Source organism: Endozoicomonas sp. ONNA2, assembly GCF_024606365.1.
GTDB lineage: Bacteria > Pseudomonadota > Gammaproteobacteria > Pseudomonadales > Endozoicomonadaceae > Endozoicomonas.
The window spans coordinates 1-52,802 of sequence record NZ_JAHHPO010000066.1 but is presented as its reverse complement, the minus strand read 5'-3'; the positions used below and the strand labels follow the sequence as shown (position 1 = coordinate 52,802).

At 47.8% G+C, this 52,802-nt stretch carries 46 protein-coding genes, 1 tRNA gene, 1 pseudogene and 1 riboswitch; of the genes and pseudogenes, 19 read left to right on the top strand and 29 right to left on the bottom strand.

What is annotated here, in order from left to right; all coding sequences use genetic code 11:
• Nucleotides 1-120: 120 nt before the first annotated feature.
• Complete coding sequence (locus KDK14_RS01190; protein WP_257263187.1) at nt 121-1,338, bottom strand: dicarboxylate/amino acid:cation symporter; 1,218 nt, start codon at nt 1,336-1,338, stop codon at nt 121-123.
• Nucleotides 1,339-1,585: 247 nt separating this feature from the next.
• Here KDK14_RS01190 and ansA point away from each other — a divergent pair, with 247 nt between their 5' ends.
• Complete coding sequence (gene ansA, locus KDK14_RS01185) at nt 1,586-2,599, top strand: asparaginase (RefSeq protein ID WP_257263186.1); 1,014 nt, start codon at nt 1,586-1,588, stop codon at nt 2,597-2,599.
• Between the two features lie 157 nt (nt 2,600-2,756).
• Here ansA and KDK14_RS01180 read toward each other — a convergent pair whose 3' ends face one another.
• Both KDK14_RS01180 and KDK14_RS01175 read right to left on the bottom strand, forming a co-directional pair.
• The gene (locus KDK14_RS01180) at nt 2,757-3,959 is read right to left on the bottom strand and encodes an ankyrin repeat domain-containing protein (RefSeq protein ID WP_257263185.1); all 1,203 of its coding nucleotides are present in this window, start codon (nt 3,957-3,959) and stop codon (nt 2,757-2,759) included.
• A 58-nt stretch (nt 3,960-4,017) separates the two neighbouring features.
• Nucleotides 4,018-5,199, bottom strand: a complete 1,182-nt coding sequence (locus KDK14_RS01175) for an ankyrin repeat domain-containing protein (protein ID WP_257263184.1) — start codon at nt 5,197-5,199, stop codon at nt 4,018-4,020.
• 163 nt (nt 5,200-5,362) lie between these two features.
• Between KDK14_RS01175 and KDK14_RS01170 the strand changes: the two genes are divergently transcribed.
• The 6 genes from KDK14_RS01170 (at nt 5,363) to KDK14_RS01145 (ending at nt 11,927) form a co-directional block, all read left to right on the top strand.
• Nucleotides 5,363-5,983 carry a hypothetical protein gene (locus KDK14_RS01170; RefSeq protein WP_257263183.1) on the top strand — a complete coding sequence of 207 codons (621 nt, stop codon included), beginning with the start codon at nt 5,363-5,365 and terminating at the stop codon, nt 5,981-5,983.
• A gap of 92 nt (nt 5,984-6,075) precedes the next feature.
• Nucleotides 6,076-7,380 carry a homoserine dehydrogenase gene (locus KDK14_RS01165; protein WP_257263182.1) on the top strand — a complete coding sequence of 435 codons (1,305 nt, stop codon included), beginning with the start codon at nt 6,076-6,078 and terminating at the stop codon, nt 7,378-7,380.
• Nucleotides 7,381-7,621: 241 nt separating this feature from the next.
• The gene (thrC, locus tag KDK14_RS01160; RefSeq protein WP_257263181.1) at nt 7,622-9,010 is read left to right on the top strand and encodes a threonine synthase; all 1,389 of its coding nucleotides are present in this window, start codon (nt 7,622-7,624) and stop codon (nt 9,008-9,010) included.
• A gap of 101 nt (nt 9,011-9,111) precedes the next feature.
• Nucleotides 9,112-9,405, top strand: a complete 294-nt coding sequence (locus KDK14_RS01155) for a hypothetical protein (RefSeq protein WP_257263180.1) — start codon at nt 9,112-9,114, stop codon at nt 9,403-9,405.
• A 35-nt stretch (nt 9,406-9,440) separates the two neighbouring features.
• A complete protein-coding gene (gene recJ / locus KDK14_RS01150; protein WP_257263179.1) occupies nt 9,441-11,177 on the top strand; it encodes a single-stranded-DNA-specific exonuclease RecJ in 1,737 nt (578 codons plus the stop codon).
• 207 nt (nt 11,178-11,384) lie between these two features.
• Nucleotides 11,385-11,927 carry a paraquat-inducible protein A gene (locus tag KDK14_RS01145; protein WP_257263178.1) on the top strand — a complete coding sequence of 181 codons (543 nt, stop codon included), beginning with the start codon at nt 11,385-11,387 and terminating at the stop codon, nt 11,925-11,927.
• On the opposite strand, the gene dinB is transcribed toward KDK14_RS01145, so the two are convergent.
• Entirely contained in the window at nt 11,911-13,038 is a 1,128-nt protein-coding gene (gene dinB / locus KDK14_RS01140) for a DNA polymerase IV (RefSeq protein ID WP_257263177.1), read from the bottom strand. The two genes, KDK14_RS01145 and dinB, sit on opposite strands and share 17 nt — an antisense overlap.
• 474 nt (nt 13,039-13,512) lie before the next feature.
• A complete protein-coding gene (locus KDK14_RS01135) occupies nt 13,513-14,247 on the bottom strand; it encodes a hypothetical protein (RefSeq protein WP_257263176.1) in 735 nt (244 codons plus the stop codon).
• Nucleotides 14,248-14,416: 169 nt separating this feature from the next.
• Here KDK14_RS01135 and KDK14_RS01130 point away from each other — a divergent pair, with 169 nt between their 5' ends.
• From KDK14_RS01130 to KDK14_RS01110, 5 genes are all read left to right on the top strand, one after another.
• The gene (locus KDK14_RS01130; RefSeq protein ID WP_257263175.1) at nt 14,417-15,082 is read left to right on the top strand and encodes a response regulator transcription factor; all 666 of its coding nucleotides are present in this window, start codon (nt 14,417-14,419) and stop codon (nt 15,080-15,082) included.
• Between the two features lie 534 nt (nt 15,083-15,616).
• Entirely contained in the window at nt 15,617-17,566 is a 1,950-nt protein-coding gene (acs, locus tag KDK14_RS01125; protein ID WP_257263174.1) for an acetate--CoA ligase, read from the top strand.
• 144 nt (nt 17,567-17,710) lie between these two features.
• Nucleotides 17,711-17,787, top strand: a tRNA-Met gene (locus KDK14_RS01120).
• A gap of 551 nt (nt 17,788-18,338) precedes the next feature.
• Entirely contained in the window at nt 18,339-18,917 is a 579-nt protein-coding gene (locus KDK14_RS01115; RefSeq protein WP_257263173.1) for a DJ-1 family glyoxalase III, read from the top strand.
• A 143-nt stretch (nt 18,918-19,060) separates the two neighbouring features.
• Nucleotides 19,061-19,459: a hypothetical protein gene (locus KDK14_RS01110; RefSeq protein ID WP_257263172.1), complete on the top strand. Its 399-nt coding sequence runs from the start codon at nt 19,061-19,063 to the stop codon at nt 19,457-19,459.
• 130 nt (nt 19,460-19,589) lie between these two features.
• Here KDK14_RS01110 and KDK14_RS01105 read toward each other — a convergent pair whose 3' ends face one another.
• Nucleotides 19,590-21,290 (bottom strand): AMP-binding protein, encoded by a 1,701-nt coding sequence (locus tag KDK14_RS01105; RefSeq protein ID WP_257263171.1) that lies wholly within the window; start codon nt 21,288-21,290, stop codon nt 19,590-19,592.
• A 120-nt stretch (nt 21,291-21,410) separates the two neighbouring features.
• Between KDK14_RS01105 and KDK14_RS01100 the strand changes: the two genes are divergently transcribed.
• From KDK14_RS01100 to KDK14_RS01080, 5 genes are read left to right on the top strand one after another with little or no spacing between them, the layout of a single operon-like run.
• Nucleotides 21,411-21,599 carry a hypothetical protein gene (locus tag KDK14_RS01100; protein ID WP_257263170.1) on the top strand — a complete coding sequence of 63 codons (189 nt, stop codon included), beginning with the start codon at nt 21,411-21,413 and terminating at the stop codon, nt 21,597-21,599.
• A complete protein-coding gene (gene sctD / locus KDK14_RS01095; protein WP_257263169.1) occupies nt 21,596-23,050 on the top strand; it encodes a type III secretion system inner membrane ring subunit SctD in 1,455 nt (484 codons plus the stop codon). The genes KDK14_RS01100 and sctD overlap by 4 nt, the downstream gene beginning before the upstream one ends.
• A complete protein-coding gene (locus tag KDK14_RS01090; protein ID WP_257263168.1) occupies nt 23,028-23,288 on the top strand; it encodes a hypothetical protein in 261 nt (86 codons plus the stop codon). Before sctD ends, KDK14_RS01090 begins: the two co-directional genes overlap by 23 nt.
• 14 nt (nt 23,289-23,302) lie before the next feature.
• On the top strand, nt 23,303-23,572 hold the full coding sequence (locus KDK14_RS01085; protein WP_257263167.1) for an EscF/YscF/HrpA family type III secretion system needle major subunit: 270 nt from the start codon (nt 23,303-23,305) through the stop codon (nt 23,570-23,572).
• A 29-nt stretch (nt 23,573-23,601) separates the two neighbouring features.
• Nucleotides 23,602-23,976 (top strand): M48 family metallopeptidase, encoded by a 375-nt coding sequence (locus tag KDK14_RS01080; protein ID WP_257263166.1) that lies wholly within the window; start codon nt 23,602-23,604, stop codon nt 23,974-23,976.
• Between the two features lie 2 nt (nt 23,977-23,978).
• Here the strand turns inward: KDK14_RS01080 and KDK14_RS01075 are convergent, their stop codons facing one another.
• The 5 genes from KDK14_RS01075 to guaB form a co-directional block, all read right to left on the bottom strand.
• On the bottom strand, nt 23,979-27,374 hold the full coding sequence (locus KDK14_RS01075) for a glycosyltransferase (protein ID WP_257263165.1): 3,396 nt from the start codon (nt 27,372-27,374) through the stop codon (nt 23,979-23,981).
• Nucleotides 27,375-27,430: 56 nt separating this feature from the next.
• Nucleotides 27,431-27,856, bottom strand: coding sequence for a CesT family type III secretion system chaperone (locus KDK14_RS01070; protein WP_257263164.1), 426 nt, complete (start codon nt 27,854-27,856; stop codon nt 27,431-27,433).
• Nucleotides 27,857-27,928: 72 nt separating this feature from the next.
• Entirely contained in the window at nt 27,929-29,548 is a 1,620-nt protein-coding gene (locus KDK14_RS01065) for a Na+/H+ antiporter NhaC family protein (protein WP_257263163.1), read from the bottom strand.
• A 110-nt stretch (nt 29,549-29,658) separates the two neighbouring features.
• A riboswitch (Lysine riboswitch) is annotated at nt 29,659-29,830 on the bottom strand.
• A gap of 145 nt (nt 29,831-29,975) precedes the next feature.
• Nucleotides 29,976-31,553: a glutamine-hydrolyzing GMP synthase gene (guaA, locus tag KDK14_RS01060; protein WP_257263162.1), complete on the bottom strand. Its 1,578-nt coding sequence runs from the start codon at nt 31,551-31,553 to the stop codon at nt 29,976-29,978.
• Between the two features lie 50 nt (nt 31,554-31,603).
• Entirely contained in the window at nt 31,604-33,073 is a 1,470-nt protein-coding gene (gene guaB, locus KDK14_RS01055) for an IMP dehydrogenase (RefSeq protein WP_257263161.1), read from the bottom strand.
• A gap of 124 nt (nt 33,074-33,197) precedes the next feature.
• Between guaB and xseA the strand changes: the two genes are divergently transcribed.
• On the top strand, nt 33,198-34,559 hold the full coding sequence (xseA, locus tag KDK14_RS01050) for an exodeoxyribonuclease VII large subunit (protein ID WP_257263160.1): 1,362 nt from the start codon (nt 33,198-33,200) through the stop codon (nt 34,557-34,559).
• Here the strand turns inward: xseA and KDK14_RS01045 are convergent.
• From KDK14_RS01045 to iscR, 17 genes are all read right to left on the bottom strand, one after another.
• The gene (locus tag KDK14_RS01045; RefSeq protein ID WP_257263159.1) at nt 34,549-34,869 is read right to left on the bottom strand and encodes a cupin domain-containing protein; all 321 of its coding nucleotides are present in this window, start codon (nt 34,867-34,869) and stop codon (nt 34,549-34,551) included. The genes xseA and KDK14_RS01045 overlap by 11 nt on opposite strands.
• 29 nt (nt 34,870-34,898) lie before the next feature.
• Complete coding sequence (gene der, locus KDK14_RS01040) at nt 34,899-36,323, bottom strand: ribosome biogenesis GTPase Der (RefSeq protein WP_257263158.1); 1,425 nt, start codon at nt 36,321-36,323, stop codon at nt 34,899-34,901.
• Between the two features lie 85 nt (nt 36,324-36,408).
• Nucleotides 36,409-37,575 carry an outer membrane protein assembly factor BamB gene (gene bamB / locus KDK14_RS01035; protein ID WP_257263157.1) on the bottom strand — a complete coding sequence of 389 codons (1,167 nt, stop codon included), beginning with the start codon at nt 37,573-37,575 and terminating at the stop codon, nt 36,409-36,411.
• A 4-nt stretch (nt 37,576-37,579) separates the two neighbouring features.
• Entirely contained in the window at nt 37,580-38,281 is a 702-nt protein-coding gene (locus tag KDK14_RS01030) for a tetratricopeptide repeat protein (RefSeq protein WP_257263156.1), read from the bottom strand.
• 59 nt (nt 38,282-38,340) lie between these two features.
• Nucleotides 38,341-39,636: a histidine--tRNA ligase gene (hisS, locus tag KDK14_RS01025; protein WP_257263155.1), complete on the bottom strand. Its 1,296-nt coding sequence runs from the start codon at nt 39,634-39,636 to the stop codon at nt 38,341-38,343.
• A gap of 195 nt (nt 39,637-39,831) precedes the next feature.
• Nucleotides 39,832-40,800, bottom strand: a complete 969-nt coding sequence (locus KDK14_RS01020) for a RodZ domain-containing protein (RefSeq protein ID WP_257263154.1) — start codon at nt 40,798-40,800, stop codon at nt 39,832-39,834.
• On the bottom strand, nt 40,793-41,554 hold the full coding sequence (pilW, locus tag KDK14_RS01015) for a type IV pilus biogenesis/stability protein PilW (protein ID WP_257263153.1): 762 nt from the start codon (nt 41,552-41,554) through the stop codon (nt 40,793-40,795). Before pilW ends, KDK14_RS01020 begins: the two co-directional genes overlap by 8 nt.
• 86 nt (nt 41,555-41,640) lie before the next feature.
• Nucleotides 41,641-42,804 carry a 23S rRNA (adenine(2503)-C(2))-methyltransferase RlmN gene (gene rlmN, locus KDK14_RS01010; RefSeq protein WP_257263152.1) on the bottom strand — a complete coding sequence of 388 codons (1,164 nt, stop codon included), beginning with the start codon at nt 42,802-42,804 and terminating at the stop codon, nt 41,641-41,643.
• 101 nt (nt 42,805-42,905) lie between these two features.
• Nucleotides 42,906-43,337: a nucleoside-diphosphate kinase gene (gene ndk, locus KDK14_RS01005; RefSeq protein WP_257263151.1), complete on the bottom strand. Its 432-nt coding sequence runs from the start codon at nt 43,335-43,337 to the stop codon at nt 42,906-42,908.
• Nucleotides 43,338-43,564: 227 nt separating this feature from the next.
• Nucleotides 43,565-43,768, bottom strand: a complete 204-nt coding sequence (gene iscX / locus KDK14_RS01000) for a Fe-S cluster assembly protein IscX (protein WP_257263150.1) — start codon at nt 43,766-43,768, stop codon at nt 43,565-43,567.
• Between the two features lie 77 nt (nt 43,769-43,845).
• Nucleotides 43,846-44,184 carry an ISC system 2Fe-2S type ferredoxin gene (gene fdx / locus KDK14_RS00995; protein WP_257263149.1) on the bottom strand — a complete coding sequence of 113 codons (339 nt, stop codon included), beginning with the start codon at nt 44,182-44,184 and terminating at the stop codon, nt 43,846-43,848.
• Between the two features lie 2 nt (nt 44,185-44,186).
• The gene (hscA, locus tag KDK14_RS00990; protein WP_257263148.1) at nt 44,187-46,064 is read right to left on the bottom strand and encodes a Fe-S protein assembly chaperone HscA; all 1,878 of its coding nucleotides are present in this window, start codon (nt 46,062-46,064) and stop codon (nt 44,187-44,189) included.
• 21 nt (nt 46,065-46,085) lie between these two features.
• Complete coding sequence (hscB, locus tag KDK14_RS00985) at nt 46,086-46,628, bottom strand: Fe-S protein assembly co-chaperone HscB (RefSeq protein WP_257263147.1); 543 nt, start codon at nt 46,626-46,628, stop codon at nt 46,086-46,088.
• Between the two features lie 174 nt (nt 46,629-46,802).
• Nucleotides 46,803-47,138 carry an iron-sulfur cluster assembly protein IscA gene (gene iscA / locus KDK14_RS00980; RefSeq protein ID WP_257263146.1) on the bottom strand — a complete coding sequence of 112 codons (336 nt, stop codon included), beginning with the start codon at nt 47,136-47,138 and terminating at the stop codon, nt 46,803-46,805.
• Nucleotides 47,139-47,238: 100 nt separating this feature from the next.
• A complete protein-coding gene (gene iscU, locus KDK14_RS00975; RefSeq protein WP_257263145.1) occupies nt 47,239-47,640 on the bottom strand; it encodes a Fe-S cluster assembly scaffold IscU in 402 nt (133 codons plus the stop codon).
• A gap of 44 nt (nt 47,641-47,684) precedes the next feature.
• Nucleotides 47,685-48,899, bottom strand: coding sequence for an IscS subfamily cysteine desulfurase (locus KDK14_RS00970; protein WP_257263144.1), 1,215 nt, complete (start codon nt 48,897-48,899; stop codon nt 47,685-47,687).
• A 124-nt stretch (nt 48,900-49,023) separates the two neighbouring features.
• The gene (gene iscR / locus KDK14_RS00965; protein ID WP_257263143.1) at nt 49,024-49,494 is read right to left on the bottom strand and encodes a Fe-S cluster assembly transcriptional regulator IscR; all 471 of its coding nucleotides are present in this window, start codon (nt 49,492-49,494) and stop codon (nt 49,024-49,026) included.
• A 444-nt stretch (nt 49,495-49,938) separates the two neighbouring features.
• Between iscR and KDK14_RS00960 the strand changes: the two genes are divergently transcribed.
• Entirely contained in the window at nt 49,939-51,702 is a 1,764-nt protein-coding gene (locus KDK14_RS00960; protein ID WP_257263142.1) for a hypothetical protein, read from the top strand.
• 164 nt (nt 51,703-51,866) lie between these two features.
• Here KDK14_RS00960 and cysE read toward each other — a convergent pair.
• A pseudogene (gene cysE, locus KDK14_RS00955) lies at nt 51,867-52,687 on the bottom strand (serine O-acetyltransferase).
• Nucleotides 52,688-52,802 lie beyond the last annotated feature (115 nt).

The following is a 52,802-nucleotide window of genomic DNA, read 5'->3' as shown; positions in this document are numbered from 1 at the left end:
ACGATTTTTAATCGTTTAAAATCAAAATGTTACCAAGGGGTGGTGAAGGTCGGTTATGATCTCTGTAACTGCAAACCAGTCAAGTGCCCCTGTCTGAGCGACCCTGTCTAAGCGACCCTGTCAAGCCACACTACTTTCAGACTCCTGCTTATCATTGTCACTGTTAAGCCCAAGGCTCTGGCATAGCCTTGAAAATACAATGGCAAAGGCCCCGTTTCCGCTGACATTCATGGCGGTACCAAAGGGGTCAAATATCATATAGACGGCGGTAATCAGGCCGAGCATCTCATCTGAAAAGCCCATCAAACTCTGCAATATTGGCCCTACCACGAGAATGACGCCCCCCGGCACAGCCGCTACGGAAAATTTGGCCAACGCATAATAAAAGCCAAAGATGGCAAAACTTTGCAGGTCAGGCATTGGCATATTGAAAGTATTCAGTGTCACCAATGCCAGAATGGTCAAACCGATCGCACTGCCAATGGTATGAATATTGATAGTGGCAGGCACGATGGTTCTTGCCATGATCGGGTTGCCAATATTTTTTTCGGTACTGTCTATTAAAACCGGCATAGTGGCTGCGCTGGAGACCGTGCTTAATCCCGTTAACCATGCAGGAAATACGTTGCCTACGTAGGTCATAAAAACCGGGAATGAACACTTTGCAGCCATAAAAAAGTAGATAAACAAGTAGGCCAGCTGGGAAACAATAACCAACAGCAATATCCTGCCATAAGCAGAGATAGCCTGGCTCAGGATACCATCAGCGTGGAGTTTGTAAGCAAATCCGAGGATGAAGAAAGGCAGTATCGGAATAAAGAGATGTTTCAGGAACCAGCTGGAAACATCACCGGCTTTGCAGGAAAGCTCCCGTAGCCGTTGTATATCCAGCAGATTCACCACCATGCCTGCAATGAAGCCCACAATCAAGGCATTCATGTTTGTGAACAGAGGGGGCAATTCAAACACCCACATGGTGTGCAGACCACTGCCATCAAGAGCATCAAGCGTGATAGGCATTGATATCAGCGGCACCATAATACTGCCAATGGTATAGCCGGTAAAAATGGCCGTGATATTGGAAACAAAGACCATCATGATCAGCAATAGGGCAAACAGCAGGGCATTCTTACCCATTCTGGCGAGACATGAAATCACAAAGCTGAACACAATAAACGGCAAGACAAAAACCAACAGGGACTTGATGGTCAGGCTCAGGGAGAAAAAAAATGACTTGATGTCATAGTTTATCCATGAGTCCGTCAGAAAAGGAATTAACAGCACCACCAGCAGTAAAGCTGGCAGTTTGACGTTGGCAATAAGCTCAATAATTTTCACGGAATCCCTCTTCCATAGTTATCAGACTGGTTATGAAGAAAACATAGACTTTTTTTCTGTTTCGTCAAAATAGGACAGCCCTCTCACCCAGAAAATTCACAAATTTGAACAAAAGTTCCAAAAAATTATGTCACCGCATTGCCCTTCATTTTTTCGTAAAGGCTCCTGGTGCAGTGGTAGACTGGATCAAAGTCCATCAACCAATGACCATCGCCGATACCCTTTGCGGCCTTAATCAGGAAAATTCATGAGCAAAAAAATCTACGTTGCTTACACCGGTGGAACCATTGGCATGCGCCCTTCGGATTCCGGCTATGCGCCGGGTGGCAATCTGATGGGACTGCTGGAAGATAAACTTTCTCCTGAAGTGATGGCCAGCCTGCCAGAGTTCCAACTCTTTGAGTACCCTCAGCTGATTGACTCCAGTAATATCCGTCCGGATAACTGGCAGCATATCGCCAGTGATATCGCCAGCCGCTATGCACAGTTTGACGGATTTGTTGTCTTGCACGGTACCGATACCATGGCTTACTCCTGCAGCATGATCTCTTTTATGCTGCAAAACTTACACAAACCGGTTATTTTTACCGGCTCGCAGATTCCTCTGTGTGAAGCCCGTACTGATGGCCTGGAAAATCTGGTTGGCGCCCTGACCATGGCGGCTGATGAGCGAATCAAAGAGGTTTGCCTGTATTTCAACGGCCGCCTGTTACGTGGCAACCGCTCCAGTAAACTGAACGCCTATCTCTTTGATGCCTTTGACAGCCCCAACTACCCCTGGCTTGGCCGGGAAGACATCCATGTGGAACTCAATGAAACGCTCCTGTGGCAGCCAAAGGAAGCAGAAACGTTTCAGCTGGTATGCGACAGTGAGACCCATGTCGGCATTGTGCAGCTATTCCCGGGCATTAATGCCCAGTGGATGGCGTCTGCACTGAATCAACCCATGGATGCGTTTATCTTGCGTACGTATGGTACAGGCAATGGCCCTGATGCTGATCTCGCACTGCTGGACACTTTTGTCCGGGCAACGACCTCAGGCAAACTGATTGTTAACCTGACCCAATGCCACCGGGGTACGGTTCACCAAGGTAGCTATGCCGCAGGATCAGCACTTGCCAAAGCAGGTATTGTGGGTGGACTTGACACTACAACAGAAGCGATGTTCTGCAAGTTACACCACCTGTACTCTCTGGGCATGAATAGTGAAGAAGTGAAAGTACAGCTCAGTGTCAGTCTGGCTGGCGAGGTGTCAGTCTGACGTTTGCTAACACAGCTCAAACGCCAGCAGAATTGAACGACGATTTCTGATGATTTTAAAACGGGGAAAACTTCTGATTCCAAGGAGTGAAGCGGAGCTATTTACCGAACAAAAACCCGATTTTTAGACCAATTTGCTGCAATCCTTGTTATGGGCACTATTCTCGGACAGCCTCCTGGTGGACATATTCTTTGAGCTTTTTTTTAAGAATTTCAGGCAACGGGAGACTTTCAATGGCTTTACCAGGTTTTTTATTGTGGGATATATTTCGTGCAATTATACCTAATGACAAGTCTTTCAGGCTTCCACCTCTGCCCCCTGTGCCACTAATTACTTCCATGGTCCTCAATATTGCTTGCTTAAGTAGCTCATGTGTCAACACCACAATATCACCGGGAACATTTAAATGACGAGCGATGGAGTCGAGAACACCTCGATCATCAATGTTTCTTACATTCTGCACAACTTCATCAGAAACTCTACACCCCATCAACAGCAGCGCCCTAAGCCAACGGTAATTGTAGTTACCATTTTTATAAAAAATGTTTGCGCCACGTCTTATCTCTAAATAACAGGATAATAAAGAATATTTTCTCCCCATCCATACCACGTTTTCTAAATCTGCCCCATACTTGGCCATGACTCTCAATGAGTGTTCAAAAGAACATTCTTCCGATCTTAATGTATTAACGGAATAAAATAGTAAATTTACAATAGGAGAACAATTCAAAAACTCCCTGTTAACATCAATTCCATTTTTTAAACAAAACTCGATGCCCGTAAAGTAACGCCGTATGACCACATACTCAAAAAACATAAACAATAGTTCTTTATCAATGGGGCAGCCATTATCTATTAGTTTCTGAGCAATATCGTAGTGACGATTTAAGTAAGCTTTCTCTAAAAAACAGGGAATCGACTCATCATGCACTAATACATCAGGACTGGCTCCGTTATCCAGCAAGACATGAACAATATCAAACATATGATACTTTACAGCAAGAGCCAAAATCGAAATATTGTTCGCTTGACAATTCGGACTGACGCCTTCAGCCAAACATCGTACAACCTTTTCGTAATCACCTGAGGAAACAGCCTTGATCAGTTGTTCTTCACCACATTTCACCCGGGTCTTAAAACTATTATTTTTAACATCCCGCTCACCGACTGATCTGTATTCACACCCACCCGGAGAAGGAAGAAAATGTGAGACACAGCTTTCCAGGTTGTTTCTAACCGGTATGCCAGCGAGTCGGCACTCTTCTTCCGGGGGTGGGCCTGACAATTCAACCGAGCATAAATCATTAACCGACACTGAATGACTATTCGGTGAAATCTGATTATTTATATGACCATTCATACTTAAGCCTCATCAAACATTCCATAGTTCCTGAAAACCAAGATTTATTTTCAGCTATTCAGGGTCTGCCAAATTCTTTAAGCCTTGTTTTAACAATTGCAGGCAATGGGAGACTGTCAATGGCTTCATCAGGTTCTCTATGGTGGGATACATTCCATGTAATCACACCCGATGATAAATCTTTCAGGCTTCCACCTCTGGGTGAGCTACTCATTATTTTTATTGCCCTCAATATTTTACGCTGAAGCAGCTGAAGTGGTAGCACCTCAATATCACCGGGAACATTTAAACCACGAGCAAGCATGTCGAGAACACAATGATTACGTATTTTTCTTAGTTTTTGCACAACTTCATCAGAAATTCTACACCCTAACAACAGTAACTCCCTGAGCTGATAGAAGTTGTAGTTATTCACAAAATTGCGTGAATCACTTTTTAGCTCAAAATAACAGGATAATAAAGAAAATTTTTCCCGATTCCATACTACGTTTTCTATATCTGCCCCATAATTGACCATGACTCTCAATGAGCGTGCAAAAGAACATCCTTCGAATTCAACAACAGCAACGGATCTCCATAGTAAATTGACAATAGGAGAGCAATCCCAATATAACCTGTTAACATCAATTCCATTTTTTAAACAAAACTCAATGCCAGTACTTTCACGCCTGGTAACCATAGACTGAAAAAAATTCCACAATCGTTCTTTATCAATGGGCTGGCCATTGTCCAATAGTTTCTGAGCAACGTCGTAGTGTCGATTTTGGTAAGCCTTCTCTACAAAACCGGGTACCGACGGATCATATAATAAAAGAGCAGGATTCGCTCCCTTTTTCAGCAATATCCGTACAATGTCAAAATTCACGTTCTTAATGGCAAGAGCCAAAATCGACATATTGTTCACATGGCAATTCGGACTAATGCCTTCAGCCAAACCTCGTTTGACCTCTTCGAAATTACCTGAGGAAACCGCCTTGATCAGTTGTTCTTCACCATATTTCACCCAGGTCCTGATACTATTGTTTTCAACAATATCCCGCTCACCGATTGATCTGTATTGATATCCACCAAAAGAAGGAGAGATATGTGCGACACATGGTTCAGGATTATTTTTAACCAGTATTCCAGCGAGCCGACCCTCTTCTTCCGGAGGTGAGCCTGGCGATTCAACCGAGCACAAATCATTACCCGACAATGAAGGGCTACTCGATGCAATCTGAATGGTAAAGTTATTATTCATGTGATTCGAGACAGGTGAAACAGTTGAGAGTTCAAAAAAAAATTACATTTATTTTTAGCTACCTGCTCCCGCTGCTGTGCGCAAAAAAGTCATATGAACTTTTGCCAAAAAATTCTGTCAAAACATAAATCAGCGAGATAAATCAGCGAGAAGGTTTTGAATAATGCTGACTACACAAAATATCCCCAGACAAACGACCGACCCGAAAGTCTGTTGTGATGGAGGTTACCTGTGCGGGGAACTTGCGGGCTGTGGCTTTGGTATTTTCAAAGGGGTCAATGTCACTGCCTGTACTTGCACAACTTGTATCAAAGACTGTTGCTGCTGTCTGGTCAATCTTAATCAAACAGACTGCGTGGGCAAATTCTGTGCAATGACCTGCAAGTTATGCGCTTGCTCCGGCATCACCACAGGAATGGCAGTAGCTGGTGGGTTAACAGGGGCATTGAGTCTTGGCTCTTTAGGGTATGCTTGTGCAAACCAGGAACAGCGATCACGCTATTTTTCCAATGATGGCTACCTACTGGCCGAATCCCTGTGTTTTTTGAAAGCTACTTTCTCTGACAGCCACAATACTTATTGCCCGGCTGATCAGGAAGAATCAGCGTCAGGCAAGGATTCCGGAGTAATTGATAATGAGCCCTTGCCAAACAATACTCATTTGCCTGCATCTTTGGACTCAATGGCTCCCCCTCCCCATCCACCACTTTACGAACACCTGGACCACGCGCCGCCCGCTTATGAAGAGGCAATTAACCCATCACGCAACGGTGCCCGTGAATGACACAGCCCATATCGCATCAAAAACCAGTTTAAGGATATAATCCCCACCGGTAATACCGGGAATGATGATAACAATGAAGGTGGGGTAACAGTGTGAAACCGGTCAAAGTAGGTATCTGTGGACTTGGCACTGTCGGTGGCGGCACTTTCAATGTGCTCCAACGTAACGCCAGAATTATTACTGCCCGGGCCAGTCGTCCTGTGATTATTGAGCAGGTGGCCGCCCGCAGGGATAATCCTGACTGCGACATCCGGAATATTAGCGTGACCCGGGATATTTTTGCCCTCGCTCACAACCCTGACATTGATATTCTGGTCGAAACCATTGGTGGCTATGAGGTTGCCAAAGAGCTGATTCTGACAGCCATCGAACAGGGAAAGCATGTTGTCACCGCCAACAAGGCCCTGATCGCCGAACATGGTAACGAGATCTTCGAGGCTGCCCGCAACAAGAATGTCATTGTCGCTTATGAGGCGGCGGTTGCCGGTGGCATTCCCATTATCAAGTGTCTGAGAGAGGGCCTGTCGGCGAACAACATCAGCTGGCTGGCGGGTATTATTAATGGCACCGGCAACTATATTCTGACGGAAATGGGCGACCATAATCGTCCGTTTACCGATGTTGTCAGAGAAGCACAGGCGCTGGGTTATGCAGAAGCAGATCCAACGTTTGATGTTGAAGGTATTGACGCCTGCCACAAGCTGACCATCATGGCATCCATCGCTTTTGGTATTCCTCTGCAGTTCAACAAAGCCTATACCGAAGGCATCAGCAAAATAACGCCCAATGACATCCAGTATGCCGCTTCCCTTGGCTTCAGAATCAAACACCTTGGTATTGCCCGCAAGGCGGTTAATGGCATTGAACTGCGGGTTCACCCGACCTTGATTCCTGCCGATCAGCCACTGGCCAACATTAATGGTGTGATGAACTCTGTTGTGGTTCAGGGGGATGCGCCAGGTCAGACCATGTACAGCGGCCCCGGTGCTGGCGCTGAGCCCACAGCTTCTTCGATCATTGCCGATATCGTCGATATTGCCAGAACCATTGACGCTCCAGACGCTGCCGTGAATGCCCTGGGCTTCTCAGCAGAAAGCCTGACCGACACCCTCCCGGTGCTGCCGATTACCGAAACACTGTGCAGTTTTTATCTGCGCATCCATGCCGACGATCACCCCGGGGTAATGAATGCCGTCACCTGGGTGCTGAGCAGCCACGGCATTAATATCGATGCCATTACCCAAAAAGTCACTCGCGAAGATGATGGTTGTGCGGATATCGTTATCCTCACCCATCGTACGCTCGAAGGCACCATGGACAAAGCTATTTCTGATCTCGAAGCGTTGGCGGATATTAAATCCCCCATCACCCGGATTCGTGTTGAAATCATGGCCTGAAGCTATCTGCCCACCCGCCAGGCTGTTGCGAAAGGCCTTAAATGAAGGGCAACCACAAAGGCACAAAGACACAAAGTTCTTTCTGGCTTGCCCAAGACCAACTAACAAGAAAGGTATCCTTTGTGCCTTTGTGTCTTTGTGGTTCAAGGCTTTTATACCTTTTGCAACACCCTTTTATAGCTGGTAAACGGTACTGTCAGAGTAATCTGAACCAGTAATAAACAAATATACGGAATTCACAGTGAAATACATCAGTACCCGAGGAAAGGGACACACCAAAGATTTTCAGGATGTCCTGCTGGCCGGGCTGGCAGACGATGGTGGTCTATATATACCCGAGACCTTGCCAAAGCTCAGCGCTGAAACCATACGGTCGCTAAAGGGACTCCCCTACCACCAGCTGGCCTTCGAAATCATCCAGCCTTTTGTCGGAGGCACCATCCCGGATGACCAACTCAGGCAGATGATTGACGACAGTTATGCCGGGTTCAGCCACCAGGCTGTCGCACCACTTCATCAACTGGGTGCCAACCAGTGGGTTATGGAACTTTTCCACGGCCCAACTCTTGCCTTCAAAGACTTTGCACTGCAACTGCTTGGTCGCCTTCTGGACCATACACTGACTGAGCGTAATGAAAAGGCCATAGTTCTGGGTGCAACTTCCGGTGATACAGGATCTGCTGCTATAGAAGGCTGTCGCCATAGCGATCGTCTGAAAATTTTCATTCTTCACCCTTATCAACGTGTATCAGAAGTTCAGCGTCGTCAGATGACCACTGCACTGGACAGCAATGTTCACAACCTTGCCTTGCAGGGCAATTTTGATGACTGCCAGGATATGGTGAAAAGATGTTTCGCCGACCAGTCCTTTCTGCCAGAAAACACCCGCCTCGTTGCCGTTAACTCCATTAACTGGGCCAGAATCATGGCCCAGATTGTCTATTATTTTCACGGGGCCCTGGCTCTCGGTGCGCCGGATCAGCCTGTCAGCTTTTCAGTGCCTACTGGCAACTTTGGTGATATCTTCGCAGGCTATATCGCACGGGGCATGGGCCTGCCCATAGAAAAGCTGATTGTTGCCACCAACCACAACGACATTCTCCACCGATTCTTCCAACACAACGACTACCGCAAGGAAGCACTGCAGCAGACATTGTCGCCCAGTATGGACATTATGGTTTCCAGCAACTTTGAACGCCTGCTGTTTGATATGCATAACCGTGATGGCAACGCCATGGCAGAGTTGATGTCCGGTTTCCGGGAAACAGGGAATATTCGTGTTGATCATGGCCCATGGCAGGCCATCAGGGAACTGTTTGATAGCAGCCGTTCTGATGATCAGCAGGTCTGCGATACGATCAGTGCCCTGTACAATAACACCGGGTATCTTGCTGACCCCCATACAGCAACCGGTATCCGGGCAACAGAAGACGTTGAGCTTGCCAGAGAAACACCAGTGGTAACCCTGGCAACAGCCCATCCGGTAAAATTCCCAGACGCGATCATCAAGGCGGGCCTGGCAGCACCACCACTGCCAGCTTGTATGGCTGATTTGTTTGACCGGGAGGAGCGTTACAATATTATTGAAAACAAACTGTCGTCTATCAGGACTTTCATTCAAAGCACCTGAACTTCAAAACCATCATGCCAGCCGACGGCATGCTGACTTCGTCTTCAATCAGTTGTAATACTGCCGATCCAGAACAGGGAGTGTTCTGGAGACTACCACCAATGAAACTCAATAAAACAATCCCGGTAAATTCACCCTCTTCGTCAGGCTCTTCGACACAAGAAGCCAAGTGGCAACCACCAGGGACGCCATGTAAAGCGGTCTTTTCGCCAGAAGTTTACTCAGTGGAGGCCATGGGACTTGATGACTCTTTGGGGATCCTGTTTTTATGCGAGCACTCCGTGGGTGGTGGTCTGGTTCAGTGCAGCGCATCGAAGAGCCCTCGCCCGCCACGGCGGGAAGTGTCAGATACCCCACATTATTGCCCCCGCTTAACGGAAACTGTGTTAATCTGACACTCTCTTTGTGTTCATAGTCCGTTATTCCGTTTATGTCCGTGAATATAATCCGCCGCTCCTACGACCTTTCAACTTGTTGCTTCACACCAGAGATGGATCCTCTGCTGGCCAGAATTTACAGTGCACGGGGCGTTAAAACTCAGGATGAACTGCCACGTCAGCTGCAACAATTAAGCGACTACCGGCAACTGAAGGATATCGATAAAGCCGCTGACATTCTGGCCGAGGCTATTATCAACCAGCAACGCATGTTAATTGTTGGCGACTTCGACTGCGATGGCGCCACCAGCAGTGCTCTCGCAGTTCTGGCCCTGAGAAGCATGGATGGCCATGCCGATTTTCTGGTACCCAACCGCTTTGACTATGGTTATGGCCTGACCCCTGAAATTGTTGCAGCCGCCCTGCCCTTGCAACCGGATGTATTAATCACCGTTGATAATGGCATCTCCAGCATTGCCGGTGTACTGGCAGCAAAAAACAGCGGTATGAAAGTTGTGGTTACCGATCACCATCTGGCTGGTCGCGAGCTGCCTGAAGCCGATGCGATTGTTAACCCTAATCAGCCAGACTGCCCGTTTCCCGGTAAAAATACCGCCGGGGTAGGCGTTATTTTCTACTTGATGTGTACCTTGCGAACCCTGTTGCGGTCGCGGGGTTATTTTAATGATAAATCAGAGCCCAACCTGGCCGAGCTTCTGGACCTTGTTGCCCTCGGCACGGTGGCTGATGTGGTCAAGCTGGACAGCAATAACCGCATACTGGTATTCCAGGGGCTTGCCCGCATCCGCAGTGGCCGTTGTCGGCCGGGCATTACAGCGCTGATTGAGGTATCTGGTAGAAATGCTGAAAAGTTGGTCGCCCAAGACCTCGGCTTTGCCCTGGGCCCAAGACTCAATGCAGCTGGACGTCTGGACGATATGTCGATTGGCATCGAACTACTCCTGTGTGACGATATGAACCGGGCAAGGGAGTTAGCCTGTGATCTGGACGGTCTTAACCGTGACCGAAAAGCCATTGAGGGCAGTATGCACAGCCAGGCCATGGCCGAGCTGGAGCAAATCCGCTTCAACCTGGAAACAGATCTGCCATGGGGCATCAGTTTGTTTCAGGAAAGCTGGCACCAGGGCGTGGTTGGTATTCTGGCTTCCCGGGTAAAAGAGAAACTGAACCGTCCGGTAATCGCTTTTGCTGAAGCCGATAACCCTGTGGGAGAGCCAGAACTGAAAGGGTCTGCCAGGTCGATTCAGGGACTGCATATGCGTGATGCACTGGACAGCATCGCCAGAGATAACCCGGGGCTTATTATTAAATTTGGCGGGCACACCATGGCTGCGGGCCTATCCATACCAAAAACAAAATTCAGCGCGTTTCAAGGAGCTTTTGACCTTGAAGTCAGAAAACAACTGACCGCTGAAGACCTTCAGGCAGAAATGCACACTGACGGTGAACTGATGCCCGGTCAGGTCACCATGGCAACCGCCTATACCCTTCGCGAGGGCGGGCCGTGGGGACAAAGTTTTCCTGAGCCCTGCTTTGATGGCCAGTTTCAAATCATTCAGCAGAAACTGGTGGGAGAGAAGCACCTTAAAATGGTACTCAAGATACCCGGCAGCGAACTTTGGCTTGATGCCATTGCCTTTAATATTGACAATCGGGTGTGGCCTGATCCCAATGTTCGTCAGATCAAGGCTGTCTATAAACTCGATATCAATGAATTCCGTGGCCAGCACAACCTACAGCTGATGGTTGAACATTTTGAACCGGCGTGAAATGTGGCGTGCCACTTTTCAATGGGCACGGAACTTTAATTCACTGTGTCTACCAGAATGGACTGCTCCCTATTGATGGAGCGATTCTAATTTCAGAAGGTGAAATTGGTATAAGTATTGAGGCTAAAGGTGGTCAAACAAAAAATACTCACTCCATTAATGGTAATCATCCCACTTTTCCTGTTGATCCCGGGAATTACCCAACCCATGCTGACCATAAAGGCAGATCTTGATCGCCAAGCAATGCTGAATGAGGCAAAGCGTATCGTTCAGCAGCAGAACCTTCATCCCGCTACGGCTGCTCTGGCTAGCCAGTTTCTTGATCGTCTGGAGGTTAAAGGAACATCCACTGTTTATAAGAGAAAGCGTTCCATTCTCGGTACCGCTGGAGACCTCTGGAACAGTGGCTATCATTTTGTGGCATTACTGATTGTCATCTTCAGCCTGGTGATACCTGTCACAAAACTAGGGTGCCTAATGCTGGCTAATGTTGTGCAGAAAAACCATAAACTGCTTGGACTGAACAGTGTATTGAGCAAATGGTCCATGGCTGATGTTTTTGCCATTGGAGTACTCATCGCCTTTCTGGCGGTAAATGCCAAGGCTGCCGGAAACGTCGGCCCTTCACAGGTTGTGCAATTTGATGCAACACTACACTCTGGCTTTTATTGGTTCGTGGCTTATTGTCTTGTCAGTAATTTGATGGGGCAACTGGCGGAAAAAAAACAAGAGGTTACGTCAGCCCCATAATTTTCTTTTCAAAAAGCTCGAGCTGCTCAAGCGATCTTTCTCCACGGAGATCAACAAGCCTGACCCCCAATCCGAGCAGCCTGACCGGACGGGCTCCCCGTTCCCGGGCTCTTACCAGCAGCTGAGTAAAATGTTCCTTAACGGTTTCACCGGTTGTCGGCAGACTTTCCTCAAGGGTGGTCTGGGTAAAATCTGCAAACTTCACTTTAACAAAGTGCTTATGTACTGCATATTCCCTCTCAATCCGCTTATATCGTTCCTGAAGTTCTTCAAGCAAAGGGATTACCTGGGCTGTAATATCTTCTAGCCCCACTAAATCATGGTCATAAGTATGCTCAACAGATAGGGATTTCCTGCGTCGGCAAGTTTGCACCTCACGATCATCCCGGCCCCGGGAAAGCTCCCATAACCGCTCACCAAAACTCCCAAACCAGCGACTTAACTCAAGAATAGAATACTGGCGTAATTGCCAACAGGTATTGATCCCTTTTTTGTGCAGTTTCCCGGCAGTAACCCGCCCTACCCCATGAATTTTTTCCACGGGCAGATCGAAAATAAAATCATCCACCTGTGCCGGAGTGATTACAAAAAGGCCATTGGGTTTATTCCAGTCACTGGCAATCTTGGCCAGAAACTTATTAGTTGCAACACCGGCAGATACGGTAACCTGCAATTTTTGAAAAATTTTCTGTCGGATTTCCTCGGCAATCAAGGTGGCGCTGCCTCGACAAAAATGCGTTCCGGTAACATCCAGATAGGCCTCATCCAAGGATAAGGGTTCAATTAAATCAGTATATTGGCGAAAAATAGCATGAGCTTCTGCAGACGCTGCGCGATAAACGGAAAAACGGGGAGGAATGATTTTCAGGTTCGGGCAGAGTCTCATTGCCTGCGCTGAAGGCATGGCTGAGTGTACGCCAAATCGACGCGCTTCATAATTACAAGTGGCAATCACCCCTCTACGATCAGAAGCCCCCCCGACAGCAACGGGCTTCCCTGATAACCTCGGATTATCACGTATTTCAATACTGGCAAAGAAGGCGTCAAAATCGATATGTATGATTTTTCTCTGGACCACCTTTTGCTCAAGACTGGCATTACTTTGCATCATGTTACAATTAGATTCGGATTAGCACTTTATATATATACAGAGTGCTTTTGGCAAGCAATACCTTACTTATCAGCCAATCTCCAAACCGATGACACTGATAGACTCTGAGCCAGATATTTCATAAACGTACTCCCGCTCTCGCTTGTCCTTTGCCGCTCGAAGGGAGTTGTGCTCGGTTGACCTTATACTCCAGTACGATGCTCCCTCAAAAATGCAAAATACTCGGGATTAGCATCTGGCGCCGCCCTGTCTCACACATTCATGCGGTCGTGTGCGAGATTCGGGGCAGTTTTTGAAATATCCCAAATACTTCAGTACGGTATCACCAAAATGCATTAATCGAAGGTTTCAGAGCCATCCCAAGGACCAACTTGATAATGCCTGAGATTCATTACGCTATGTTAGATTCAGCTGAGAGTGTATCTGGCACATTACAACGGATGTCAGTGAGCGTCTGAAAAAAACGGAGAAATACTAATATTCTTTATCATCAACCACTAAGCCCATGACAGAAATCTGGCTAACATCCAATTGAACTGCAAATCGATCATAAAGAGTTAAAGGCGTTCTATTGATGCCCGCCGCTAAATCATCAAATTTTTGCCATAAGTAGTGCTGAGCACTTAGCTTGACTGAAAAATTTCCCGGACCATCGATGTAATGCTCTACATTTTCGGCGTTATTATTTATAAAGTCATCATAAATATACGGTGATAACATGGCTCCCGCAGCCAGTCCGCCCAGGATAATATTTATAGGTTCCACTACCGCAACCATGAGTCCAAAACCCACAACGTATCGGCAGGCAAGGTCTGTAACCCGGTTATAAATACAATTGCTGAGTATATTTGCCGGTGTAATGGTATATTCGAAGAACGACTTGGTGTTTTCTCTGCCCAAAATATAGTCAACAGCTTTCATAAATGGCGCATAAATACTGATACCAAAGATTCCTCCGACCAGGGCAGAGGGAAGGGCAAAAACAATATGACCAAAAATGCTACCGGTCAGTTGACCGATCTGAGAAACCGCCGCAAGGGAGGAGCCAACAACAGTCTTGATGGTATTCCATCCAGGGTTCTTTTTCCTGTCCTCTCTTAATTCAAACAGTTCGTGAGCCTTTGATTCATAATCATCAATATACTCTTGGGTGTATTTACCCTGAGCTACAGCAACTGGCAGTAAAGGAAAATTGACCGAACCGAACATTTAAACCCCATATTTCGATAAATAACTAATATTAAGACCGCTTTGACAGAGAATAGTTCCATTACCTGGCATCATTTTACTTATACTTTAAATAAATTCCTGAATCTTTGAAAGGTTCACAGGGTTTATTCAATTGACCGATTAAACAGATAAGGGCAAGCTCAAGATAATGAACTTTACAATTATAATTGCCGATGACCACCCTTTATTCCGGACTGCTCTCAAGTCCTCTGTTGGTCACGCGCTTAAAGAACCGACGGTCTGCGAGGCTGGCTCAATTTCTGAACTGCAAATACTTCTGGAAAATAGTACCACACCGGATCTGATCTTACTGGATCTACATATGCCCGGAGCACATGGATTTTCAGGATTGATATTCCTCAGAGGGCAATATCCGGATGCTCCTGTTATTGTCGTGTCAGCTTCTGATGACCAGCAGATCATACAGAAAACCAAAAACCACGGAGCCAGGGGCTTCATTCCCAAGTCTACGCCGCTGAATGATCTGACAGCAGCCATTATTAAAGTTCTGGACGGTGAATATTGGTGGCCAGATAACTTCCAACCTATGCAATCTCAACAAATCAGCGATATGGAAGCCAGACTGGCAACCCTGACACCGCAGCAGTTCAGGGTTCTGGGCATGATCAGTGAAGGCCTATTGAATAAGCAGATTGCATGGGACCTGAATGTCTCGGAAGCGACGATCAAAGCCCATGTCACCGCCATTTTCAAAAAGCTGGGGGTAAGAAGCAGGACTCAGGCGGTTATCGCTATCAAAGCACTGGAAATTGATCTGCCCGGTCAGGATGTACAAGATCAAACCAAAGACTAAATCGTCTCTGCCCGGTGTTTTTCAATGTCATAACGATTCAGGATGATGACTCTGAAATTTTCTCCCAGCGAAATATACACCGGTCGCCGGGGAAGGTTGCCCTGATGGCACATTAGTCAGTAATTAAGTAGTTAGCCAAATGTAATCGTATATTTCTGGCTAAGTGCTCAGTTACTATGCAAGGCGCAACGCAGGCAACAGTGCCGTAGCTATTAGACCGGAGTTGCAACGCCGAAGACTAACTGATCACTTAGTCAAAAAATATGATTTCATTTGGTTAACTCCTTAGGCTGACGCTTTCGATATTGCTCGAAATAGTGATAATATTATTATTTATATAAACCCAAACCTGATATTTCCGATAGGAGTTAAGGTCAAATTCTACTATCAGAAATCTCCACAAATTCTGAACTCACACCACTTCAATTAATATTTTCAAAGTCGTTTTATCGAGCAATTTCTCAACCTGAGCAAAATAAAAGAATGGCCCAGGATCAATTTGAACTAAAAATATAATAAACCAGGGGAAACGATATGTCTGACACCGCCGTTTATCCAGTAAAGCCTGCTGCTCTTGAGAACACACTGGTTAACAACGACCAGTATCTGGAAATGTATCAGCAATCCATAATTAACCCTGAAGGCTTCTGGCGCGAACATGGTCAACGCATCGACTGGTTCCAGCCTTTCACCAAAGTTAGAAAAGTCTCTTTTGACGACCACTTCGTCAATATCAACTGGTTTTATGATGGTACCACCAACGCTTCACACAACTGCCTTGACCGACACCTGGAAGAGCGAGGTGACCAGCTGGCCATTATCTGGGAGCCGGATGCTGAAAGTGAAGCCAGAAAGGTGACCTACCGGGAACTGTATGAACTTGTGTGCCTCTTTGCCAATGCCTTGAAGAGTCAGGGTGTGCGCAAAGGAGATGTTGTAGCGATTTATATGCCCATGGTCATCGAAGCCACCGTTGCCATGCTGGCCTGCAGCCGTATAGGGGCAATTCATTCCGTCGTCTTTGGTGGGTTCTCACCAGAAGCACTGGCAGGAAGAATTATTGACTCAAAAGCAAAGATTGTCGTTACTGCCGATGAAGGCGTTCGAGGCGGGCGCAAAGTGTCTCTCAAAAACAACGTCGATGAAGCACTGACACACCCGGACACACACTCCATTGAGAGAGTCATTGTTTTAAAGCACACAGGCGCTGATATTGCCTGGTATTGTCACCGTGATGTCTGGTGGCAGGAGTTAACGACACTCACTTCACCACACTGCGAAGTCAGGGAGATGAATGCCGAGGATCCACTGTTCATCCTCTATACCTCAGGCTCTACCGGAAAGCCAAAAGGCATCATGCACAGTACGGGTGGCTACCTGGTGTACGCTTCCATGACCCATCAATATGTCTTTGACTATCAACCCGGCGAAGTATTCTGGTGTAACGCTGACGTTGGCTGGATTACCGGACACTCATACGTGACCTATGGCCCTTTAATCAATGGTGCAACCATTGTGATGCATGAAGGGCTGCCTAACTATCCACAAACCAATCGCATCAGCAAAATCATCGATAAACACGGCGTGAATATTCTTTATATCGCACCAACGGCTATCCGCGCATTAATGGCAGATGGCGCTGCTGTGATCAAAGGCACTCATCGAAACTCACTGAGGTTGTTAGGCTCTGTAGGCGAGCCCATTAATCCTGAGGCCTGGAGATGGTACTACTCAACCATTGGTGAACAGCGTTGCCCTATTGTCGACACTTGGTGGCAGACCGAAACAGGTGCTGCGATGCTGACCCCACTTCCGGGAGCCACTGACCTTAAGCCGGGTTCTGCAACACGGCCATTCTTTGGTGTACAGCCAGCCCTGGTCGATAACATGGGTCGTCTTATCCATGGCCCCGGCGAAGGCAATCTTGTCATCCTGGATAGCTGGCCCGGACAGGCCAGAACAATCTATGGCGATCATGAACGCTTTGTTCAGACCTACTTCTCATCTTTTAAGGGCATGTATACAACAGGTGACGGCGCTCGAAGGGACGAAGATGGCTATTACTGGATCACCGGCCGAGTGGATGATGTCATCAATGTTTCCGGCCACCGCTTGGGAACTGCGGAAATAGAATCAGCAATGGTAGCCCATCAGCTGGTAGCTGAGGCTGCGGTTGTTGGTTTCCCGCACCATATCAAGGGCCAGGGCATCTATGCTTATGTCACACTCAATAGAGGCATAGGCACCAGTGAAGACTTGAAAAAGCACCTTATAGACTGGATCAGAAAAGAAATAGGGCCGATTGCTACCCCGGATATTATTCAGTGGGCCCCGGGACTTCCCAAAACACGGTCTGGAAAAATTATGAGGCGGATTCTCCGCAAAATAGCTGCTGACGAGTTCGAAAACCTCGGCGACACATCAACGCTGGCTGACCCTGAAGTAGTGAACCAGTTGATTGCAAATAAAGCGATAACCAGCTAGTAGTTATCAACTGTCGTGCGGTATTCCGGCATAACGTGCGGTATTCCGGCATAAACGATACCGCGCGGGATTTTGGCCTGCACTTTTACAGTAGATAATACTTGATATTATAAACAGCATCCCTATAATATGACTCTCTTTCGACGCGGGATGGAGCAGCCTGGTAGCTCGTCGGGCTCATAACCCGAAGGTCGTCGGTTCGAATCCGGCTCCCGCAACCATTTTCGTAAAGTCTCTGCACATCTTATCAAAGATGTATTTGGCAAAAAAAATCCCCAAATACCACTTTCAAGGCTGACATAAGATCAGGTCAGTATTTACCGCCAGACGACAGCTGCGCTAAATCAGATACACATGATACAAGTGTTGAAAGTTCACATCTTGCAGTGAATCCACTCATCGCCTCCAGAGGAAAAAATATACAAAAATACCTATATACTCCGCTACTATGGTGAAAATCCTTTGGCTACAACCTTGTTTAAAAAACTGATATAAGATTCCATTTCAGCTCATAATCAAATTTTATCTCACCAGTCCCAACTATCTGCTAGATTAAAATTCTGTCGGTATAAGAGCCTGTGTTTAACATCTAATGCGAACTGAAAACGACGATAAACAATCCTGTTATTCATTTTTTTAGCCTCATTGCACAGTGGAAAACCAATATACAGAAGCTTTATCACTCAGTTTTAACTACCCGCAAAAGATCATAGCCCTTAGCTACAGACACTTCACATTTACCTGATATCCCACCTTCTAATGAGGGTCTACCATGCCAAGACAGGTTCTCATCCCCATTTCTGATGGCTCTGAAGACATTGAAGCAGTGACCATCATAGATACACTCAGAAGAGCAGGTGCACAGGTCACGGTTGCCAGCTGCCTTCCTGATGGAAAGCAGGCCATCACCGCCTCGCATAAAACTCAGATTACAGCAGATTTACACATAGAAGCCTGCACAGGGAAGCCGTTTCACCTGATCGCCCTTCCCGGCGGTATGCCCGGTGCCGAGAACCTCAAGAACTGCAAACCGCTTATTAAGCTGCTGCACGCTCAACAAAAGGCCGGGAAATGGTATGCCGCCATATGCGCCTCGCCTGCAGTAGTGCTTGCTTATCACGGGTTACTGGATAATGTCCACGCGACATGTTACCCCAGCTTCATGGAGCAAATGGAAGGCGCTTTGCCACATCCCGGAAACACCATAGTAGTAGATGAAAAAAAACGGGTCATAACAGCCCAGGGCCCGGGCAATGCCATGGGATTTTCATTTAAATTAGTTGATGCACTCTATGGGAAAGATGCTCATCGGCCGATAGCAAAGCAGATGATTGCAGACTGGGCCTTGTAAGCTCTTTCCGGTTATCACCACAATTTCATCAGCTTCATCAGCGATGTTAATTGAACATAGTTGTACAAATGTGTTTAGAATACATATAAGGGTTTTCCGAAGCCGCAGGAAAGCCCAATGCATTAACCCATGAGGTATGAAAAATGGAAAGCTTTATCCTGATTGTGGCTAGCATTTTTGCACTTTATTACCTGAGTCAAAAACAGGACATTATGGCAAACAAGATGTTTGGTCACGAATTTAAACGTTTTGAGCGGATTTACCACAACACCACCTACTCTTGTCAAAATTCCACCATTGTCAAAAGACAACTAACGAGCAAAATGCCACTGCCTTTCATTCCAGCGACCGGCTACTCAGTAAGAGCCTTATGTCTTACAGAAGACAAGCACTGGTTCTGGTTTGATGCATCTATACGTCGCATGAAACTGGATCGGACCAGCATCACACCAACTGATGCCGGAGAAGCATTTAATGCCTTGAAAGATGACCCTGAAATCCTGCATCGATACTTTTCAAACCACGACCAGCAGTCGGCATAACTGACTGCCACCACTGCCCTGAAATATAAAGTACACATAAAAATCATCCTGTAACCCTGACTACCAGGAATTACAGAACTTATGATAAAGAGAAAATCCTTCCAGGTGACTCCCGCCAAAATATAACAGGTTAATTCACAACCCCTGACGGCCTGAGGTCTTTTCGCAAAATCTTGCCAACAGGGGTCATTGGCAATTCATCACGAAATTCACACACTTTGGGGACTTTATATGCCGTCAAATAATCACGACACCAACTTAGCAGCTCGTCGGATGTTAGACTGTCATCTGACTTGACAACAAACAACTTAACCTTCTCCCCGGAGTTCTCATCGGGAATACCAATGGCCGCACAGTTTGCCACCTTGGGATGGCCTGAAACCAGATCCTCAATTTCATTCGGATAAACATTAAAACCGGAAACCAGAATCATATCCTTGATACGATCAACAATTCTGACAAATCCATCTTCCTCGACCACAGCTACATCACCGGTTTTTAACCAACCATCCGCACTGAGCACTTCGGCTGTTGCTTCAGCTCGCTGCCAGTATCCTTGCATGACCTGCGGCCCCCTGACACAGAGTTCACCTGGCTCACCTATGGCCGTCTCATTACCATGCTCATCTATGGTTTTCAGTTCTGTGGAAGGTATAGGCAAGCCCGCAGTGCCTGGCTGTGACAAATCTCCGGCTGGATTCATACAAACGGCAGGAGAACACTCTGTTAACCCATAAGCTTCAGAAATAATACACCCGGTCTCTTTATACCACCTTTGAGCCGTTGTCTCTTGCAGTGCAGTCCCGCCGGATAAGGTTAACTTTAAACCTGACAGGTCGCACTCTTTAAATTTTGGATGATTCAACAAGCTGGCAAATAATGTATTCAGACCAATAAAGGCGGTAAAACGCCACGGTTTAATGGACTTGATGAAAGTGTCTGTATCTCTCGGGTTAGCTATCAGAATACTGTGATTCCCCATAAACGGCATACAAAGTAAATGTACTGTGAAGGCATAAATATGATAAAGGGGTAAAGGCGCTATAAGAATTTCCTGCCCCTCTTGTATGATTTTCTGTCCCCGGGCATCCACTTGAGACAGCATCTCTTTAGACTGAAGCATATTGGCCAGCAAATTTCTGTTAGTCAGAATGGCACCTTTGGCAACCCCGGTAGTACCGCCAGTATATTGAAGCACCACCGGATCAGATAGCTCAGCCTCTGGAACCGGCTGATAGTCAGAGGCTTTTGCAGTTCTCAGGGTGTCAAGCAGGGTAACCACTGTAGGTAAAGAATACCCGGGCACCATCCTCTTGATATATTTGACAAGAAAATTAATAACTTGCCGCTTCGGAGCTGGAACCATATCAGCAAGCTGAGTTACAAAAAGATGTTTTATCTCTGTCTGACCAACCACCTCTTCAATGAGGTGGCCAAAGTTTTCAAGAAATACTAACGCCTTTGCTCCCGAGTCTTTGAACTGGTGCAGCATTTCCCGCGCAGTGTAAAGCGGATTGGTATTGACAATTACCAACCCTGCTCGCAACGCTCCATAAACGACAATCGGGTACTGTATAATATTGGGCATCTGAATCGCAATTCGATCCCCGGGTTGCAGATCAGTATATCTTTGGATGTAGGCAGCAAACTGCTTACTATAAAGATCAATGTCAGCATAAGTCAGTGTATGGCCAATCCCAGTATACGCAGGGAGCGAACGATTCTCTTTTAAAAAAACATTGATCACAGATAAAACGTTGGAATATTCATCGAGGTTAACAGCATTACCAACCCCGGCAGGTCTTTTACCATCCCAGAATGATGCATCCATAGCACTACGCCTCTTATTTTATGGTTATTGTTATCAGGGCTATTCAGCCTTTTTGAGCAATTTTACCCGACATTTTATCAACAGGCATCTAATTCGTGGCGAATTTGCCGAATAATTATCATGCAACCTCTGGTAATGACGTTTTTTTTACCTTACTCTAAATTAAGGATTCAATTTACGCAGGTAGTCAAAGCACGTAAAGACACCAGTAACAACTACGGATCGAATCAACAGGATGTTGACCATAAAACCGTTTATAAGTCCAGTCAGATCATTTTCTGCTTTACCCTGGCAGGGGGTAATTTATGACTGAATTTTACCTGAAAATACTCTCTGGCAATCATATTGGTGCCGAAATTCCCATTGAACCGGGTAGGCACTCTTTAGGAAAAGATGACGCTTGTGACCTGGTCTTGACCGACGACAACCTGAATGATATTGAACTCATTATTGAGATTTTCAATGATGGTCAGGTAAAAATCCAATCAAGCACAGCGGATAATCCCTTATATGTAAATGGCGAGCCTGCTGGCTCGAGTATTCAGTACCGCCACTTTGATATTGTTACCTCAAGCAGCCTTTTCATAGCTATTGGTCCTGCTGATGCACAGTGGCCATCGCTTGCACTACCGAACATAGCCGAGCCCCCGGCACAAGAGCTGACTGTCAAGGAGGAAGAGCTGTCACCTCCTGAAGCAAATGAGCCTGATCTATCCGGGTCTGACTTTGAGCAAGCGCTGTTAGAAGAGGAAGTTGAGGATGAAGAGGATGAAGAGGATGAAGAGGATGAAGAGGATGAAGACGATGGTACATCCTTTCTGGCAAATATTGATAAAAGATGGCTAGCCGCTATTCCAGTCGGTCTGGTACTTGTAATAGCCAGCATGCTCTTCTTTATTTCAAGCACGGATACCGAGGTACAACAGGTAGCAGACATCCCGGGAGTGCTCGAAATCTCCACAAAAGCCAGAAATCAACTTGGACTCAAAGACGTAAAGTTCAAAGAGCTACCTGACAAATCATTACTCGCGTCAGGTTATACACAAACGCTTCAGGATAAAATTGAACTGCAAAAATTTCTCAGAAAGCAGGGCGTTTCTTTCAATTTGCAAGTCATTGTTATGAATGAAATGCGTGATAACGCTGAATTGCTCCTAAGAGACCGTGGTTATGACAAACTTGAGCTTGAGCTGGATAACACCCCGGGGTCACTGGTGTTGACCGGATATGCTTCAACCTCTAATGAACTTGATCGAATTGTCAGTATGCTCAAGCAAGAGATTTATGGGCTCAATTCGGTTGTTGATCAGGTTGAGAACCAGACAAATAGGATCAACACCCTAAAATCCATGCTCCGGGAGAAAGGACTGATACCAAGAATTCATGTCGTCGTCCGGGATCAAACGGTGATCCTGAAAGGACACCTACTGGATGAAGGACAAGTTTATGACCTGCAAACGGTAGTAAAACAGTTTCAGAAAAAATACGCCAATAAACCAGCCATTGAATTAGCCACTAAGTTCGCAGGAGGAGCGATAACCGACAGCCAGTCACCTTTATCATTAAATATACGCGGTATCAGCATGGGCAAGGTGCCTTACGTGATATTAATAGATGGTTCCAGGTACCTGATAGGAGCAAAACTTTCTAATGGGTATATAATTGAAGATATCAACCTTGAATATCTTTTATTAGCTAACGGAACTGACAAAATCAAATACCGTCTTGGAGGGAACCGTGACGGACAAACCAAAAAATGAAGAGAATATTCTTCTCTCAACAACTGAAGAACAGTTAATTCAGGATAAGGACGGTTCTTACCGGGATCAGATCCTTACTCATTTACTCTCTGAAGCGACGCGCCTGAAAGGATTAAAAGATAAAGGCGCAGCTCCGGAAGATTTTTCAAAAATCGACAGCCTGCTAACCGCTGTAGTTGCGGCTATGGAGGTCGTTGATAAGAGCTGGAAACAGCATCACGGTCAATCAAACGCCTGAGAGGGAACTCAGCCATGGCATACCAGGATACCTACAACCCGAATTACAACCAACCAGGAAGCGCCGGTTTCAGCTTTGACAAAGTATCTGAAACATTTGGCAGCCAGGCAGAAGCACTTGATGCTGCGCTGAAAACCCGTGTCGCCAATATGGATCCTAACAGCACCAAGGACATGGTTGAGTTCCAAGTAGAGTTCAACAAATATATGATTGTTGAAGGTCTTCGTTCAAGTATCGTCAAATCCATCAAGGATACGATACAGAGCATTATTCAGAAACTCTAAACCAATTCTATGGATGGAGATAGTCAGCAATGATTGATGACAAGCTTTTAAAAACTCTGGCAGATATAGGCTTTATGGCCAGTGGTACCGGACTTCCAAAACATGCTTTTGGCATTTTCAACGGTATTGAGGCTGCCAGACCTGACAGCCCGCTTAGCACCATTGGCTTTGCCCTTGAGTTCATGAATCGAAAACGTCATCAGGAAGCTATTGACCTGTTGCATAAGGAAGGTCTGGTAAAGCACCCTGATGATGCAACTATCAAGGCTTTTCTGGGATTAGCCTTGATGTTCGAGGGACGGAATAAAGAAAGCGAAGACTATCTTAAACCGTTGCTGTCTTCAAAAGAGCTGGAACCCGCTGAAATGGCCAGGGAACTTCTTGCCAACATCCACGGCCAGTAGCCTTATTCCGGAAGCTTATCTCGCAAAGCTTCCGGGAAATTTTTTCCCGGCAACACCTCTTCAATGAGCCACTGTTTGACTATCGCAGTAAGAAACGTTAAGAAGCGATTCATTTTCTGTGGATCCTCTGCCATATCCTGCACCAGCCGGACAGACTTGCTCAACGTGTCAACTGAAAAATAGTGGTGAGAAATCACTCCACCGGATATACAAGATTCACTGAATAGCCCATTCGCTCCAATTTCCCGCCTAAGCACTGTCATTGAGCCAGAAAGCAAGTTTTTAACAAACTCGTCTGATAACTGTGTTACTGGTTCAAACCATTCAGGTTCGCACCAGCGTTGAATCTCTTCTGCACCTTGACATAATCGACTCATCACTCTGTCAAAATAATATCTCAGACGTTTTGCTGAGAATCCCTGGAAGCCTTGAAATGTCCATAAATTCACTTTCTGCTGCCAATAAAACTGCTGATCCAAACGGGGCAAGTGACAAACAGACATCCCTTTACATGCGTTCAAAAGCACACACCAATCATTGTGATGATCCACGACAACCCTGAACGTCGCATCAAGGCCTTGTTCAAAAGCGCTGGCATATTGACTACAAAGGAAAGGCTTGATGTTCGATAACGAGTCACTCTCACCGGTCCGAACCAAATTATTGGTCACCAGACTATCTTCAACCGACGGCATCTCGACTAATTCACCATCAACCAACTGGTATAAACAATCCCTGTAACCTGAAAAGTGAAACTGTTCAAACACGCTCCAGGCAGACGTGAGCATAAAGCTGTTATCCGCACCGCTGAAGGCTCTTTGGGGATCATTAAACTCCGACTCGAACGCTTTTATAACACTTGGGCAAAAAGCTGCCTTAACATCCACGAGGTAAGGGATGGCATTTCTGGATACCACATTCCGGTTATGAACATCTCCCAATCCCAGCAGAATCGATATACCAGCAATAACCCCAAGGCGCTGGTAATAATCGTTAATCTGCCGGTCATCCAGTGCCTCATCGAGGTCTTTAGTAATAAACTCACAATAGCCGTAGTCACCATCACAAGACCCTGGCAATATCCTAATGGTTGCCAGACCTGGTCGCCCACCCAGCCATTGGTTAAGTTTACCTGCGATATTACTATTATCTGCAGTGTGCCCGATAATCTGGCGCTCGACAGCCAAATCCCTGTTTTTATAAACCAGTTTTTCGCCATTATCACAGAGGATAATGGCAATCATGTCAGAAGACGCAGTCAACGGATAATCAAGGCTAGCTATACTCTGCGCTGGTTTTTGCCAAGAGTCAGAAAATAGCTGATTGATTTCCCCAATATCTTGGTAAAACCGGACAAATAATTGTTTAAAGTCTTTCAGTGTATGGATAACCCATAAACGATTTAAGCGATACCACAAGGGAAATTCAGCACTCAGGTATAGCATCCCACCCTGCTCAATGACATAGTCCAACACATCGGTATATTGCTTGGCCCCCTTGATATCCGCAACCCAGGCAATGGCCTGTAATAGCTGGCCATCGAGCTTGGCAGCAAAGGGCTTTAGCAGGCTAGCTCGAAATCCGGGATTTTCAGGCCGGTTGTGGTAGCACGCCAGCTGCAAATCCAGCCAGCGAAGCAAAGGCTCGATGAGTTTGAAACGATGAGGTTCTGCACAATCAAGATGCAGCATCACCTCCGCCGGTAGCCTCTGTTGTTCAGGCCACCATCTTTTTTGATTGTTAGCCGACTTCCTTAACGGTTCATCGGTAAGGGCCAGCACTTGATATTTACACATCCACATAATATTCAATAAAAGCGCCGGTTCCTCAGGAAACCGCTTTTTCAACTCCGTCAAATGGCAACCGGATAAACAAAGCCGGGATACCTGGTCAATCAGTTCAGCTGCCAAGAATGAATCCATCTCGGCATAGTGAACATACTGCTCGGTTCTTTGCAGCAATCTAACGCCTCGATCCGTCGTCTTAAGGTATTGGTCATCTACTAACTGATTGGCTGGGTAATGCTCAAATATCTGGTGATATGGAAGTCCCACCGGCCTTTTATTTAATCGGGAAATCTGATCCGTGTCTTTATTAAGGCCATTCACCAACTGATGATATTCTTCAACAATGGTTTCCCATCGATAGTGATCAAAAACTCTCTGTCTTCCCCGTTCTCCCATGCTCAACAGAAGCCCGGGGTCTTGAATCAGTTGATGAATCTTCTCTGCACATTGACTCAAATTGACCGCCGTTCCCTGCGCCTGGAGGAAATGAGCATGGTTTGTCAATAATGAACCGACAGGACGAGCAAGATCATCCAAGTCTGTCGATACGGTTTCAATCAAACAGCCGCTGATTCCATCCTCCAACAATTCCGAGTAACCATTCCAGTCGGATAAAACAACAGCCTTGCCATTAACCATTGCCTCCAACGGCACAATTCCAAAGCTTTCCTGAATGTTATCCGCAAGCGTCAGAACCATATCACAGGCTGACAGCCATTGATGTTTACGGTCATCTTCAATTTCCAGCTCAAAGCGAATACAACCTTCAAGGTTTAGAGCATAGGCTTGTTTTAACAGGGACTGCACGGTCGGACTGCCTGCATCTCCAGCACCAGCAACAATCCACTTGATATTTCGGTGACCATACTGTTCCACCAGATCATTCATTACCAGCAATACTGGCTGGAGATCCATCTTATCGGAAGGAGCAATTCGTCCAAGGGTCAAAATCACAAAAGACGTCTGCTCAATACCCAATAAACCCCTGGCTTCCTCTTTGGCACCGGCATAGCATTCATCAGGCTCAATCCCCAGAGGCAGCTTCAGAACGCTTCCTTTATAAGGTATAGCCACACCAATATGATCTGAAATACGGGAACTCGCGGCAGACAATAGACGCATCATCACTTTTTTCTGCGCCTCGCTGCTGCATAAAATTGCATCACAGCTTTTTAGCGGTGATAGCAGAAGATCACGGGTATTTGACATGTTTGAGTCTGTACTCAGGGTATGCGCCCGACCCGTAACAGGAAATGGCTCCAGACAATAAGCATCACGAAGCGCTGCGAGATTACCAATCCAGGGATCCCCTTGGTGAAAAACCTGATACCTGACCCTGGAAAAATACCGGTTTAACTCATGCGCTGGTAAGAACTGGATGGCTTTATCGCTGCCATAGTGCTGCAGAAAAGTTTCCCAGCCTGACTTAAACTCCGGCAATAACGACTGGGGGGAAAATATATGTATCTCTTGGAATCGGCTATAACGAATGATTGCTTTCAGAAACTCGTCATTAGCACGGCGAAGTCCGTTGAAATAGGCAGATTCAGTACTGGCCACCAGGCAGCCAAATACTGAGGAATCGGTGGATCGCTGCTTTTTCGAAGGCATATCGAACAACTCTAATCATTGACATACCTTATATATCGATCTGACAGCCGCTTCTGTTAGGGCATGAACATCATGGCAGAGCCCGGAGAGGGGGCGCTTTGACCAAGCCATTGTACAAAAAGTTCATAATTATTGGCCAATGCAGCAATTGTCTGTTCGATTACATCAACACTGAGACTCTTTGCAGGAGCAGATGCATACAGAGCAAGTGCATTTTTATCGGGATCTATACACAATGAAACTCGCTCATAGGCAACCAGAGCCAGATTTTTTTTCAGCAGCCTGGTCAATAGTTCTTCTCGCTTGCTGTTTTCTTCAGGCAACTTTGCAATGATGCTATAAACATAAAAGCGACCATTAGCCAGAAAACAGGCAATTTTTATCTGATCATTAACCACCAGGTTATATTGGTCATTTTCACTCTCCAGCTCACCCATCTGTTGACGAGCAGCGTATGAATTCATCAATTGTTCAAAGCTCATAGCATCCATGCCCTTGTTTTAGAAAAGTTCAAAAAGGCATCTCTGCCTCTCCTTAAGCATAGTGCAGCTTTATTACTTGACCATATGCCCGGAAGCGGGTGTCAGTGAGCGGGATTTCAAAGAGATCCTTCTGAATAAACAAATAAGAGCTATAAATGCCACCAGTGATGCAACAAAGCCTAACGAAATGGAGTGAGTGACCCCCATGACCAAATATCCTAACATTGCTACAGCCGCTATGCCAATTGCGTAAGGTAACTGGGTATTGACATGATCCATATGGTGACAGGATGCCCCGATGGACGAAAGGATGGTGGTATCAGAAATTGGCGAGCTGTGATCACCAAATACAGCACCTGCCAGCACAGAAGCCAGCATGGGCAGCATCATGGCCAGATCAGCTGCTGCAGCCATATCCCCGGCAATTGGCAACATAATACCAAAGGTTCCCCAACTGGTTCCGGTTGCAAAAGCCATCACACCAGAGACAATAAAAAGAATCATTGGCAGAAAACTTGGAGAAATATTCCCGCTAACCAGGCCTGCCAGATACTTACCGGTCTCCAGCTGGCCAATTATCCCTGTCAGAACCCAGGCAAACACAAGAATATAGATAGCTGGCAACATTGACCTGCTACCCTCAACGATCGCTTTCATCCATATTTTTCCGGAAATATTGCGACGCAGCAAACGGGTTATCGCAAACAAGAGTCCAATCATACCACCAATGATCAGTGATAATGTAACATCGGTATGCTCAAATGCACCGAGAATGGAAAATGCCCGATCATCACCAGCGAGAGCTGTATACCCCGTCCAGATCATGGCTGCCATAGTTGCCAGTACCAACACCAGAATCGGTGCAATAAGGTCGGCAACACGGCCATCATTATCTTCTTCCAGAGCTGGAGCACCCGGCGGATTACCCTTATTGGAATCAAAAAGTGTGCCAGAAAATGCAGCCCTCTCGTGCTTGGCCATAGGGCCAATATTAAGATCCATGGCTGCTGTACAGAAAACCAGCGCCAAGGCAAAAATTGCATAAAGGTTCATAGGAACCATAGCCAGAAATGAAATGACAGGGCTATCAACGCTTGCACCATGGGTCACCATAATAGCTCCCACCAGGGCAATGATATAAGCACCCCAGCTTGAAATTGGCATAATTACGCAGATTGGCGCAGCGGTGGAATCAATCAAATAAGCGAGCTTGGCTCTTGAGACTTTGTGCCGATCCGTTAGCGGCCGACTAATACTCCCCACGGCAAGGCTGTTGAAATAATCATCAATGAAGATGATAACACCGAGAAAAACCGTCAGCATCTGCGAGCCCTGACGAGTCTTGACACGATGGCGGGCCCACTCACCAAAAGCCCTGGCTCCACCAGAAATACTGATCAGACTGGAAATTACCCCCAGAACCAGCAAAAACAACAGAATATAGATATTGCTTAAATTAAGGCCTTCATCCCAAAACACCTCCACCAACCCGGCAAAAATTCGGCGAATGGTGACAAGAGGCTTAAACTGTGCCAGCAGTAATGCACCGGTAACAATACCAGCGCCCAGAGACCATAATACCTTCCGGGTTATTACTGCCAGAATAATTGCGATGGCTGGAGCCAATAAAGATAACGACGAATCACTGAAACTGGTTAATTCCATAAAACTGATCTCGTTTAGATTACCCATCCCGGTGATTCCAGTGCTTGTCAGGGATGAGTGAACCAGTTGTCATTAGATCAGGAGGCAAGTGTACATGGAGGAAGCGCGTTTAAAGAAAATCTAATTAGCACTTTCTGGTACCCGTTAGCTCTCCACAGTAAAAACTGTGACAGTAGTACACCTATTTGATGCACTGCCAGTGAAGCTGGTTGACCACCAGGCTCACTTCGGCACCATTTCCTTTCAACCGGACTGCGGACGTCACCCTATTCCGGCTTACTCATAACATAGTGCGCCTCTAACTAGGGAAAGAGGATCACAGGCTGGAATGTAGCACGACTGTATATTGACTACATCCCCCTGGTTAGGTGCATTATGCACCATTGCTCCCGATATAAGTACCCAAAGCAAATGTAAGGACCGGAATTAGTTATTACATTTAGCAATAACTGGATCACTCCCACTCAATCGTACCCGGTGGCTTACTGGATACATCATAGGTCACCCTTGAAACATGCTCAATTTCATTGATGATACGGTTAGACACTTTCTCCAGCAGATCATAAGGCAGGTGAGCCCAGCGAGCGGTCATAAAGTCAATGGTTTCTACGGCTCTGAGGGCAATCACATATTCATAGCGGCGACCATCTCCCACCACGCCAACGGATTTCACCGGCAGGAATACCGCAAAAGCCTGACTGGTTTTTTGATACCAGCCTGCCTTTCGCAGCTCTTCGATGAAAATAGCATCTGCCTGGCGAAGAATATCCGCATACTCTTTCCTGACTTCACCCAGGATGCGAACACCAAGCCCCGGCCCCGGGAATGGGTGACGGTACACCATGTCATAAGGCAGGCCCAGTTCCAGACCAATGGTTCGAACCTCATCCTTGAACAGCTCGCGAAGCGGCTCAACCAAGGCCATCTTCATCTGTTCCGGCAGCCCACCCACATTATGATGGGACTTTATTACATGCGCCTTACCGGTTTGTGAGCCAGCTGATTCAATTATATCCGGATAGATAGTACCCTGTGCCAGAAAAGCGATGTTACCCAGCGCACTGGCATGCTGATCAAACACTTCGATAAAAGTCTTACCAATGATCTTGCGCTTGTCTTCAGGGTCCTGAACACCTTTGAGACGACGCAGGAACATCGTTTCAGAATTTGCACGAATAACCCGAATCCCCATATTTTCGGCAAACATAGTCATCACCTGGTCGCCTTCATGGAGACGGAGCAAACCATTATCCACAAAGACGCAGACCAGCTGATCACCAATAGCCTTATGCAGCAGCGCCGCTACAACACTGGAATCAACGCCACCAGACAGCCCAAGCAACACCTTATGATCGTTCACCTGCTCACGAATACGGGCAATAGCGTCATCAATAATCTTGCCCGGCGTCCAGAGTTTTTGGCACTTGGCAATGCAAACCACAAAACGCTCAAGAATTCGTAATCCCTGGGTGGTATGCGTCACTTCAGGGTGAAACTGAACGCCGTAATACTGCTTTTCTTCACACGCCATGGCTGCAATCGGGCAGGAATCGGTGACAGCAGCAACCACAAAGCCATCAGGAATGGCGGTCACTTTATCCCCATGGCTCATCCAGACATCCAGAGTCAGATAGCCACCTTCACAGACATGGTCTTCAATACCATCAAACAGGCGCACTTTCGCTTCCAGCTGAACCTGGGCATAGCCAAACTCACGCAGGTGAGAGGTACTAACCTTGCCCCCCATCTGTTCTGCCATGATCTGCATGCCATAACAGATACCCAGCACAGGAACACCGAGTTCAAAAACAATGCTGGCTGCTCTTGGAGAATTACCACCGGTAACGGAATCAGGGCCACCGGACAAAATAATCCCTTTCGGGTTGAACGCCCGAATCGCGGCGTCATCCATATCGTAGGGATGAAGTTCACAATAAACACCGATCTCGCGAACTCTTCGAGCGATAAGCTGAGTATACTGGGAACCAAAATCAAGAATCAGAATGCGATCGGAATGAATATCCTGGGACATGATTAATCTCTAAATCCTGTCATCAGCAAAGCAGGGAGACTTCCCCATAGTTAACCAACACGGTAGTTAGGCGCTTCTTTGGTGATTGTCACATCGTGAACATGAGACTCGGCCATACCGGCATTGGTCACGCGCACAAACTGTGGCCGGGTACGCATGGCTGCCATATCAGGTGAGCCGGTATAGCCCATCGCGGCACGCAAGCCACCCACCATCTGATGGATAATGGCATGAAGAGGCCCCTTGTAAGGCACACGGCCTTCAATACCTTCAGGAACCAGTTTTTCGGCGCCTTCTTCTGAACTCTGGAAATAACGGTCACTGGAACCGGAAACCCGGGACATTGCCCCCAAAGAGCCCATACCACGATAAGCTTTGTAGCTGCGCCCCTGGTAAAGTTCCACTTCACCTGGCGCCTCTTCGGTACCTGCCAGCATACTGCCCAGCATGACAGTGCTGGCACCGGCAACAATCGCTTTTGCCATATCACCGGAAAAACGGATACCGCCATCGGCAATCACAGGGACTCCGGTCTCTTTCAGCGCTTCCACCACATTGGCTACCGCACTGATCTGGGGCACACCGATACCGGTAACAATTCGGGTAGTGCAGATAGAGCCAGGACCGATACCCACTTTAACCCCATCAGCACCGGCTTCGACCAGGGCCCTGCCTGCCTCGGCGGTGGCAATATTACCGCCAATTACCTGAACCTGCGGATAGTTTTCCTTCACCCACTTCACTCGCTCAATCACACCAAGAGAATGACCATGAGCAGTATCTACAATAATGACATCAACACCAGCAGCCACCAGGGCAGCAACACGCTCAGGTGTTTCAGCACCGGTACCCACCGCGGCCCCCACTCTTAACTGCCCCTGACTGTCTTTCGACGCATTCGGGTACTGCTGGGCCTTTTTAATGTCCTTAACGGTCATCATACCGGTGAGATTGAACTGACCATCAACCACCAGCACTTTTTCAATACGGTGCTTGTGCAGAAGCTGGCGAACGGTGTCCGGGTCAGTGCCTTCCTGAACCGTCACCAGACGGTCTTTTTGGGTCATGATCTCGGAAACGGCTCGATCCAGATTGGAGACAAACCGGACGTCACGGCTGGTCACAATACCCACCAGGTCGCTGCCATAGAGCACGGGAACACCGGAGATATTATGTCTGGAGGTCAACTCCAGAAGATCTCTGACGGTGGCACTGGCATCAATGGTAATCGGATCCTTGACCACACCACTTTCGTGCTTCTTGACCTTGCGAACTTCAGCGGCCTGCTGCTCGGGCGTCATATTCTTATGAATAATCCCGATGCCACCTTCCTGTGCCATGGCAATAGCCAGAGACGCTTCGGTAACGGTATCCATCGCGGCAGAAATCAGCGGAATATTCAACTCAATACCACAGGTCAGCCTGGTTTTCAAAGAGACATCTTTGGGGAGGACTTCGGAGTAGCCGGGCAGAAGGAGGACATCATCGAAGGTAAGTGCATCTTGTGCAATTCTCAGCATTGCCTGTTACCAAGAGTTTATGGGAAAAAAATTCGAACAATTATACCCTCTATTTCAACTTCAGCTAAACCACTTATTCAGGCAGAATATCAAAAAACCGATAATCTCCTGCCAGGCTTGACCTATGCACCACTTGACAGACACACCGACCGAAAACGCTGAGGCATCGTCAAAAGCCCTATCTGTAACTGAGTTAAATGGTAAAGCCAGGCGATTGCTGGAGATGAATTTCAATCATGTCCGTGTTGAGGGAGAACTATCCGGACTGGCCCGCCCCAGCTCCGGGCATTGGTATTTCACCCTGAAGGACAAGCAGTCGCAGATCCGCTGCGCCATGTTTCGCAACCGTAACCAGGCGCTTAAATTTGTCCCTGCAGAAGGCATGCTGCTCAGGGTAAGAGGGCGTGTGAGCCTGTATGAAGGGAGAGGCGACTATCAACTGATTGTTGAACACATGGATAATGCCGGCACCGGCGACCTCCAGCAAGCCTTTGAGGTTCTCAAGGCGAAACTGGCGGCTGAAGGCCTGTTCGACATCGCGGGCAAACAGCCCCTGCCCGCTCATCCAAGGCATATCGGGGTGATCACCTCTCCCACCGGCGCAGCCATTCGGGATATTCTAACCGTACTGAAAAGACGCTTTCCTGCCATACCGGTCACCATTATTCCCAGCTCGGTGCAGGGGGAGCAGGCGAAACACGAACTGGTCAATGCATTAAAACTGGCAGAAAGCGCCAATCGGTTTGATGTACTGATTGTGGGTCGTGGCGGTGGCTCACTGGAAGATTTGTGGCCATTTAATGAAGAGCTGGTGGCCAGGGCCATAGCAGACTGCCCTATCCCCATTGTCAGTGCCGTTGGTCATGAAATTGACTTCACCATTGCCGACTTTGTTGCGGATCACCGGGCGGCAACCCCATCCGCAGCGGCGGAAATCCTCAGCCCGGATCGTCAAGCCCTGTTGAATCAGTTGCACCTGATCACCAGAAAGCTCAACACACTGACACGACATAAGCTGCAGTTAAGCCAGAGAGAGCTGGATAACCTGCAAAAACGGTTAAGACACCCCGGGGAACGTCTGAGAGACAATAGCCAGCGGCTGGATGATCTGGAAATCCGATTAAATCAGGCCATTACCCTGATACTGGAACGGGCCCAATCAAGCCTGGGCCGAGTCAGAGATCGGGCACATCAGCAAAACCCCCAACGCACATTGGAACTGCTGAAAAGCCGTAATGAACATACGGCTCAAAAGCTGGTTCAGCTCATGTCCAATAACCTGGAAAAGTGTCAACTGAAGCTGGAAAAAGTGTCTGGAGAGTTGCACGCTGTCAGCCCTCTGGCAACCCTTTCAAGGGGTTATGCCATAACCATGGTTGGTGATTCGATTATCAGAAGCAGTCAACAACTCCATGAAGGTGATCTGGTGACCACACGATTTTCAAAGGGTGAGGCACTGTGCACAGTAGAAAAAATCAAACATTAACATGAACGGCCAACCAGATAGTATCAACATCGGGATCAGTCCAGGCGACCCGGTGCCTGTACCCAAAAGGCAACATAAGATAATCACCGGCATGAAGAGTAACAGGGGACTCCCCTGCAAACTCCAGCACTGCCGAACCACTTAACAGTACCACCCACTCATCCCAGGCCTGGTCATACCACTCCCCTGGTGGCGTCGTATGTCCCCGGGAAACAATCCGCTCTATTTTAACGCCACGGGATTCCTGCAGAGTCTCAAACAACTCTTCAGGCAGTTCTTCAGGTATGTGTTCGAACAGATTGTTTTTCATCGATGACTCCTGAGAGACTGTCAAATCAGTCAGGAACGATTTGTCTTTCGCTTTTCTTTGGCAAACTGTGACGATTTTTCCACTCTGCGCTTGCGATGCGCCTGCCTCTGGTCAAGCTCCCCGTTCTCAGCATAGGGGTTATCACCCGAGCGAAACTGGATTCGAATGGGCGTCCCCATAATTTTCAGCACTTTACGGAACGTATTCTCAAGGTAACGTCGATAAGCGGCAGGTACCCGGTCAGTCTGGTTACCATGGATGATAATGGTTGGCGGATTCATGGCACCAGCATGGCAGTAACGCAGCTTGATACGGCGATTGTTGACCACAGGCGGTTGATGCTCCTTCACGGCATCCGCCAGAATTCGCGTCAGACGATTGGTGGACAATTTACTGGTCGCCGCCTCATAAGCCTCTTCAATAGAGTCATAAAGGTTACCAACACCGGTTCCGTGTTTTGCCGAAATCCTATGAATCCGAGCATAATTAATAAACCCGAGTCGGCGATTCAACTCTGTCTTTACCTGCGTTTTATCCTCTTCTTCCATGCCATCCCATTTATTCAATGCAATGACCACAGCACGACCTGCGTCCAGAACAAAGCCCAGCAGATGCAGATCCTGCTCCACAATACCTTCGCGGGCATCCAGCACCAGAACCACCACATTGGCATCTTCAATTGCCTGCAGCGTCTTGATGACCGAAAACTTTTCAATGGATTCGGACACCTTGCCCCGCCTGCGAACACCAGCCGTATCAATCAGCGTATAATCCTGACCAAAACGTTCATAAGGAATGTAAACGCTGTCACGGGTCGTTCCTGCCTGGTCATAAACAACAACGCGCTCTTCGCCTAACAAACGGTTAACCAGGGTAGATTTACCCACATTGGGACGACCAACGATGCCAATCTTGATGCCTCTTGGCCTGGTTGACAGTTCATCAGATGCTTCAGCCTCACCATCAGCACACGCCGATAGCACATCATTGATCATGCTGCTGACGCCACGTCCATGCACGGCGGCAATATGAAAGGCATCACCCATGCCCAGGGAAGCAAAATCCGCCTCGGCCTGCTCCGCATCCACCCTGTCCACCTTATTAAGCACCAGGTGATACTTCTTTCCCTGCTTGCGCAGGTGCAAGGCAATCATTTCATCAGCAGCGGTCAACCCGGCCCTGGCATCCACCAGAAACAGGACAACATCGGCCTCATTGATGGCCGCCAGCGACTGTTCTGCCATGGCCGAGTCAATCCCCGCCTCATCACCGGAGATGCCGCCGGTATCCACGACAATATAGGGATGGGAACCAATCTTGCCCTCACCGTATTTCCGATCGCGGGTCAACCCGGCCACATTGGCCACCAAAGCATCCCGGGAACGGGTCAGACGGTTAAAAAGGGTGGACTTGCCAACATTGGGTCGACCCACCAGGGCAATTACAGGAACCATAAGATTTACCAAAATTGAAAACGGGCTGAACCCTTGCAAAGATTCAGCCCGACAGCATTCTTAAAAGTCAGCAAATTGCTTCCGTTTACCCGGAAGCTTTTTCCTTCAAGGCAATCAGCTCACCATCAGCCGACAACACCAGGATCAATTCACCATCCACCAGGGGCTGGGCTTTAATTGCCGAAGCGTCAGCCTTGAAACGGCCAGCCTGACTGCCATCAACCTGTGACAACAGGTGAACATAACCCTCACCATCACCGACCACAACGTAACTGCTGAACGCCGCTGGCGCTGATAATTGGCGAAACTCAAAATCTTCCTGTCGCCAGTTAGCAGCACCGGTTCTCTGGTCAATGGAACTGACATAACTCTCTTCGCTGGTCAGATAGATAGAACCAAAACCTTCGGTCATGGATTCATAACTGGACAACTCTTTCGCCCAGCGAACCCGGCCACTATAAAGATCCAACGCGGCAACATTGCCCTGGAAGCTGACAAAGAAAATACTGTCTCCGCCAATCAGGGGCGCCCCCTTGATATCAACCATCCGTTCCAGCTCAGTACTACCTTTGGGCGCAGCAACCCGGGAACTCCACAGTGGCGCACCGCTGCTCAGGCGGAAGGCTTTTGCTTCGCCACCGGCAAACCCGGCAAACACCGCTTCACTGAATATCAGTGGTGCAGAGGAGCCCCTTAAGGTCAGTGCCGGTTGCAGCGCGTCCTGGCGCCAGAGATACTGGCCGCTCTGAGCATCAAGCACGGTCAGTCGGTCATCAATACTCTGCACAGCGACATAGAAACCATCCGTTACCGGCGCACTGAGAATCTCGCTACTGACCCGCTCTCGCCAGAGTTCATCGCCATTATCCTGATTCAGGGCAATCACTTCTCCTTCCAGCGTCCCCAGCAACACCATACCCGCTGCGGCACTGACACCACCACCAACGCGGGTATTGAGCTTTATCTTCCAGACTTCCTTTCCGGTATCACGATCCAGGGCAAAAACAGTACCTTCTGCACCAGAAACAAAAACTTTATCACCATCCATGGCGGGCTTCAGGCTTTCGAATCGCTTGCCAACCCCTTTGCCAACACCTCTGGACCAGACTGCAACCAGCCGGACCTTTTCCTCAGCAATGGTCTGGAGAGGTTTGGGAGTCCTCACCTCCTCTTCATCCGATGAAAAGAGACTGCATGCAGAAAGCCCCAGCATCAGCAGAAGAATCAAAGAACCCCTGCACAACCTTTCCATTTTCTTATCCCTCCTGCGGTGCCATTGCAGCCAGATCGTCCAGCTTGAGTTGCAGTAACGGACGGTTCAGACCGTTATCCTGTGCGGCATTTACCGCTTTTTGATAGGCCGCCTCTGCCTGCTTACGGTCACCAAGCGCAAGGTAAACATCGCCTTTTACGGACTCAACGGTCGCCTCATAGGACTTGCCCGCGTTCAGTCTGCTCAGAATATCAAGCGCCTGTTGACCATTCACAGAAGACTCACTGATCAGCACCCTTGCCAGACGGACACTGGCCATGATCTGAACTTCAGAAGCAGGTTGCTGAGCCAGAACCCACTCCAGGGAAGCCCGGGCAGCACTTAACTGACCCTCTTGTACCTGCTGCTGAGCCAGAAAAAGCGTGGCAAACGCAGCATACTGACTACTGCCATGATCATTTTGCAATACCGAGACAACGTGACTTACCGTTGCTTTTTGCTCCTCAGTCAGAGGTGGTGAAAACTGGACCGGCTTGTCTGGCGACGCGGCGTTGGAAACAGTATCCAGCAAATTCTGATAAAGCGCTGAAGCTTCAGCGATTTTCTGCTGCTGCGTCTTCTGCCAATATTGATAACCGGAAACCACTGCCAAGGTAATGGCAACACCCAGCACAACCGGCTGACCATAGTCTTTCCATAGATTCTTAAGCAGTTGAACCTGCTCATCATCAGATTGGTAACTCACCCTTGACTCCTGGCTTCGTTCCTGAAGCCGTTAACTGGACAAACGTATCAACGAACAGCTTACTGAACATCGCTATTCAACAGCACTTTTTGCAAATGTCCGGTCACATCGCCAATTGGCAGCTGCTGTTGGTCTTCATCAGTTCTCAGGGATTTCACAGTCATCATCCCTGCAGACAACTCATCCTCACCAAGAATGAGAGCATAGGCAGCACCGCTGCGATCTGCACGTTTCATTTGTGCTTTAAAGCTGCCACCACCGCAATTCATCAGAACCTTCACTTCTGGCAACTCATCACGCAATCTTTCTACTAAAGGAAGTACTCTGTGACCAACACCCTCACCAACAGCAACAACCGCGACATCCACCCGGTTAGAAACGGATTCCGGCAGTAATTGAAGCGTTTCCAGCATCAATACCAGACGCTCAAGACCCATGGCAAAACCTACGGCAGGTGTCGGCTTGCCACCCAACATCTCAACCAGGGTATCATAGCGACCACCGGCACATACCGTACCCTGGGCCCCCAGGCTTTCTGTCACCCATTCAAATACGGTTCTGCCATAATAATCAAGGCCGCGCACCAGTCTGGGATTAACGCGATAGACAATCCCCGCCTCATCCAGCATCTGCTGCAACTGCGCAAAGTGTTCCTGTGACTCTTCATCCAGGTAGTCAAACAGCTCCGGGGCAGCGGCAACAATTTTCTGCGTGTTCAGATCCTTACTATCCAGAATTCTCAGTGGGTTGATGGTCAGGCGGCGGCGACTGTCATCATCCAACTCTGACTGATAATCCTTGAGATAAGCCACCAGGGCTTCACGATAACGGATACGGGCCGCCAAAGTACCGAGCGTATTCAGTTCCAGCATGACGTGCCTTGACAGACCAAGCTTGTGCCAGAATCGCGCCGTCATCATGATCATTTCCGCATCAATATCCGGACCTGTCATGCCATAGGCTTCAACACTGATCTGGTGAAATTGGCGATAACGGCCTTTTTGCGGACGCTCATAACGGAACATCGGGCCAGAAGTCCACAACCGCTGAATCTGGTTGTAAAACAGGCCTTGCTGAATGCCTGCGCGAACAACCCCTGCAGTAGCCTCAGGGCGAAGGGAAAGCTTGTCACCATTGCGATCTGCAAAGGTGTACATCTCTTTCTCGACAATATCCGTACCAGAGCCGATACCCCGGCTGAACAGAGCAGAGCTTTCCACAATCGGAACCCGGATTTCCTGATAGCCATAACTGCTCAGGACAGCGCGTACCTGCTGCTCGAGGTACTGCCAGACAGGGGTCTGTTCGGGAAGAATATCATTCATCCCACGGATGGCTTGAAGCTGCTTGCCCAAGTTCAAATGTCCTCTACCTAAAAACACCACACAACATCAACTGGTTTGTCAGGAACAGGAGATTTGGCGGTTCAAAATCGAAAATAGGCAACTGTAACCGTTAACGCCTCTGTGCGACAATCCCGCAGCCCTCCCATCAGAAAGTGCCCATCAGAGGATCAAGCACCAAAAGGCAAGAGTTTTAAGGGATGTTTTTTATCCCTGACCGTTGCCTGTCAACAAAACAGTGGCCACTCGAGTACTGGAGCTGGGTTTGGCTATAGGCATCCCGTCTAGCAGAATGCTGTCTATTCCGGTGGTATTGCCAAACCGTAGGTTCACTGGCGGAAAAACATCAAGATTAATGGAAGATCCAGCTTTCTGCACGGTTGAAATCAGCACTTCATCGGTAGCATCCTTTATTTCAACCCAGCAATCTTGTGAGAAATTAATCACAAGAGGCTTGATCAGGTTAGCAACCGGTGAATTTGGCTCATCTGTCTTACCAACAAACTCAGAGCTGTCCGGAGCAATTGCAAGAGACTCTGGCCTGGCCTCTTCCAGAGCAAATTTATCTTTTTTTTGGCTTGGCTCTTCTTTTGCGATGCTTGCTACAATATTGGCGTCATCAGCTGCAATATCAACATCCTTCACGCGCTCACTAATCTCAGCGGCAGAAGGCACAGGAACAACGACATCAGAAGTTAAAGGCACTGGTTCAGATAAGTCTTCACCAATGGCCACTTCAGCCAAAGGTTCAATACCCAACCAGTTATTCCATAGGTAATAACCAAACCCACCAAGTGACACAAGCAACAATAGGGCAAGAGCATTGACTGGAGAGGGCACACTGTGAGCCCGTAGCGGCTTCAACCTCTTTGAACCCTGCAAACGGGGGGATTCCAGGCCATCGATACCAATAAAATGGTCAAAGTCCTTAACCAGATCTTCACCATTAAGCCCCACCAGTTTCGCATAATTGCGAATATAGCCACGGACAAATGCCGCCTGGGGCAGCATATCAAACGTACTATCCTCAATGGCCTTTACATAACTTTCGGTAATCTTAAGGTTTTCAGCCACTTCAAGGACCGATAGCCCCTGACTGATCCGTGCCTGGGCAAGCACAGCACCGGGAGCAAACGTCTGAATAGCTTCTTCTTGCCGGGCATCCTGTTCACTCATGACCCAATCGACTCCGATATAGCTTCAGCTCCTTGGAGCCGGGATAAAGTCTTTCCAGTCTCGACGCATAACTGGCGGCTTTCCCTTGAGCCTGGTTTGCCGTTGCCAGTTCAATTCCCAATAATAAGCTACGGGCATTGTGCTCACCGGCCACATCAAAAGCCAGGTAGTGCTGCCATCCCGCATAAAGGTTGCCTTGATCTTTGTAGATAGTTGCCAACTCAAGATTGGCTCTTGGCAAGTTACTGTTAAGACGAAGAGCCCGAGTGAAATGATCAACAGCCACAGAAGACTGACCCATCCGCAAGGCAACAATCCCCAGGTTTTCAAAAGTACGGCTTCGACGAGAATAAGCAACATCCTGCGAAGCCAGCTCAAACTGTCGGTAAGCGTCCTTAAGCCGGTTTCTGGTGAACAGGAAAGCACCAAAGTTATTGCGTATTTCTGAGGCTTCAGGGTCAATGGCCAATGCCTTGCTGAATGCCTGCTCGGCAAGCTGATCTTCCCCCTGACGCTGATAAGCCATACCCAACATACCATGAACGCCGGCTGAATATGGCTCGATCTCAAGGGCCCTTTCCAGAGGCCTAATCGCTTTTTCCGAAAAACCTTCCTGAAGATAACCTTTGGCAAGATTCATATAATCCACCACCGCCCTGTTCTCATTAACAGGCCGACTGTCAGTGGTAACACAGCCTGTCAGTGCCAAAGATACAGAAAACAGGAGTACAATGGGCCTCAAGTTGATTCCCATGCTGATCCCCACATTAGCAATTTATAAATATCCGGGACGCCGTCGAGAATATCAACCTCCGGGATGACAGATGCACCCCGAACAGATTATAGCTGTCTGGCTGCTATGTAGCGCTCACTGCGCCGGGTCTTATCCATTACCTTGCCCACCAATTGACCGCAGGCAGCGTCTATATCATCACCTCTTGTCTTTCTTACGGTGACATTAAAACCAGCCAACTGCAAACTTTCCTGAAACCGTCTCACAGCATTATTACTGGGTCTTTTATATCCTGAATGAGGAAATGGATTAAAAGGAATCAGGTTTATCTTGCAGGGCAGATCTTTCAGCAAAGTAACCAGTTGCTGTGCCTGTTCAGGTTGATCATTGACACCGGCAAGCAACGTATACTCGATCGTAACCACCCGTTTACTGTCCGTCAAACGGTTCATGTAATGATGTATGGCATCCAGCAGCTGATCCAGAGGATACTTCCGGTTGATCGGCACCAATTGATTTCTCAATTCATTATTTGGCGCGTGCAGTGACACTGCCAGGGAGACATCAGAAACCTCACTTAACTTTCTCAGTGCGGGTACCACACCGGATGTGCTTAACGTCACCCGCCGTTTTGATAGGCCATAGCCAAGATCATCCATCATCAGATCCATGGCATCAACAACATTATCGAAGTTCATCAACGGTTCACCCATACCCATCATAACGACATTGGTAATGGACCGATTCATCTTTGCCGGCACATTGCCAAAATGACGGGCTGCAACCCACACCTGCCCAATGATTTCCGCCACCGTCAGGTCAGAGTTAAAGCCTTGCTTGCCGGTAGAACAGAAACTGCAATCCAGGGAACAGCCTGCCTGGGAGGAGACGCACAGTGTTCCTCGGCCATTTTCAGGGATAAACACCGATTCAACACAGCTGCCACTGGCAACCCGCACAACCCACTTACAGGTTCCATCCTCAGAAAAAAGGCTGCTGACCACCTCAGGAGCGCGAATTTCAGCTTGAACTTTAAGCCGCTCACGAAGGGATTTACTGAAGTTGGTCATATCATCGAAACTATCGACCCGATGGTGATGAATCCACTTCAAAAGCTGCTCAGCACGAAATTTTTTCTCGCCAAGAGTGAGAAAGAATGCTTCCATTTTTTTCCGTGAAAGCCCAAGCAAATTGACTTTAGCTGCTTGGCTGGACAGCTCTCCAACCAGTTCACTGGCCTGATCGATGGATGGCTCGATCATTTCTGACATCTTATGACACCTCATAGCCATCGGAAGACGTGCCTCCTGATGGCTGATATTCTCATGCTCACACGGTCAGACCACAGCAAACTGTTAACTTGTGAGCAAGCTTAACGCGTTCTGGGGCAAATCTCTGAATCCTCAAAAAAGTAGGCAATTTCACGTTCAGCAGATGCTACAGAGTCAGATCCATGAACCGCATTTTCATCGATAGTTTCTGCAAAATCAGCCCGAATAGTACCCTTTGCAGCTTCTTTCGGGTTAGTAGCACCCATCAGCTCACGATTCAGGGCTACGGCATTATCGCCTTCAAGGACTGATACCACCACCGGCCCTGAGGTCATAAAGCCAACCAGGTCCTGATAAAATGGACGTTCCTTATGCTCAGCGTAGAAACCCCCAGCCTGTTCATCAGAAAGATGGATCATCCTTGTTGCTACTACATTTAGTCCAGCATGCTCAAAACGAGCAAGGATTTTACCAAGGACATTTTTGGCTACTGCATCAGGTTTTATAATGGATAACGTGCGCTCAACCGCCATTACGATCTCCAGATTGTCATTTTCGTGCCCTTTCGGGATTGTTATTAATTATTAAAAACGTACGACTCTTACCTTTCCATGTCTTGGATCAGGCAGTCCATAGCAGGAGTTCTGGCAACATTGTATACAATAGAGTCGATAGTGTCAGTTCTTTAGCCGAGAAAATAGCCTTTAAACCCTCAACAGATTTTATCAGAGCCAACACCCTCTCAAAAAAAAACGGTGCCTCAGTCTTCAGACTCTTCAATCCATGCCAACTGTATGGCTTCAAGTACCTTTTCACCACAGCGCTCAGGATCGTCTTCAAAACTGTCCAGGGACAGGATCCAGCTTCTCAGGTCAACAAAATTGACATACCTGGGATCAACATCCGGATACGCCTCGTAAAGCTCAATGGCAATATCATAAACATCTGCCCACTTTAAACTCATTGCCCCACTCCATGATCATTTAACCGTTCTGTTCCAGGACAAACCCCAGCCAGCATCCCAAACAGACCCGGCAAAAATCAACGACGTTCAGAAACCTGGTTGATAGTGTACCTGGGAATCTCAACCACCAGATCCTCATCACCCACTACCGCCTGACAACTCAGCCGGGATTCGGGCTCAAGCCCCCAAGCCTTGTCAAGCATATCCTCTTCCAGTTCATCCGGCTCTTTCATGCTGTCAAAGCCTTCTCTGACAATGACATGACAGGTGGTGCAGGCACAGGACTTTTCACAGGCATGCTCAATTTCAATACCATTTTGCAACGCTGCATCACACACACTCACTCCGGGCTCTGCCTCGATAACGGCACCTCCCGGACACAACTCATCGTGTGGTAGAAAAACAATACGCGTCATTATCAGAACTCCTTCAAATCATCTAACTTCTGTCCGGAAAGAGCCTGGCGAATACCCTGGTTCATGCGACGGGCGGCAAATTCTTCACTGGACTGGGCAATACGTTCAATTTCACGGGCAATGGCCTTGGCATCACCGGTTGCACGGGACTGTTTCAGCGACTCAACATCGGCCAATAATGCATGATATTCATCTTTACCAAGCAATGTTTGACCATCCTTATCCAGTGCAGCTGCCAGCGCCCCAACAACTCGATCAGCCTCTACCTGTTGCTCGAGCAACGTCCTGGCATCACGATCATCGCCGGCATGGGCAAAGGAATCTTTCAGCATTCGGGAGATATCAGAGTCATTCAGGCCATAAGAAGGCTTCACCTGAATACTGCTCCTGACCCCGGTGGACAACTCCTGCGCTGCAACACTGAGCAAGCCATCCGCATCCACCTGAAAAGTCACACGGATTTTAGCACCTCCCGCGGACATAGCAGGAATTCCACGCAACTCAAACCGGGCAAGGGAGCGGTTATCGCGAATCAATTCACGCTCGCCCTGAAAGACGTGAATGACCATGGCTGTCTGGCCATCCTTGCAGGTGGTAAATTCCTGGGCACGACTGACCGGGATAGTGGTATTGCGATGGATCACCTTTTCCATCAGCCCGCCCATGGTTTCCAGCCCCAGAGAGAGCGGAATAACATCCAGTAGCAGCATATCATCTGCCGATTTATTGCCAGCCAGAACATTAGCCTGCAGGGCTGCACCAACAGCCACAACCCGATCAGGGTCAATGGAAGTCAACGGTTGCCTGCCGGAAAACGCCTCAACCCTTTCACGAACCCTTGGCATGCGGGTTGAGCCACCCACCATAACCACTTCATCAATCTCACTGGCTTTAAGTCCTGCATCCCGAAGTGATCGCTTGAATGCTCGAATGGTACGATCAATCAAAGGGTCTGCCAGCCCGTTAAACTGCCCACGGGACAGTGTACCCCGCCACTGACCAAAGTTGACGTCAACTTCAGATCCAACGGTCAATGCTTCCTTGGCCCGACAAGCCTCAACCATCGCTTCCCGAAGCTGCAATGGGTTAATTGAGGATTCATCAACCTCCGCCTCACGGAGCATCCAACGTGCCACTATCCGGTCAAAATCATCACCACCCAGGGCAGTATCTCCACCGGTGGCCATCACTTCAAATACACCTTTTTCCAGACGCAAAATTGAAATATCAAAAGTGCCACCACCAAGATCGTACACAGCGATAGTGCCTTCGCCCTCTTGATCGAGGCCATAGGCAACGGCCGCGGCAGTGGGCTCATTCAGCAGACGATAAACTTTCAGCCCTGCAAGCCTGGCAGCATCTTTGGTAGCCTGTCGCTGGGCATCATCAAAATACGCCGGTACCGTAATCACGGCACCGTCGAGATCGCCACCTAATGTCTCTTCTGCGCGGCTCACCAGGGAACGGAGAATCTCGGCAGACACTTCCACCGGGCTGACTGCACCTCGTCGGGTTTTGATGAACGGCATGCCCTCATTGGTTCCCCAAGCATTGGCAACAAACTGGTAGGGCAACACACCGCCAAGGGCATCAACATCCTCAAGCCCGCGCCCCATCATCCGCTTGACAGAGATAATGGTATTGCCCGGATCGATCAGCGCCCTGGTTTTTGCATTGCTGCCGACATCAATCCCCTGCGCACCGTAGTGAACCACAGAAGGCAAGGTATGGTTGCCATCGATATCAGGAAACGTCTCAGCAGCACCTGATCGAACAGCAGCAACCAGGGAGTTGGTGGTCCCCAGGTCAATGCCGACAGCACGCTTGTATTGATGAGGTTCCGGAGCCTGTCCCGGCTCGGAGATCTGCAGTAACGCCATATCTGCCTCTTCTCTTCCTGATTAGTCGTCCAAAAAATCGGATTCCAGCTGATCCAATTCAGTCGCCAGCTTTACCATGAACTGCATCTTTCTGACAACCGTTTCTGCCTGCTCCAGATCCTGCTCAGTCCCGGCTAACCAGAAACCCTCAAACTGTTGTAGATATTGATAAATATCAGCATCCGCCTGACCAGCCAGTCGCTCAATTGCCTGCTCAGGGTTTGCTGTGGACCTGATAGCCGAAACCGATTCACGCAACGCCATCTGCTCCATCAAAAATTCGGGATCCATGATGGTGTTGCGTTCCATATCAACATCGCGACCTGCCAGCTTCAGTAAATACATCGCTCTGGGCAACGGCTGTTTCAGCGTATTAAAGGCCTCATTAACATGAGCAGCATATTGGACAGAAAGGCGCTGCTGACGCGCATCATCCCCGGCAAACCTGTCAGGGTGCACTGCCCGTTGCAATGCACGGTACTGGCTGGACAGATACTGCTGGTCAACCTGACAGGAAACAGGCAACTCAAACAGCTCAAAATAGTTTTTGGTTAAATCAACCACAGCGAAATCAAGTCCCTGGTCAGAAATGAAATTTCCGGAGCATTCAATTATTAAAGAATGATCCTTAAACAAACAAGGCCCGACCAGTGTGAACCAGACGGGCCAGAAGGCAGGCCAAAAGTACCGACCAACTTCTTTGACAGCATTAACGAAGCAAAAGCCCAAAAATTACCATCAGCCAGCATCAACAACATTAAAGCTTTCACCACAACCACACTCAGTGGCTGCATTCGGATTGTTAAACTGCAAACCTTCGTTGAGCCCCTCCTTTACCAGGTCGAGTTCTGTGCCATCCAGATATACCAGACTTTTAGGGTCAACAAACACTTTGACTCCGTGATCTTCAAAAACATCATCACATTCATCAACGACATCGACAAACTCAAGGACATAGGCCATACCAGAGCATCCCGAAGTACGTACCCCCAGCCTTATGCCGAGCCCCTTGCCTCTTCGGGAAAGCTGCCCCTTGATATGACGGGCAGCCGCTTTGGTTACGGTAATTGCCATTTAATACTCCATCCACCCTCGGAAAACCAAACGATTCCGCCGACTATATTCTTGCACTAACTGAAGACCGTACTTCTGCACCTGAATAAACGGAACTGCGTCAGGCAGCTGGAGCTGCATCATGCTTTTGCTTGGCCCGATAATCATCAATTGCCGCCTTGATGGCATCTTCAGCCAGAACCGAGCAATGAATTTTCACCGGCGGCAGTGCAAGCTCTTCAGCAATATCTGTGTTCTTGATAGTTGCCGCCTCGTCCAGCGTCTTGCCCTTCATCCACTCGGTTGCCAGCGAACTGGAAGCAATAGCAGAGCCACACCCGTAGGTTTTGAAGCGAGCGTCTTCAATAACGCCTTCATCGTTAACCTGAATCTGCAGGCGCATGACGTCTCCACAGGCTGGAGCACCCACCATGCCAGTGCCCACCCGTTGAGAATCCTGATCAAGCTTACCTACGTTGCGCGGATGCTCGTAGTGATCGATAACCTTTTCACTGTATGCCATTTTGCTCTCCTCTGAAGTTTTTTTGTCGCAAAACTTCATATAAATCAGTGCGCAACCCATTCAACCTGGCTGAGGTCAACGCCATCTTTGTACATATCCCATAGCGGCGACAACTCTCTCAGTTTTGCAACCGCCTCTCTGATCTCTGCTACGGCATGATCCACTTCTGCCCCGGTGGTAAAGCGCCCCAGACTGATCCTCAGGGAACTGTGGGCAAGCTCATCACTCAAGCCCAGAGCTCTGAGTACATAAGAAGGCTCAAGACTGGCAGAAGTGCAGGCAGAGCCAGAGGAGATAGCAAGGTCCTTCAGGGACATCATCAAAGATTCTCCTTCAACAAAGGCAAAGCTGATATTTAAAATGCCAGGAACCCGCTGTTCAAGCGAGCCATTAACATGAACTTCTTCCAGATCGGACAACTGGGCAAGCACCCGATCCTTCAGCGCAATCAGACGTGTTCTTTCGGAGTCCATCTCTGCAGCAGCAATTCGGCACGCCTCCCCCATACCAACGATCTGGTGAGTTGCCAGAGTTCCGGAACGCATACCCCGCTCATGACCACCACCGTGCATCTGGGCTTCCAGGCGAATACGGGGCTTACGGCGCACATAAAGCACACCAATACCTTTTGGGCCATAAAGTTTATGGGCAGAAATAGACAGCAGATCAACCTTCATGGTTGCCATATTGAGGGGAATTTTGCCAACGCTTTGCGCAGCATCCACGTGAAAGACAATCTTGCGTGAACGGGCAAGATCACCAATGGCTTCAATATCGTTGATCACACCAATCTCATTATTGACATGCATCAAACTGACCAGAATGGTGTCATCACGCAGGGCATTTTCCACCATTTCAGGGGTGATCAGACCATCGCTGTCCGGGTCCAGATATGTGACTTCAAACCCGGCCCGCTCCAGCTGACGACAGGGGTCCAGCACCGCCTTATGCTCAATTCGGGAGGTAACGATATGCTTGCCCTTTTTACTGTAAAAATGGGCAACACCCTTAATGGCCAGGTTGTCAGACTCAGTGGCACCGGATGTCCAGACAATCTCTCTTGGATCAGCATGAATCAGATTGGCAACCTGACGACGGGCATCTTCAACAGCCTCTTCAGCACGCCAGCCGAAAACATGGGAGCGGGAAGCCGGATTACCGAAATTACCTTCAAGAGAGAGGCACTGAATCATCTTCTCAGCCACTCGCGGGTCTACCGGTGTTGTTGCGGAATAATCGAGATAAATAGGTAATTTCATTTGGTACATCTCCACACGATCAGTACGCTCAAGGCCCTTGAATTACAAAGGGTTAAAATCATCATGCTGCTACACTTCAAGCTTTCTTGAAGGCACTTTAAAAAAATGCCTTACAAAAAATGCCTTACAAAATGGTGTCAGCGGCAATTTTGTTGTCTTGCTGCTGATCCTGACGAATAGCAACAGTTTGCACTTCCCTGCGTGCAACAAGATCAGCGAGACTTATCCCTCCAAGAAACGAATGAATCTGCTCACTGAGGTCCTGCCACAAGTGATGAGTCAGACAGGTGACACCTTTCTGGCAACCTCCTGCTCCCTTGCACCTGGTTGCGTCTACGGATTCATTAACAGCATCGATCACTTGGGCAATGTAAATAGCGTCAGTGCCACGACTGAGCTGGTACCCTCCCCCTGGCCCGCGCACACTGCAGACCAGCTCACCACGGCGAAGCTTGGAAAACAGCTGCTCCAGATAAGAGAGGGATATCTCCTGACGATCCGATATATCTGCAAGAGAGACCGGACCCTGATCAGCATGAAGTGCCAGATCGAGCATGGCGGTCACCGCATAACGTCCTTTGGTTGTCAATCTCATACAGCATCTCTCTTGCTATTCAGGCAGGGTTATCACTATTATCAGTTCCTGATCACTCTAAGCCCATGATTCTTATCCATGATTCTCCCGACGAAAAAAAATCTACAGACTTGAGGTATCTGCGTGCAATTATGTAATACCTGAGTAATTTAGTCAACTATTGGAGTTAAAACAGCGACAAGTTTGTCAAATAAAGCGGGGATAAAAAAAGGTCTTAAAAAGCAGATTTATATAATTTTTGGCATTTTATAGAAACAGGCGCTAAGTTTCAAAATTACTTCACCGGTCAAACGGACAGCCAAAACAGACTTTTAATGAAGTCAATATGACTAACAACACTGTTATGATCTCTTTAAAAAAAACGTTGTCCAAAGTAGCAATCACATCTGAAACGTGCTCCCTTGAAAATAGAAATAATGACCAGCTCTAAGGACGATAAAATTCATGAATACTCAAACGTTAGCCCCTCGCCACTTGCATCAAATTAAACTGGGACTTGAACAAAAAGAATACCAACTGGAACAGGAAACTCAGTCCTACCTTAAGTGGGGCAATAAAGTTATATTTTTAAATGAAAAACGTAATATTACTCATTGTCCAAAAACTCCTGACAACGTAAGCAAGGCTGAAAGGTTATACAACTCGCTATCTCAAGACCTTAAAGAACTGGCCAAAAGGAAAATCAGCCAAACTACTCAACCAACACAGAATTTGGCCACCTCTGCACACCAACAATTTGATAACCGTTTACCCCGCAAAAGCAAACTTGCCGAACAACCACGCCCCACTGTAACAAAAATCTCACTGTCAGACGCTCACTTTAGAAAACTTCAACCTCTTTTCCAAAACGGCGAAGCCTTTTTCAACGATGATCAGCGAGCAATAACATCATTAGATGGGAAAACAACCTACAGCCTATCAGAAGATGGCTGCTTCAAAGCCAGATCTGTACCCATGGAACTACCAGACTATGAAAAACTGAAGAGCGAATATGAACAGTGGGAAACCTCTTGCTCTACTATAACTGTCAACCCAATAAAAACTCCTTTGGCAACCGGGTTGCGGCATTCAGCCAAGGCACTGCAACCAGAAAAAATTCTCTCACTATCAGTTCTAACCTCTCCTTATGGGATGGAAAGCGAAACGGTCAGCAGCAAGGAACAACAGATGCCAGTAGTAATCTCTAATTACTTTTCTGGATACGACACAACTTTTGCTGACTTTAAAAAGGAACACAAAGCTCTCTGTGACCACATGAGAAGACGAGAGGTTCTTGGTAAATTAGACTTCCCTGAACCCACAAAAGACTTTTTTAAACGCTCAACTGTATACGAACGTGAGCTTTACCAAATGTTTATGGTAAAAGAAACCAAAAAAACTCTGTCAAAATTAATAAAAAGATTTGAATCAAGCAGCTCGCAAACACCAATAAAGACACTAGTAGCCAAAGAAATTGCCAAACTCTGCATTGAAAGGAGTATTGAAACTTCTAAACATTTATATTCTTGCAAAGAGTTCTATGATCAGGCATATGTAGCAGCTGAAAAAAGGCTGGAAAATTCTATAGACGCCACTCTACAGTCCGATAAGCCCCCTGAAACAACGCCAGAAACCGGGGTTTTGCCAGTCAACAGTGAGCAGTTGCAGGCATGTGGACCCGTTGAAACTGAAATCGCCAGCTCGTCCACTGCGTTGATACCAGCGAATCCGTCTTCGAAACAATTACTCAGGCAAGCAATAAGCATTCTTATAGCACACCAGAAGCTCGCATCAGACGTCAGCCACTATCTGCATGATAATTATCACACCTCCGATTTTCCGATTAAAATGGATAGAATAACAGCAGAGACTAACTGGCGTGCTTCTCAAGAAGGAGGGCCTCAAGTTAAACACTTCATTCTTGATGCATTTAGAGAAATTCTAGAGAGTCAACAAATAATCGACACCACCACTGGAGACTTGATAATTCCCGCTGCTGTAGCTGCTGACCCTGAAGATATGAAATGCTTCCAAACGTTTGCTGCCATTATGTTAAGTCAATACAAAAGTCTCGATACTTCCAAAGCCAGTCGTGATCCTGCGGATGTCAAAGATATAACTTTTCTATTAGACCTATGCCAAATATCACTACAAACTATAGAACTAATCGAAAAATGCTCTAAAAAGCGATTAGCAACACAAAATATAGAGCACACCTTGCAACGCTAGAATCCTATGCCTAAGAGGGCACGCCCTCCTTCAACTCGCTTTATAGGTACCATTATCATGATGCATTAATGGTACCTTCCTCTTACTAACCAAACGACCCGGTAACACAAAAAAAGCGCCAAAACCCACGAGGCTGACCTGAGAGGCTGTCCGAGAATAGACGACTAATCAATAAGAACCCCTCGATTATCATTCTTGACAGGCGCAAAATCCTCCTTCTTCAATTCAGGCAATGGCCGCACCTGACACTCAAGACCATTATCTTTTAGCACCTGGCACAGCGTATCAAAGCGGGAGTCTACTTCATGGAGATGGTCCAGCATGGCAGAAATGGCATGGGCGGTGGGATCAGGCATTTCAGAAGTGACAGCATAGGCATCAAAACCCATTTTTTCTGCCATTTTTTTTGCATTGGCATGACGGCGTTCGCCGGTGCTATCGGCAACCTCTGGCCTTTTCACAATCCTGCCGGGAATACCAACAACCGTTGCCCCCGGCGGTACCTCACGAACAACCACCGCGTTTGACCCAACCCTGGCTCCCTCTCCTACCACCAATGGCCCCAGCACTTTTGCCCCGGCACCCACAACCACGCCATCAGCCAACGTCGGGTGCCGCTTACCCTGGTTGGCCGGATGCTCCTTACCCTTATTGGGAGAAGTACCACCCAGCGTCACACCGTGATAGAGCGTAACATCGTCCTGTATGACCGCCGTTTCACCGATAACAACCCCCATACCGTGATCGATAAAAAAGCGTCGCCCAATGGTAGCACCCGGATGTATCTCAATACCGGTCAACCAGCGATTAAAAGTTGACAGCATGCGCCCCAACCAGAAAAACCCCGACTTCCAGAGTTTGTGGGACACCCTGTGCAGCAATAGCGCGTGCAGCCCGGGGTAATTGGCACCACCTCGAAGGTGTTCCGTGCCGCCGGATCACGGTCCATGACTGTTTTGATATCTTCTTTTATTCGCTTGAACATGGTCTGCGCCTGTCTGTTATACCTGATGATCAGATCCTGCAATTTTAAAAAGCTTCTGACCTAAGTAGTTGGCCAAATGGAATCGTATATTTCTGGCTAAGTGGACAGTTACTAT

What these genes read in the sequence shown, in the direction of transcription:
- KDK14_RS01130 (WP_257263175.1), top strand. Translation starts at nt 14,417, where the DNA reads ATGAACTTTACAATTATAATTGCCGATGACCACCCTTTATTCCGGACT.
- KDK14_RS01100 (WP_257263170.1), top strand. Translation starts at nt 21,411, where the DNA reads ATGCAACCTCTGGTAATGACGTTTTTTTTACCTTACTCTAAATTAAGG.
- KDK14_RS01105 (WP_257263171.1), bottom strand. Translation starts at nt 21,290, where the DNA reads ATGGATGCATCATTCTGGGATGGTAAAAGACCTGCCGGGGTTGGTAAT.
- pilW (WP_257263153.1), bottom strand. Translation starts at nt 41,554, where the DNA reads ATGGGAATCAACTTGAGGCCCATTGTACTCCTGTTTTCTGTATCTTTG.
- KDK14_RS01045 (WP_257263159.1), bottom strand. Translation starts at nt 34,869, where the DNA reads ATGAAAAACAATCTGTTCGAACACATACCTGAAGAACTGCCTGAAGAG.
- KDK14_RS01135 (WP_257263176.1), bottom strand. Translation starts at nt 14,247, where the DNA reads ATGTTCGGTTCGGTCAATTTTCCTTTACTGCCAGTTGCTGTAGCTCAG.
- KDK14_RS01170 (WP_257263183.1), top strand. Translation starts at nt 5,363, where the DNA reads ATGCTGACTACACAAAATATCCCCAGACAAACGACCGACCCGAAAGTC.
- KDK14_RS01070 (WP_257263164.1), bottom strand. Translation starts at nt 27,856, where the DNA reads ATGAGCTTTGAACAATTGATGAATTCATACGCTGCTCGTCAACAGATG.
- iscR (WP_257263143.1), bottom strand. Translation starts at nt 49,494, where the DNA reads ATGAGATTGACAACCAAAGGACGTTATGCGGTGACCGCCATGCTCGAT.
- xseA (WP_257263160.1), top strand. Translation starts at nt 33,198, where the DNA reads ATGCACCACTTGACAGACACACCGACCGAAAACGCTGAGGCATCGTCA.
- KDK14_RS01145 (WP_257263178.1), top strand. Translation starts at nt 11,385, where the DNA reads ATGCTGACCATAAAGGCAGATCTTGATCGCCAAGCAATGCTGAATGAG.
- ansA (WP_257263186.1), top strand. Translation starts at nt 1,586, where the DNA reads ATGAGCAAAAAAATCTACGTTGCTTACACCGGTGGAACCATTGGCATG.
- fdx (WP_257263149.1), bottom strand. Translation starts at nt 44,184, where the DNA reads ATGACGCGTATTGTTTTTCTACCACACGATGAGTTGTGTCCGGGAGGT.
- iscX (WP_257263150.1), bottom strand. Translation starts at nt 43,768, where the DNA reads ATGAGTTTAAAGTGGGCAGATGTTTATGATATTGCCATTGAGCTTTAC.
- KDK14_RS01065 (WP_257263163.1), bottom strand. Translation starts at nt 29,548, where the DNA reads ATGGGTAATCTAAACGAGATCAGTTTTATGGAATTAACCAGTTTCAGT.
- recJ (WP_257263179.1), top strand. Translation starts at nt 9,441, where the DNA reads ATGTCCGTGAATATAATCCGCCGCTCCTACGACCTTTCAACTTGTTGC.
- ndk (WP_257263151.1), bottom strand. Translation starts at nt 43,337, where the DNA reads ATGGCGGTTGAGCGCACGTTATCCATTATAAAACCTGATGCAGTAGCC.
- der (WP_257263158.1), bottom strand. Translation starts at nt 36,323, where the DNA reads ATGGTTCCTGTAATTGCCCTGGTGGGTCGACCCAATGTTGGCAAGTCC.
- KDK14_RS01180 (WP_257263185.1), bottom strand. Translation starts at nt 3,959, where the DNA reads ATGAATGGTCATATAAATAATCAGATTTCACCGAATAGTCATTCAGTG.
- KDK14_RS01175 (WP_257263184.1), bottom strand. Translation starts at nt 5,199, where the DNA reads ATGAATAATAACTTTACCATTCAGATTGCATCGAGTAGCCCTTCATTG.
- sctD (WP_257263169.1), top strand. Translation starts at nt 21,596, where the DNA reads ATGACTGAATTTTACCTGAAAATACTCTCTGGCAATCATATTGGTGCC.
- KDK14_RS01115 (WP_257263173.1), top strand. Translation starts at nt 18,339, where the DNA reads ATGCCAAGACAGGTTCTCATCCCCATTTCTGATGGCTCTGAAGACATT.
- KDK14_RS01080 (WP_257263166.1), top strand. Translation starts at nt 23,602, where the DNA reads ATGATTGATGACAAGCTTTTAAAAACTCTGGCAGATATAGGCTTTATG.
- iscU (WP_257263145.1), bottom strand. Translation starts at nt 47,640, where the DNA reads ATGGCATACAGTGAAAAGGTTATCGATCACTACGAGCATCCGCGCAAC.
- dinB (WP_257263177.1), bottom strand. Translation starts at nt 13,038, where the DNA reads ATGATGCAAAGTAATGCCAGTCTTGAGCAAAAGGTGGTCCAGAGAAAA.
- KDK14_RS01110 (WP_257263172.1), top strand. Translation starts at nt 19,061, where the DNA reads ATGGAAAGCTTTATCCTGATTGTGGCTAGCATTTTTGCACTTTATTAC.
- bamB (WP_257263157.1), bottom strand. Translation starts at nt 37,575, where the DNA reads ATGGAAAGGTTGTGCAGGGGTTCTTTGATTCTTCTGCTGATGCTGGGG.
- KDK14_RS00970 (WP_257263144.1), bottom strand. Translation starts at nt 48,899, where the DNA reads ATGAAATTACCTATTTATCTCGATTATTCCGCAACAACACCGGTAGAC.
- KDK14_RS00960 (WP_257263142.1), top strand. Translation starts at nt 49,939, where the DNA reads ATGAATACTCAAACGTTAGCCCCTCGCCACTTGCATCAAATTAAACTG.
- rlmN (WP_257263152.1), bottom strand. Translation starts at nt 42,804, where the DNA reads ATGTCAGAAATGATCGAGCCATCCATCGATCAGGCCAGTGAACTGGTT.
- KDK14_RS01155 (WP_257263180.1), top strand. Translation starts at nt 9,112, where the DNA reads ATGAAACTCAATAAAACAATCCCGGTAAATTCACCCTCTTCGTCAGGC.
- hscA (WP_257263148.1), bottom strand. Translation starts at nt 46,064, where the DNA reads ATGGCGTTACTGCAGATCTCCGAGCCGGGACAGGCTCCGGAACCTCAT.
- iscA (WP_257263146.1), bottom strand. Translation starts at nt 47,138, where the DNA reads ATGGCAATTACCGTAACCAAAGCGGCTGCCCGTCATATCAAGGGGCAG.
- guaA (WP_257263162.1), bottom strand. Translation starts at nt 31,553, where the DNA reads ATGTCCCAGGATATTCATTCCGATCGCATTCTGATTCTTGATTTTGGT.
- acs (WP_257263174.1), top strand. Translation starts at nt 15,617, where the DNA reads ATGTCTGACACCGCCGTTTATCCAGTAAAGCCTGCTGCTCTTGAGAAC.
- KDK14_RS01085 (WP_257263167.1), top strand. Translation starts at nt 23,303, where the DNA reads ATGGCATACCAGGATACCTACAACCCGAATTACAACCAACCAGGAAGC.
- guaB (WP_257263161.1), bottom strand. Translation starts at nt 33,073, where the DNA reads ATGCTGAGAATTGCACAAGATGCACTTACCTTCGATGATGTCCTCCTT.
- KDK14_RS01020 (WP_257263154.1), bottom strand. Translation starts at nt 40,800, where the DNA reads ATGAGTGAACAGGATGCCCGGCAAGAAGAAGCTATTCAGACGTTTGCT.
- KDK14_RS01075 (WP_257263165.1), bottom strand. Translation starts at nt 27,374, where the DNA reads ATGCCTTCGAAAAAGCAGCGATCCACCGATTCCTCAGTATTTGGCTGC.